Source organism: Ligilactobacillus saerimneri DSM 16049 (assembly GCF_000423265.1).
Classification (GTDB): Bacteria; Bacillota; Bacilli; order Lactobacillales; family Lactobacillaceae; genus Ligilactobacillus; species Ligilactobacillus saerimneri.
The window spans coordinates 1-56,356 of sequence record NZ_AUHQ01000004.1 but is presented as its reverse complement, the minus strand read 5'-3'; the positions used below and the strand labels follow the sequence as shown (position 1 = coordinate 56,356).

The window sequence follows — 56,356 nt, the reverse complement described above, 5'->3', positions numbered from 1 at the left end:
AACTTTGGATTGTCAAAAATGCAGGGCATGCAATGGCATACTATGAACAGCCCCAGGAATACCGTAAACGGGTTTTAACTTTCCTTGAAAAATGGGTATAATAATATTTGTTCATGATAAAAGTGAATATCAAGCAAACACAGGGGGAGCGTTATGCTGAGAGTGAAGAAATTCTGACCCTTTGAACCTGATTCGTTAAGACGAGCGTAGGGATGTGGTGATGGACATTGCGGAATGTCTTTCTTTGTGTTGCTTAGGATTCATAAGCAAATAGCAAAGGAGGCATTATCATGACAGAAAAAACGAAAATTTTAGTTGAAGGCGCCCTATTTGCCGCGTTGGCAACCTTATTGTCGGTTGTTATTCCCAACGTGGAATGGGGCGACTTATCTTTAGGCCTAATTCCTCTGGTCCTATATAGTGTGCGGCGGGGAGTGCGCATGGGACTCTTAGCTGGTTTGTTATGGGGACTACTGATAATTGTTAGTGGGCATGCCTATATCCTCAATATCTGGCAAGGATTATTAGAATATCCGGTAGCCAACTTACTAGTTGGGTTGGCCGGACTCTATACGTCTGCCGTGCAACGCGCAATCCAGGCAGGCGAACGGAAAAAAGAACGAATATTGTTGCTAGCCGCAGTAGTAACAGCAGTTTTTCTTAAATACTTTGTTCACTTTATTGCTGGAATTATTTTCTGGGGTTCTTACGTTCAATGGGGCTTAGGACCAATTCTTTATTCGCTGGTTGTTAACGGCGGAAGTTTCATTTTGAATATTGTTGTGACTGGTGGCCTTCTCTTGGCAATGACTGCTAGAGATACAAGGTTGCTTCTGCCACAGAATAAATAACAAATAAAGAGCGGGGATAGTAGTGTTATTAGAAAACACGATCATCTCCGCTCTTTTTATAATTATAAGAATGGCTGGATTGCTACAACGACGACGCCCAAGATAGTAAAAATCAGCATCATCCAGACAGCAAACAGCGTGATTTTTTGGAATTTAGTTCTTTTCTTCTTTTTTGCCACTAGTTTCACCTTAAATTAGTTATTTACAATAACTATAGCTCAAAGCAGGGGGATTTTCAATTTTTCCCACTGGCTACCATTTAATCGCGCGATTTTATTTTTAAATTTCACCGCCAATTTCCTTTTTGCAAGTTAGACCCGGCATATTGGAATATATGGTGCAAAAGTGTGGTTTTGCAACTTAAAATGCGCATATTTTACGATAGGTCGGGTGGTAGCTTACAAAAGCGAGTGGTGCCGAGAAAATTATTTTGATTGTGTGCCAGTAAAAAAGATGATCGTGGTCAAAAAATTGCCCTATGGGATGAAGAAGTAGTCATTGTTATTGCGGAGCTTTGACTGCTTCAAGTATGATGAAAATAAAAAGAGTTGACATCCATGTATGATGGGAGGGACGAGTTATGAACCTAGAGAAATATTGGGGTAAGACTGTAAGAATAGTTGATATTAATGTTGAAGTATGGGAAGGAAAGGTCACCGGAATTGATTACGCTTTTAACTATGATGATATTGAATATGATGAACTTGAATTAAAAATTGGAAACAGGATTATTGTTTTTCCAGAAAATCATATCAAATCAATCGAGCTTATTAATCAGGGAGCAAAAAAGAACCTGGGTCCCCAAAAGAACCATTATTACATGTTGAATGATCTTCCTCACCGCGCCATGATTATCAAGGTAAATGAGTGGGGAAAAGAATTTTATTTCGATATTCCCAGTAAAAAGTGGAAACCCATCAAGATTATGATTAACTACCTTTGGCCATACTCGGACACTTTCAACATGTACGATGAGATGGAAGAAGCTGAAGCTCTGAAAATAGTGCAGTCGTTTATCAATGTGCCTTGGAGTTTTGAAGAAACAGATAAAGGGCGAAAGTGGCAAACGATGAGCTACTCGCAAGTAATCTTAAAAATGCTTGCAGATGGTGTTAATGGAAATGTGGAAAACTACTATAATTATTTTTCGGATTTGACAGCTAAGTTGGGTGAGGAAGAAGAGTTTGCAGAAGGCTGGCTACGAGAAAATGAAGAATTATATGATTTGATAAATGATGTAGAGTTGTTCTGTTTCTATGTTGAAGAAGACATCAGAGATAGAAAAATGTGCCAGGCCTTCTTGAAGCCATATTATGAGAAAGCAAAGAGAATTATGGAAAAATATTATTAAGTGGCAATCAACAAAATGATGACAAATTATAGCATTAAATGGTTATGTACTATGACAAAAACATTAAAGGTGACTTACCTCAGGGAAACTTGTGTAGCTTTTGATAAGGGAAAGACATATATTGCTACTAGTTATGATCCGATATTAAAGTGTATTTCCGTTATAGATGAAAGTCAGGAAGAGTATTTATATCCATTAGGTAGATTTAAAATTCATGGAGACTACAAAGAACTACCAATATCAATTAACGTATTTAGAGAATGAATTTCATAACCATATGATGATACTGAGCATAACGAACTTGATATGAAAATGGTGATGTACTATGGCAAAAACATTAAAGGTAACTTACCTCGGTGAAACATGTGTAGCTTTTGATAAAGGAAAAACATACATCGCAACATGTTATGATCCGAGATTAGACCGGATTGGTGTTATCGATGAAAGTGGAGAAGATTATATTTATTCTCCACGAGCATTCAAGATTCATGGAGATTATAAGCAGTTACCTAAAGTAGATTGCCGAGTTGAAAAATAATTAACAGCACTAGCCATAAAAAATGGCCAGTGCTATTTTTATACCCTAATTTAAGGAGGTGATGCGATTGATTCACTAATCTTTTAAAAGATTGAAAGGAGCAAAGTATGGCTAATCAAAAAACACTAGAAAATGCCACCAAAGATAAAGGAAGTACAGGCAATAAATGTTACTTGTAAAATTGTTTAAACCAGTTTAATATCCTCCTAGGGAGTTTGAATTTTAGCAGACAAACTCGTATACTTTAACAAGTATCATAAAATTAATATTTAATTAGGGAGCGTTATTATTATGTGTGGAATTGCCGGTTTTGTAACTGACATCGAAATGGGTGCAGGCGATCAATACAAACAGCAAGTAATGCAAATGGAAAAATGCTATGTGCACCGTGGACCAGATGATAACGGTGAATTTATCGACACCAATGTTGCGATGGGCTTTAGACGCTTGAGCATCATTGACTTGGAAGGTGGTCACCAACCACTATCATATGATAACCAACGGTATTGGATTACTTTTAACGGAGAAATTTATAACTATATCGAATTACGAGAAATGTTAGCCAAGCAAGGCTATGAATTCCAGACAGACTCGGACACAGAAGTCCTCTTGGCAATGTATGTCCGTTATGGTGAAGAAGCAGTTAAGCATTTGCGCGGGATGTTTGACTTTGTGATCTGGGATACCCAAGAAAAAGTTCTGTTCGGGGCGCGGGATCACTTTGGGATCAAACCACTGTACTATGCGCAGGTAGGTGATAAGTTCTACTATGCTTCAGAAAACAAGGCTATTTATAGCCAATTACAAAAGGACCAACGGACCTTTGATAAAGACGCATTGCAGGATTATATGACATTTCAGTTTGTGCCTGAGCCAGAAACTTTGACCAAAGAAATTCGGATGTTGCAACCAGGACACTACTTTATCAAGCGGCCGGGAGAAGACATCCAGATTAAACGGTATTTTTATGCACAATTTAAGCCAGTCGATCGCCCAGAAGACGAATACATCAAGAAAGTGCGCGATGTGCTGATTGACTCTGTTAAAGCACACATGCGGGCAGACGTTCCAGTTGGGTCTTTCCTTTCCGGAGGGATTGATTCGTCGATCGTAGTGGCGATTGCTAAGGACTTAAACCCTAACTTGGAAACTATCTCTGTTGGATTTGAACGCGAAGGTTACAGTGAGTTAGATGTGGCTCAAGAAACAGCTGATAAGTTGGGAGTTAAGAACTTCAGTAGCGTGATCACTCCAGAAGAGTTTATGAAGACCTTCCCTCACTTTGTGTGGAGCATGGATGATCCATTGGCTGATCCAGCCGCTGTGCCACAGTACTTCTTGGCTAAAGAAGCTCGGAAGCGGGTAAAAGTAGCGTTGACTGGTGAAGGGGCCGACGAACTTTTCGGTGGCTACAAGATTTACCACGAACCAGAATCCTTGAAGTGCTTCAACTACACCAAGCCAATCAATGGTTTGTTGCATAAGATTGCTGAAATTGCTCCGGAAGGAATGAAGGGGAAGAGCTTCTTGATGCGGGGCACTACACCACTGGAAAAGCGGTATGTTGGGAATGCCTTCATCTTTGATGAAGAGGAAAAGAAACAATTCATCAAGGACTACAATGCAGATCATTCTTTCGACAAGATTACCGCGCCACTGTACCGTGATTCAAAGGATTACGATCCAATTACCCGGATGCAGTTTATCGATATGCACCAGTGGCTAAACGGGGACCTCTTGCGGAATGCTGACCGGACCACTATGGCGCACTCGTTAGAATTACGGACACCGTTCCTCGATGTCAATGTATTCAAAGTTGCGAGTGAGATTCCAGCTAAATACCGGATCGCGCATGGCACTACTAAGTATATCTTGCGGCAAGCAGCCGAAGGCATCGTTCCTGCCCACGTCTTACACCGGCCAAAACTGGGCTTCCCGGTTCCAATTCGCTTCTGGTTGAAAAACGAAATGTATGACTGGGCCCGTCAGATTATCAATGACTCCCAGACAGACTACTTATTCAACAAACAATACTTCTTACAATTATTAGAAGATCATCGGCAGGACAAACGTGATAACTCACGGAAACTATGGACTGTTTTGACATTCATGATGTGGCACAAGCTCTATGTGGAAGAACCTCATTTGATGACGTCAAAAGAGGCAGCTGCAACCTTATAAAAATTAAAGGGGAGATTTGATTATGAAGATTATCGTGCAAAAGTTTGGTGGAACTTCCGTTAAGGATGAAGAAGCGCGTAGTCAAGCAATGAAGCACATTCGCTACGCCGTCGACCAAGGATTTAAAGTGGCAGTAGTTGTTTCTGCGATCGGGCGTAAAGGGGCACCTTATGCTACTGATTCCTTGCTTGATCTTGTGGGTGGTGAAGATACTAAACTTTCCGCACGGGAACTTGATATGATTGTCTCTGTGGGTGAAGTGATCTCTACTGCTGTCATGACTGAGCTTTTACGGACTAACGGTTTTGCAGCCACCGGGATGACTGGACCAGATGCGGGCTTTAGAACAAACAATGACTTCCAAAATGCCAAGGTGCTGGATGTTGATACAGACAATATCATGGAAGCCTTCCAAACTAATGATGTAGTTGTGGTTGCCGGCTTCCAAGGTTTATCACGGTCCCATCATGTAACCACGCTGGGGCGTGGGGGCTCTGATACGAGTGCTGCTTTGTTAGGGGCGGCTTTAGGTGCAGAATGGGTTGACATCTTCACGGATGTATCAGGGATGATGACGGGGGACCCACGCATTGTCAAGCAGGCCCAGTTCTTAGAAGCAGTGAGTTACGAAGAAGTAGCCAATATGGCCAACGAAGGGGCCAAGGTTATTCATCCGCGGGCCGTGGAAGTAGCCCAGCAAGCACATCTGCCAATGCACATTCGGTCTACTTGGGATGATGTTGACCAATCAGGAACCCTGGTTACTGATCGCAACTTACAAATTGAACATTATCGGACCGTTGTGGGTGTTACCCAACAAACGGATCTGACTCAATTTGTGGTTAAGACCAGGGCAATGGCAACAGCTGACGTGTTGAACTTGTTAGCCAACAACGGGATCAGTGTTGACTTCATCAACATTTCACCTGAAAAGATTGTCTTTAACCTCAACCGGAGCGAAGCTAAGCAGGCCTGCAACTTACTAACCCAAGCTAATGCTGATTTTGAAACTATTGCAGGTTGTGTCAAGATCGCAGTAATTGGGTCAGGGATGGCTGGTACTCCCGGGATTACTGCCAAGATTGTTTCCACTTTGGCTGCTAAAAATATTACTATTTTACAGACGACTGATAGTCATACAACGATTTGGGTATTAGTCAATGGCAAAGATATGGAAGTAGCAGTTAACGCATTGCACGATGCTTTCTTACTCAACCAGGATTAAGAGAAAGGCTTGACTTATGCTGGAATGGTGGGAGCAATTAATAATATTAGCCGTAGTCTGGTTGATATTGTCGTTGATCCGCAAAAAATGGCCTGGCTTTTGGCGTCGGCTACATGTTAAACGGTTAGATATAGTGGTGATCCCCTTATTTATTGGCGCTTGTGATCTCTCAACGCAGGTGTTCAAATTGTCACTGTTTCCGTATATTATTTTTTTACTAGCTGTGATGGGGATCTTAATCATCATTGGGATGGTAAGCCAAAACGGAGATTTGATTTATCGAACCTTCTTTCTGTATTTTTGGCGGTTAACCGATATCTTGATACTGTTGATTTACATCGTTTTATTGGGGTTACGACTCTTCAAATATTTATAAAAGTTAATGTTAATTTAGAAAGATTGAAATCGTTTGTGGTTTCAATCTTTTTTTATTTGTCAGAAAAGTGGGGAGAGTGGGATATTATGTGGTTGAAAGTGGGGAATTGTGGTAATATTTATTTTGTATAGGAAGGTGGTGTGACCAAATGTTCATGGGCGAGTTCCAACATACGATTGATAGTAAGGGGCGGCTGATTGTTCCGGCAAAGTTTCGTAAGCAATTAGTCCCTAATTTTGTTGTGACGCGCGGCATGGACGGATGTTTATTTGGTTACCCCATGGACCAATGGAAAATCCTCGAAGAAAAAATTCAAAAATTACCGGTGACGAAGCATAGTGCGCGGACATTCACGCGGTTCTTTTATTCAGCAGCGACGGAATGCGAGTTTGATAAACAAGGCAGAATCAATCTTCCAGCATCACTGCGCAAGCATGCAGCATTGGAAAAACAATGCGTGGTCGTTGGTGTTTCGAACCGGATTGAAATTTGGTCAGCAGAACGTTGGGAAGCATTCTCCACTGAAGCGGAGGAGAACTTCGATGATATTGCTGAAGACATGATTGACTTTGATTTATAGGAGTAGGGCGATGGCGGATTTTAATCACATAACAGTACTGCTCAATGAAGCAGTAGATGCGCTGATCACCACCCCTGATGGAACCTATGTGGACTGTACGTTAGGTGGGGGTGGTCACACCAAAAATATTTTGAACCACTTGAGTGCGACAGGACATTTGTATAGTTTTGACCAGGATGACACTGCGATTACCTATAACCTAAAGCAATTGGCACCGGCGATTGCAGCGGGACATTTGACCCTAGTTGAAAGTAACTTCCGTAACCTAAAGGAAGCATTAACTCACCATGGTGTGCAGCGGGTAACAGGGGTCTTATATGACCTGGGCGTTTCTTCCCCCCAGTTTGATGATGCAGAGCGGGGGTTCAGTTATCGTTATGACGCGCCATTAGACATGCGGATGGATCAGCGACAAGCCCTAACCGCCCAAACAGTGGTTAATGAATGGGAATATGGGCAACTAGTGAAGATTTTTCACCGTTATGGGGATGAAAAGTTTGCTAAACAAATTGCCCGGCGGATTGAAAAAGTACGCCAGGATCACCCGATCGTGACAACCGGGGAGTTGGTAGATATTATCAAGACCGCAATTCCTGCGCGGGCCCGCCGTACTGGTGGTCATCCCGCTAAAAAAGTTTTTCAGGCAATTCGCATTGCTGTTAACGATGAAATGGGGGCGTTGGAAGCTTCCCTCCACCAAGCATTAGATCTGCTTGCAGTTGGTGGTCGGGTTGCTGTTATTACGTTCCAGCCCCTAGAAGATCGGATTGTTAAGGATATTTTTCGGGAGCATTCTCAGGTGCGAGATGTACCCCAAGGCTTACCAGTAATTCCGCCTGAATTACAACCTGATTTTAAGTTAGTCACGCGGAAACCGATCGTCCCATCAGCAACAGAGTTAGCAAACAACCGGCGCGCTCATTCAGCGCGGTTACGGGTAATCGAGAGAATTAAATAGGCAGGTGCATTCAAATGCAAAGTACAGCGCGAAACATTAGCCCGGCCAGACAACCTCAAAACTTACACCACAGCAGTACATATGTCCGGCCTCAAACAAACCTTAATACATATCATAAAGTTGAAGTTGTAGCAGTTTTCATTGCTATCGCTTGGTGTTTATTGTTGGCAACCTTTGTCGTTGCATCAAGCGTTAGTGCGTCAGTTGCCCAGAACCAATTACAGGTTGCCACTGAAAAGGTGACCAAGTTAAAGACAAAAAATAGCAATGCCAAACAAGAAATCAGTGAATTATCTTCCCGTTCACGCTTGGAAAGCATCGCTAAAGATTCTGGTTTGACTATGAACTCCAAAAACGTAAGGAATGTTACTAAGTAAATGAGAATCAATAAGAAGCGACAGGTAGAAGCTCGCATTAGACAGTACAGTAGGAATCATTTTGGAAGGTATCTCTTTTTTATTGTGCTCGGTCTTTTTGTGATCTTTATCGGGCGCTTTTTTTATGTAAGCGTTTTTCATCGTGCTAATGGGAAGAACCTGACCGCAATGGTTCAGAAATTATACGCTAAAGAAACTATGATTCCGGCTAAACGGGGGACGATCTATGACGCGGAGGATCAACCGATTGCCGAAGATACCACCACATATTCTGTGTACATCGTTTTATCTAAAGAAGCGGTTAACTATGGTAAGAAAGAATATTTACCAAGCTCGCAAAAAGAGAAGGCTGCTCAGGTTTTAAGCAAGAACTTATCCATGAGTTATACCAAGGTTTTACGGGCGATCAATATGGGGTTGAACCAACACCTGTACCAAGTAGAACTAGGGACGGCAGGGAAAAATATTTCCCTGGAAACCAAGAAACGTATTCAAGCGACCAAAGTACCAGGGATTAAGTTTACCGCCCAACAAAACCGTCTTTATCCTAATGGAATCTTTGCGTCACACTTAATCGGGATTACCAAGAGTAAGGATGGTGATTTAACCGGGATTACAGGACTAGAAAAGCAGTATAATCGCTTGTTAAAGGGTGAGAACGGAGTGAAAAAATCTTCGGCTGCCGGACAAGGCTTGCAGGGATTAAAAACTGCCCAAAAAGAAAAGCCGGCTAAAAACGGTGATAATATCTATACGACAATCAATCCCCAGTTACAGACATATTTAGAAACGTTGATGTCTAAGGCTGATGAGACATACCATCCTGAAAACATCAATGCTGTCTTGATGGATGCTAAAACAGGTGCAATCAAAGCTGCCTCACAGCGACCGACGTATAATGCACAGACGCGTGAAGGAATGGACAAGATGTGGCGAAATACATTGCTGGAAGATGCATACGAACCCGGGTCTACCATGAAGGCCTTCACAGTAGCAGCTGCGATTGATTCAGGCCATTTTAACCCTAACGAGTACTATCGTTCAGGGACGTACAGCATTGACGGATCCAAGATAACCGACTGGAACCCAAGTGGTTGGGGCTATATTTCGTATGCTGAAGCCTTCTTCCGGTCCTCGAACGTGGGGATGGCTCATTTAGAAGAGAAGATGGGCTCGAAGACATGGCTCCAATATATTAAGAAGTTTGGCTTCTTGAAATCGACAAATTCTGGGTTGGGTGATGAAGCTCAGGGCTCGATTCAATACCAATACCCAATTGACAGTGCTAATACTTCCTATGGTCAGGGGATCAACGTGACTGTTTTACAGATGCTTCAAGCCTATACGGCAATTGCCAACAATGGTAAGATGATAAAGCCACGTTTGATTGATAAAATCGTTGATCCTAATACAGGGAAAACGGTCTATCAGTCGCATACGACAACCGTCGGTAAGCCGATTAAGGCAAGCACGGCCGCTAAGGTGCGTGAACTGATGGAAGGCGTAGTTTACGAAAAGAACGGGACGGGGAAGTCTTATCAAATTGATGGTTACAAAGTTGCCGTTAAAACAGGGACTGCGCAGATTGCCAGCACTGATGGTGGTTACCAACGTGGGGGAACTAATTATATTTTCTCAGTAGCAGGGATAGCCCCAGCTGACAATCCGCGGTATATTCTATACGTAACTGTTAAGAAGCCAAAGACCTTTGCTGGTCAAAACGAAGGACAAATGGTAGCTTCGATTTTCAATCCACTGATGAAGCAAGCACTGGACGAAGATACAAGTGGTTATCAAGCTACAAGTATTGCAATGCCTGATGTCAAAGGCAAAAAAGTTGCCCAAGCACAAAAGCAATTACTCGAAAAAGGCCTGCAGGTGACAGTGGTGGGCAACGGCACGAAAATCAAAGCCCAGTCGGTTCCAGCAAAAAGTAGCTTGATCAGTGGCGCACGAGTTGTATTATTAACTGCGGGCACCAAACAAATGCCGAATATTACGGGCTGGTCGCGGAGTGACGTGGTTGCACTCCAGGATATTTTAGGAATCACGATCAAGACCTCCGGTTCAGGCTATGTTGCCAAGCAAAGTGTCAAGGCGGGGACTAACCTCGCAAAGGTAAAACAAATTGAAGTAAAATTAAAATAAATTGGTGAGGAAAATGTTAGCAAGTCAACTGATTAATACATTACGATTTAAAACACGGCCGGTGCCGGATTTTGCAGACTTTACGGTTAATCTGGTTACCCAAGATACCCGGGAGATTGAGCCGGGAAGTATTTTTGTGGCTATCAAGGGGTTTAGCGTCGATGGACATAAATTTGTGCCAGCGGCTGTTGCCAACGGGGCTCAGCTGATTGTGGCCCAAGAGCCAGTAACAACGACGGTACCAGTGATTTATGTCAACGATACCCGGCGGGCCCTAGCCGAGTTAGGGGATGCCTTTTATGGACGCCCAAGTCACCAAATGCAGATTGTTGGGGTCACTGGGACAAATGGGAAAACAACGGTAACTCATATGATTGATGCAATTTTCAGGCACCATGGCGAGCAAACCGGGTTAATCGGAACCATGTATCGGCGTATTGGTCAGAAAAAATTTCCGACTGCCAATACCACTCCGGATGTTTTGACCCTCCAAAAAACACTTAAGCAGATGGTTGATAGCCAGGTAACGACAGTTGCAATGGAAGTATCTTCGATTGCCCTGATTCAGGGACGTGTCTGGGGGATTGATTTTGATACCGCAGTGTTCACTAACTTTACCCAGGACCACCTAGACTATCACAAAACCATGGCAGAGTATGCCCATGCTAAGAGTTTGCTGTTTGCGCAGTTAGGTAATACCTATGGAAGCAACGGGCGGCCTAAAGTGGCGGTGATGAATATTGATGATCCTATGGGAGAAAAATTCCAAGCTGATACCGCTGCTGAAGTTTTGACTTATGGGATTAAAAACCACCGCGCAATGGTGCGGGCCCAGAATGTTAAAATCCATGAACGGGGAACCGACTTTGACCTCATTGTTTTTGGTGAAAAGCATCATTTAACGGTTAAAACTGTCGGTTTATTCAATGTTTATAACTTGCTAGCTGCCTTTGGTGCAGGCTATGTCGCTGGGATTAGCACGGCAGAATTAATTGCTACCTTAGAGGCATTTCCAGGTGTGAAGGGGCGGTTGCAATTAATCACTTCAGCTTCTGGGGTGAGTGCAATTGTTGATTATTCCCATACGCCGGATGGACTATTAAACGCCCTTACTACTATCAATGATTTCGCACCCCGGGATGTTTACTGTGTCATTGGCTGTGGTGGTGATCGTGATCGGAGCAAGCGTCCGAAGATGGCCAAGATTGCCGTTGAAAATAGTGATCACGTGTTCTTTACTTCGGATAACCCACGAACAGAAGATCCAGAGGCAATCTTAGATGAAGTAGTTGCTGGTGTACCAGCCGGTTATCATTATGATCGTATCACTGACCGCCGGGCGGCAATTCAGACAGCAATTCACCAAGCTCAAGTCGGAGATATTGTTTTGATTGCCGGTAAAGGGCATGAAGATTATCAAATAATTGGTAAAACAAAGCATCATTTTGACGATGTTGAAGAAGCCACCAAGGCATTAGAGATAAAGGAGAAGAAGTAAGAAAATGACTAATCTTGAATTGGTAATACCGTTATTATCAAGTTTTATTTTGACCTTGATTTTCACACCGGTATTAATTAAGTATGCACATCAAAAACACATGGGACAGATGATCCGCGAAGAAGGGCCACAATGGCACCAGAAAAAAGCCGGCACGCCAACTATGGGGGGCTTTGTTTTCAACTTTGCAATTTTGATCACATGTTTATGGACACCATTGGTATTGCACCAAATGACACCACAGATTCTGGTTTTAGACTTCATTTTGATGCTCTATGGCTTTTTAGGTTTCTGGGATGATTCCATCAAGTTGCTCAAGAAGCAAAATGAAGGGTTGACGGCCCGGCAAAAATTATTCGGACAAATTATTGGTGCAGTAGTTTTCTTGATTGTTTACTGGTACTGCGGATTACCATTTTCATTGAACTTTTTCGGATATGAACTTAACTTAGGGATTATTTATGTTTTATTTGTAGCTTTTTGGTTAGTTGGTTTTTCCAATGCGGTCAACTTAACAGACGGGATTGATGGTTTGGTTACAGGTCAGGCTAGCATCGCCTTTGGCGCTTATGGAGTCATCGCGTATGTTGAAAACCATACAGATATTTTGTTGTTCTGTATTGCTGTTATTGGTGCCTTGTTAGCATTTATGTTTTACAATCACAAACCAGCTAAGATCTTCATGGGAGACATGGGGTCACTTGCTTTGGGTGGGGCTTTAGCAGCCACTTCCATCTTGTTACACCATGAATTGTCATTGCTGGCAATTGGGATTATCTTTGTGGCAGAAACCTTGAGTGTAATCCTTCAGGTGGCATCATTTAAGTTAACTGGCAAGCGCATCTTCCTCATGAGTCCAATTCACCACCATTTTGAAAAGTTAGGGTGGAGCGAATGGCGGATCGACATCACTTTTTGGCTAGTGGGGTTAGTCTTTGCGATCGTCACGGTAATGATCATTATTAACTAAGGTAAGGAAGTATCAACGATGAAGAACGTAACTAAATATCAAAATAAGCACGTTTTGGTGCTAGGTCTCGGTACAAGTGGGGTTAATGCTGCCAACTTATTACTTAAATTAGGGGCTAAAGTGACTGTCAACGATAAGCAAACACCGGCTGATTTAACTGTGGTTACAAAACTACAAGCAGCTGGAATTACAGTGGTAACTGGGAGTCACCCCTTGGAACTGTTGGACGGGGTTGACTTGATGGTTAAAAATCCCGGTATCCCGTACACTAACGTTTTAGTGGCAGCCGCGGTTACCCAGGGAATTCCGGTCATTACTGAACCTGAATTGGCATACGAAGTCAGCGAAGCACCGATGTACTGTGTAACGGGTTCAAATGGTAAAACCACTACCACAACTATGATTACGTTGATGTTAAATCAAGGACGAAAGAACGGGCGCGCTGTTGCTGTCGGTAACATTGGAGTTTCTGCCAGCAAGGTTGCTCAGGAAGTTACACCAGCTGATACTTTAGTTACTGAAATATCGAGTTTTCAATTGATGGGAATTACCGACCTCCATCCACACATTGCAGTCCTAACTAACATTTACCAGGCTCATACCGATTGGCATCAAACACACGCTAACTACATTAAGGCTAAGATGCGGGTCACGATGAACCAGACAGCGGATGATTACTTTGTGGTCAACTGGGATGTTCCTGAAGCCAGAGAAGTGGCTAACCATACCCAAGCACAAGTGATACCTTTCTCCCGCCAAGCACTGACAACTAATGGTGCTTATGAAAAAGATGGGGTTTTGTATTATCAAGACGAAGCAATTATGCCAGCTGCAGAAATCAAAGTTCCGGGGACCCACAATGTTGAGAATGCCTTAGCTGCGATTGCAGTTGCTAAGCTTTGTGGAAAGAGTAATCACGATATTATCGAGGTGCTCAAAACTTTCTCCGGGGTGCGGCACCGGACGCAGTTCGTAACAACGGTCAACGAACGTAAAGTGTACAATGATTCTAAAGCAACTGATATTGAAGCTACGCAGAAGGCGCTGGACGGGTTCACTGCACCAGTTGTTCTTCTAGCCGGTGGTTTGGACCGTGGTTTCACCTTTGATCGGTTAGTACCTGATTTGCAAAAGCATGTGCGGGCAATGGTTGTTTTTGGTGAAACAGCTGATTTGATGGCCGATGCTGGACAAAAAGCTGGTATCAAAGAGATTATTCATTCGCAAAATGCGGTAACCGCAGTTCCCGAAGCATATCGTTTGAGCCAGCCGGGCGATATTATTTTGCTCTCACCAGCATGTGCTAGTTGGGATCAATGGCCAACGTTTGAAGTACGGGGTGACCGGTTCATCGAAGCAGTTGAACAGTTGAAAGCACAAGTGGAGGTAGCAAAATGAGAATTATTGTATCTGGTGGTGGAACTGGGGGCCACATCTACCCAGCATTAGCACTGATTGAAGCGATCAAGCAAAAAGATCCCCAGGCGGAAGTCCTGTACGTCGGAACGCACCGTGGTTTAGAGAGTAGAATTGTTCCTGACGCCGGCATTCCTTTCAAGACAATTGAAATTCAGGGATTTAAGCGGTCATTATCGTTAGATAATTTCAAGACCATCTATCTCTTTTTAAAGAGTGTTCATGTTTCTAAACGGATCATCAAAGACTTTAAACCCGATGTGGTGATTGGAACCGGGGGCTATGTCTGTGGTGCCGTGGTTTATGCAGCTGCAAGATTAAAGATTCCAACGATGATTCATGAGCAAAACAGTGTGGCGGGAGTTACTAATAAATTCTTAGCCCGGTTTGTTGACAAGATCGGTATTTGCTTTGAAGATGCTCGAAACGATTTTCCAGCGCGGAAGGTAGTCTTTACTGGGAATCCGCGGGCTCAACAAGTCGCTAATATGCAGCCGACAGGACGGTTAACTGAGTATGGACTTGACCCTGAAAAGCCAACCGTGATGATCTTTGGAGGGTCACGGGGAGCACGACCTATCAACGAAGCAAGTATCGCTACTTTGCCCATGTTTAAGGGGGCTGCCTACCAAGTCCTATTTGTAACAGGACAAGCCCACTATGAAAAAACCAAAATTGCTTTGCGGGATGTTGCGGTTCCTGACAATGTTAAGGTAGTGCCATACATTCCGGATATGCCCCAGATTCTGCCAGAAATTGACTGCATTGTGGGGCGGGCTGGGGCTACTAGTTTAGCTGAAATTACTGCTTTGGGGATTCCAACTATTCTAATTCCTAGTCCTTATGTAACTAATGACCACCAAATAAAGAATGCACTGAGCTTGGTAAAACAAGACGCAGCTTTGATGATCAAGGAAGAAGATCTTAATCAAAAAACGTTATTTGCTAACATTCAACAAATTATGCAAGATGAACAAAAACGGCAGCAAATGGGGCAAAATGCTCGGCAGGCAGGGGTACCTGATGCTGCTAACAAAGTAATTGCTGTCCTACAAGAAATTATGCATTAATTACAGGGTGTACTTGAGCTGAAGGGAGGGAGCATATGAAACTAGGGCGTCATCCAAAAACTTTTCGTGCCCAGGGACCATTAACACCTTGGGAAAAAGCGCAAAAAAAGCGGGCCAAAAAGGTGCGCAAACAAAGAGAGATACCGCTATTTAAAAAATTGCGACGGAAAATGCCCAAGACAAACAATGTGCGCAAACGACGCCTCCACAAAAACGCCACTATTTTAGTGACGTTTTTTGTGGTAATTGCAGTGCTGGCATTTTATTTTTGTCTCCCAATCAGCCGGGCCAACAAGATTCAAGTTCGGCATGCTAACTCATATGTTCAAGCTAAAGTTATTCGGGCTAGCGGAATCACCTCTGGGGAGTCTTTCTTTTTGGTTCGCCTCCACCAGCGTGCTATTGAGCAAAAAATCAAGACTGATATCCGGGCTGTTCAGCATGTTTCCTTGAACTACCAGGCTGGCAAGGTGGTGTTGGATGTTAAAACTCATCAACCAGTGGGCTATCAAAGTGATGGGGATACATACCGAGTGATTGCCGATAACGGGGGTATCCTGTCGCAACCATTAACTGATATTAAGGATAATATCCCAGTGTTCTTTAATTTTAAGCAAGCAACACAATTGCAAGCGACAGCGCAGCAGATAGCCCAGTTACCGCCACGGATCCGCAATGCTATTTCTGAGATTCATTATGCACCAACTGAAACCAGTACAATGCGGCTTCATTTGTATATGAACGATGGAAATCAAGTTTTGATTTTGATCCCTGATGTTAGTCAGAAAATGAAATACTATCCAGGAATAGCAGGCAAACTTAAAGAAAAAAGTATGATTGATCTGCAAGTAGGGGCGTATTCATATACGTTGAAATAAAAAATTTTAAGACGAAATTACAATCCCTTGATATACCTAGTACAACAGGTGTTTCTTGTGGTAATATTAAGTTATTAAAATATGCATAAATTGTTTTTAATCTGAATAATTAAAAAGGAGGTCTGTAAGGTGGATAGTTCTGGAATATACGTAGGATTGGACATCGGTACGACTTCGATAAAAATAATCATCGCAGAATATGTAAAAAAGCAACTAAATATCATTGGTTATGGGAATACGCGTTCAGCAGGTTTAAACCGGGGTGTGATCGTTGATATTGACCAAACAGTCGGCGCCATTCGGGATGCTATCAAGCAGGCTGAACAGCGGGCTAACTTTGAAATTCGTGACGTAGTAGTAGGGATTCCTGCTAACTTGTTAGAAATCGAAAAGTGTCATGGTATGATCGCAGTTTCACAGGCTGATGGTAAGTCCAAAGAAATCACTGATGAGGATGTTTACGAAGTCACACAAGCAGCTTTAGTACAAAGTCTCCCTCCTGAAAGGGACGTAATTGATATCATTCCAGATGAGTTTGTTGTAAATGGTCTTGATGGTATCAAAGATCCACGCGGGATGGAAGGAGTCCGTTTAGAGATGCGGGCTGTTATGTACACTGGACCAAAGACTATCTTACACAATATCAAGAAGTGTATCGAAAAAGCGGGACTCCATATTAGAGAAACGGTAGTTGCACCATTAGCAAGCGCTCATTTGGCCTTAAATGAAGGTGAACAGGACTTTGGATCAATTGTGATTGATATGGGTGGCGGTCAGACCACAGCTGCGGTTATTCACGACCACAAGCTTAAATATACATATGTTGATCAAGAAGGTGGCGACTTCGTCACTCGGGATATTTCAGTTGTTTTGAATACATCAGTTGAAAATGCAGAACAATTAAAGGTTACGTATGGTTACGCTTTGAGTAGTTTAGCTGACAAGGACAATAAATTCCCTGTTCAAGTTGTTGGACAGCAGGATCCAGAAGAAGTCAGTGAAAATTATTTAGCCCAAATCATCGAAGCACGGTTGCAACAAATTTTCACTAAGCTAGCTACTGCTTTGGATAAAGTTAATGCCTTGAGTCTTCCTGGTGGGATTATCCTAACAGGCGGGATGACCGCTATTCCTGGGATCGAGGAATTAGCCGAAGACATCTTTGGGGTGCACGTCAAGAAGTTTGTTCCTCAAGAAATGAACCTCCGCAGCCCGGCATTTACTCAGGTGATTGGCCTGGTTGACTACGTGACAAGCGAAAATGAAATCGAACGGGTAGTTAAGAGTTCATTAGGGACAGCTGATTTTGAACAAGCTACTACTTATGACGAAGATGATAGCTATGGGGATGAACCTGATACAGTTCAACTCCCACCACAACCTAAGAAGCCTAAGAAAAAGAAGAATAAAGACAAGCGTCCTGGGGGTCTTCGGAGCTTGTTTAGCAATTTCTTTGATTAAATCGTAATGGAGGAACGACTATGAGCAATGTAGATTTTCAAATTGACGACCAACAATTAGGAACCAAAATCAAAGTTATCGGTGTCGGGGGCGGTGGCGGAAATGCCATCAACCGGATGATCCAAGATAACGTTAAAGGGGTTGAATTCATTGCAGCCAATACTGATATTCAAGCCCTTAAGAAATCAGCCGCTGAAACCAAAATCCAATTAGGACCTAAATTGACTCGTGGTTTAGGGGCCGGAGCTAACCCTGATATTGGGGCTAAAGCAGCACAAGAAAGTGAAGAAGCTATCAGCCAAGCACTTGAAGGGGCTGACATGATCTTCGTTACTGCAGGTATGGGTGGTGGTACCGGGACCGGTGCTGCACCTGAAATTGCCAAGATTGCGAAGTCCCAAAATGCTTTGACAGTTGGGGTGGTTACTCGTCCGTTTAGTTTTGAAGGACCAAAACGTTCCCGTTCAGCAGCTGATGGGATGGACAAGTTGCGTGAAAATGTTGATACGTTGGTTATCATCTCTAACAACCGCTTACTAGAAATTGTTGACAAGAAGACTTCTATCATGGATGCCTTCCAAGAAGCCGACAATGTTTTACGCCAAGGGGTTCAAGGGATTTCTGATTTGATTACTTCACCAGGTTACATTAACTTGGACTTCTCTGATGTAAAGACCATCATGCAAAACCAAGGTGCTGCTTTGATGGGGATCGGGACTGCAAACGGTGAAAACCGGGTTGCTGAAGCAACAAAACAAGCAATTTCATCCCCACTATTAGAAGTATCTATCGAAGGGGCAGAACAAGTTCTGTTGAACATCACTGGTGCTAACGACTTGGCCTTACAAGAAGCTCAAGAAGCAGCTAACATTGTTGCGCAAGCGGCTTCAAGTGATGTGGATATTATCTTTGGTACTTCTGTCAATGAAGACCTAGAAGGTTCAGTGGTTATCACCGTAATTGCCACTGGCATTGACAAAAATAAGAAAAAAAAAGCACCCGCTCGGCGAGTAGCCAGCGCTACTGATTCTCCAAACAGTACCAGTGATCAACGCAATGATAACGATCGTTTTAACAACTGGAACCTGAACCGGGAAATCAACAACGATCGGCAAGTTAACCGGCGCAACGATGTAGAAGAATTTGCTAATGTCGAAAAGAAAGATTTCGATGTTTTCCAAGCTGATTCTGATACTGATGATCATAACGATGATCTGAACATGCCACCTTTCTTGCGGCATCGGCGCTAGTTTGAGATATAAAGGAGGTTCTTAGATGTCATTTAGTGATCGGATTAACAATTGGTTTGGCAGTAGTGAAACGTATGAAGATTATGACGTCCCTCCTGAAAGTGAAAATAATACTAAAGTGATGTCTTTAGTATCAGCCCGTAAAGAAATGGAAGCACAAAAAGAACATAAAATTATCTTGTTTGAACCGCGTGTCTTTTCAGACGTAAAGGTGATTGGCAACCATTTGTTAAATGGTGAACCGGCGATCATCAATTTTCAAAGAATGGAAGAGGACCAGGCTTTACGTATTGTTGATTTTCTTTCAGGAATTGTTTTCGCCCAAAATGGAGATATTAAGCGGATTGGGGAACAAATTTTCTTGTGCACACCGGAACAGTACCGGGTCGAAGGTGACCTGACTGATTCGCTAGCACGTAAATATAGGAGAGAATAACGTACATGTTGTTTGTATTAATCAATTATTTGTTCTACGGATATTCATTAGCGATAGTAATTTACGTTTTTATGTCGTGGTTTCCGGGTGCATATCAGAGTACTCTGGGGCGGTGGTTGCGGCAGATATGTGAGCCGTATTTGCAGCTATTTAATTTTATTCCGCCGATTATGGGATTAAGTTTTGCGCCATGGGTGGCGCTGATTGCGCTTCGATTTATCCATTTAGGATTACTATTTGTGCTGGGAATGCTTTTGCGGATAGTGATGTAGTGAAGTTTTATTGGGATAGTATAGGTGACTTAAGTGAAGGACGACGTTTATCAACATTTCAAACGGGAAGAAGTACCGGTAATTGATGCTTTTTTCGACCGCATTAATCAGGTGCAAAATGAGTACCGACCGATCCTAACGGAGTTTCTTGATCCACGGATGCAATATATTGCCCAATCTTTAGTGGGGCAACGAGATGATGTCCGGGTAAGTTTCTTTGGTGGTTATGCAAATGCTGAACGAAAGCGTGCCCTGTTTTATCCTGAATATTTCACGCCTACTGAAGCTGACTTCAAGGTTGTACCATTGGAGATAGGTTATCCGCAAAAGTTTAGCCAATTGGCTCACGGACAAATTTTGGGAACTTTTGCTAACGCGGGCTTAGACCGTAATGTTTTAGGTGATATTATTACTGATGGGCAACGCTGGCAGATTTTGGTTAACCAAGATTTAGCCACATACCTGGTTGGGCAAATTGACCGGGTTGGGAAAATAAAAGTGCGCTTACAGCAACTGTCCCTGGCCGATTTGCTTACCCCGCAAGCGGATGATGCTGAATTAATGGTTTTGAATTTAAGTTCTTCCCGACTCGATAGTGTTATTGCTGGTGCATATAACATTTCACGCAAGAGTGCTAAGGATCTAATCAAAGAAAAACGGGTCCACCTGAATTGGATGATGGTTGAAAAACCTGACCTGGAAATTGGCGAGCACGATATTCTTTCAGTGCGACGCTATGGTCGCATCAAGGTAGGGCCAGTATTAGGGATAACGAGAAAAGACAAGATTCGATTAGAAGTTAGTGTGGTTAGGAAAAAGAAACGATAACTTGGAGGTGGAAGGGATGGCATTAACCCCTTTAGATATTCATAACAAAGAATTTCATGTTAGATTACGTGGTTACGACCAAGACGAAGTAAACGACTTTTTAGATCAAATCATTAAGGACTATGAAATTGCACTTAAGCAAAATGAAAAGTTGCAAAATGAACTTGACCAAAGTTTAGAAAAGTTGAAATACTTCAATGACTTGAAAGATTCTTTGAATCAATCAATTATTGTTGCGCAGGAAGCCGCTGACAAGGTCAAGGCAAATTCTCAAAAAGAAGCAGAAATCATCAACAAGGAAGCACAAAAACAAGGGCAAGATATCATTGAACAAGCTAATGATAAGGCCAAAAATATTGTTGAAGAAGCTTCTGCCAAAGCTAAACGCCTGGCAGTTGAGACGGACGACTTGCGGAAACAAGCTCGGATTTTCCGCCAAAAGCTCCAAGTGATGATGGAATCACAACTTGAAGTGGTTAAGGGTTCGGAATGGGATGACATCTTAAAGCGGGGCGATACTAGCAATTATAGCGCCATTCAAGATGCAATTCGTCGCGATGAGACCCTTGACAATGATTCCGCAAAAGAAGTAAAATCTATTGCAAATGAAGAAAGTGTTGCTCCAGAAACTAAGGCAGACGAAGAACAAGCTGATCCACAATCAGTGGAAACAGTTGTTGTCTTCCCAAGTAATGATGGCGAACACTTTGCTAAATAAATAAGCGAAGAATACGATCATGGTTGATACCATAAGCGAGTTAACGGTTGGTGAGAGGTTAGCAGGTCCCTTAGTCATGGTTATCATCTTCATATTTGAACCTCTGAACAGTGTGAGTAAGAGGTTTCGGTTCATGACCGTTATTGAATGACTAAGTGAGGTTGGATTAGTTATAATCTCAACCTAATTTGGGTGGTACCACGAAGTCTCGTCCCATTGCGGATGGGACTTTTTTATTTTAAAAAAGGAGATGGAGAGATGAAGATCAAAGATACCCTTAACATTGGGCGCACCAAATTTCCAATGCGTGGTAACCTGCCAGTAAAAGAAGCTGAGCGGGAAAATATTTGGGAAGAAAATAAGGTTTACGAACAACGGCAAAAGTTAAACGAAGGTAAACCAACATTTATTTTGCATGATGGCCCTCCATATGCTAATGGGAACATTCACATGGGACACGCCATGAATAAGATTTCTAAGGACTTTATCGTGCGTTCCAAGTCAATGAGTGGGTTTAGCTCCCCATATGTACCGGGATGGGATACTCACGGGTTACCAATTGAACAACAATTGAAAAAAGCAGGTGTTGATCGCAAGACCCTGTCTGTGGCAGAATTCCGGGAAAAATGTCGTGAATATGCCTTGAAGCAAGTTAGCATGCAAAGAAAAGATTTCAAGCGGTTGGGTGTTTCAGCTGATTGGGATCATCCATATGTAACTTTGGATCCACAATATGAAGCCCAACAAATTCGGGTTTTCGGTAAGATGGCAGAAAAGGGCTTGATCTACAAAGGGAAGAAGCCTGTTTTCTGGTCATGGTCATCAGAATCAGCCCTGGCCGAAGCAGAAGTAGAATATCATGATGTAACTTCTCCATCCGCATTCTTTGCTGAAAAGGTAATTGATGGCAAAGGCGTTTTGGACAATGATACATACTTAGTAGTATGGACTACGACACCATGGACTATTCCTGGTTCAGAAGGGGTAACTATCGATGCCAAGTTCAACTACTCAGTTGTTAAGCCAGCTAATGATGACCGCAAGTTTGTGATTGCAACGGAACTGGTCGCTAAAGACGCAGAATTGTTTGGCTGGGAAGATTATGAAACCGTTAAGGTTGTTAAGGGTGAAGAATTAGAGTTAGTTAAGACTCAGCACCCATTCTATCCTGAAAAAGAACTCATCGTAATGCTTGGCGACTTCGTTACGCTTGAAGCCGGGACCGGTTTGGTTCACACAGCGCCTGGTTTTGGGGAAGACGACTTTAATGTTGGTAAGCAATACGGGTTGCCAATCTTTGTGCCAGTCAATGACCAAGGATATTTGACTGATGAAGCTGGGGCTGACTTTGCCGGGGTCTTTTATGAAGATGCCAACGATATCGCCTTAGATAAGTTAAGTAAGGCCGGCTTATTAATTAAGCAAATGGAATACAACCACAGCTATCCATTTGACTGGCGGACTAAGAAGCCAATCATTTTCCGGGCTACACCACAATGGTTTGCTTCGGTCGACAAGATTAGACAAGACATCCTTGATGCTATCTCTGAAGTTAAGTTCCACCCAGAATGGGGTCAAAAACGTTTGTACAATATGATCCGCGACCGGGGTGACTGGGTAATTTCCCGGCAACGGGTTTGGGGTGTTCCATTGCCAATCTTCTATGCTGAAGATGGGACTCCAATCATGACCAAGGAAACAATTGACCATGTAGCTGACTTGGTAGAACAATACGGATCTAACGTTTGGTTCGAACGGGAAGCAAAAGACCTCTTGCCAGAAGGCTTTACCAGTGAACACTCACCAAATGGTGTCTTTACCAAGGAAACTGACATCATGGACGTTTGGTTCGACTCTGGTTCTTCACACCAAGGCGTTTTGGCTGCTCGTGATGGTTTGACATATCCTTCTGATTTGTATTTAGAAGGTTCTGACCAATACCGGGGCTGGTTCAACTCTAGTTTGATTACCAGTGTTGCTTATTCTGGTCAAGCTCCTTACAGGGAAATCTTATCCCAAGGCTTCACGCTGGATAAGCAAGGGCGGAAGATGAGTAAGTCTTTGGGCAACACTATTGTGCCTGAAAAAGTTATTAAGCAAATGGGGGCAGAAATCATCCGCCTCTGGGTATTAAGTGTTGATACTTCCGCTGACGTACGGGTATCAATGGGAAGCTTCCAACAAATTTCCGAATCATACCGAAAGGTACGGAATACGTTGCGGTTCTTGCTGGCTAACACAGCTGACTTTGACCCTCAAGCTGACCGGGTAGCGTTTGCTGACTTGGAAAGTATCGATAAGTATATGTTGGTTAAGGCTAACCATTTCACTAAAGAAATCTTAGATGATTATGCAAATTATGCCTTCATGGATATTTATAAGAAGACGATGAATTTCATCATCTCAGACTTATCTGCTTTCTACATGAATGTGGCTAAGGACGTAGTCTATATTGAAGCAGCTGACAGTGCTAAGCGGCGTTCTATGCAAACTGTTTTATATGACATTGCTGTGCGGCTGACTAAGCTGTTGACTCCAGTGTTGCCACATACAACGGAAGAAGTATGGGAATATTTGAAGGAAGCTGAAGAATATGCCTACCTTTCTGAAATGCCAGCGGTTGAACACTATGATGGGGAACAGGCTATTTTGGAAAACTGGGCCCGCTTCATGAATGTTCGTTCCGATGTATACAAGGCCTTAGAAGATGCGCGGAACGCCAAAGTGATCGGAAAGTCCTTCGAAGCTGCGGTTAAGTTGTATGTTGCTCCTGGTGTCCAAAAGGACTTAGAAAGTCTTGATGCTGATGTGCGGCAAGCATTGATTGTATCCCAGTTGGAAGTCTTACCACTGGATCAAGCTGACGATACTGCAACTCGGTTTGGCGATGACGTGGCAGTAACTGTCGCTCATGCTGCTGGTGAAGTTTGCGACCGGTGCCGGCGGATTACCCAGGATGTTGGATCCGATGAAGTATATCCAACCCTGTGTGCTAACTGTGCCCACATCGTTCGGGAAAACTTCCCTGAAACAGTGACAACTGGTTTAGAATAAACAATACATTTAAAAGTATGTACAGAATGTACATGCTTTTTCTTTTTATTGAAAAAAGTAACTAATTAAGCGTATACATTAGGGGAATAATTAGCTAAAATTTGGATATGACTTGCCTTAATGTCGGTGCGGACAAAGGGTAAAGTAAGCAAATTATTCGGTATGATATAGGAGTAAGAAAAGATGTTAGGGAAGAATAATCACGCAGAATTAGTTAAGAAATATGCTGACTGCAAGTAGCGGTTTGCTATTCGCCAGATCGGATAGCTGCTTCTGTTTTGTTGGGGTTAATGTTTGGCGGCGGACATATGGCTTTGGCAGACGAACTTGGGAGTGCTTTTGCACAGCCGACAACGGTTGTTAGTTCGAGTGGAGAGGCAACGGAGGACTAAAGACTGGTGAAGGCCGATCAGGCTAATTTGCCAGCAACTTCACCGGCAAGCACCAATCCCAGCATGAGCAACCAGCAAGCAACAAATGCGAGCAAAATAGATGAGTCACATATGACTTCCCTAGCTAAAACAGAGAATCAAGCAGCCAATCCAGTGCCTGAAACACAACAGGAGGGTGGAGTAGCTACTGAGAGGACAACAGCATCAGCCGTGACAGAAAAAAAGCTATCAACACCACAAATGATACCAGGAGCAACAAGAACGCAACGGTTATTTGTACTACAAGAACCAGCTACACAAGCCCCATTTTCGTCGGCAGATTGGAATTATAATGTTGATATGGATAAGCATACGGTGACATTGACGGGATATTATGGAAGTGATAATAAGATCAAAATCGCTGGGCGTGTAGAAGCAAGCTTATATCAAGATTTTGCAGTAGCCGTCAATAATTTAAATTGGGGAATCAATTCAAATTGGATAACTGATATTGCTTTTGTTAAAGCTACTGATGGGACCAAGGTTAAGCAACTGGAAAAGCATTTGCAAATACCAGTATTGGATAATTTAACCAGTTTAGATCTTTCAGGTTTGGATACAAGTGATGTTACCGATATGAGTTCAATGGTACGGGGAGAACATGCTTTACGTACAATAAACCTAAATGGCGTGGATACCAGCAAGGTCACTAACATGAGTTATATGTTCGCATATTGTGAAAACCTACAAGTATTAGATTTAAGCCAGTTTGATACGAGCAATGTTACTGATATGAATAACATGTTTATAAAGTCAAACTTACCAAAACTAGACGTCAGTAGCTTTGACACTAGTAAAGTTACCAATATGAGTCACATGTTTGCATTCTGTAATAACGTGCAGGCCTTGGATCTAGGTCACTTTGATACCAGTAACGTTACCAATGTATTTTCAATGTTTATGAACTCAAGCAATTTACAGGCTCTGGACATTAGTGATTTTGATCTGTCTAAAGCAGATAATGCGGTATTCATGATGTTGAATCCCCATGCTTTACGGTTGGTTAATATGGCCAACGTCACACTGGATAAGTTGAGTGCCAGTGCCAAGCAATGGCTCACGAATGCCTTAAATAACCGAACTGGAGCGGTTGCAATTGTAGCTCATCCGGATGTCTTTACTCTAGTTAAGTCAGATAATTCAGGGACTGTAATTGGTCCACGTTTTCATGCCGGTGCAGGGCATTTTGCTGACGGGACTGCTGACCAAGCTTTGGTCAAGAGCCAAGACATTAATCCTGAAGATATGTATGCCAGCCTACCAAATAATGACCAGTTAAATATTACTAATGTTCCTCAACCCAACCAGTCAGGCTATAACTTTAAGGGGTGGAAGTTGGTTACTACTGACAATAAAGAGGTGGCAGGTACCACCAGCCAGGAAAGTGACATTCATGCCCTCCATCTTGACCGTGCGGGCTTATATCCATTAGATTTTGCAACGGTTGACTACATGGCAGACTATGTTGAGCAGCGGGACAATGAAAAGTACGGTGCAAAGCTGACTGCCAAAGAAGTACAGACCAAGCTGAATGTAATACCAGATGTGAACAGTGCTTTTTCTGATGAGGTTAAGAATGATAATCATATTAAGGAAATTAAGTGGAAAGATCCTAGCAAGATTGATACTGGCATGGATGCCGTTGGTAAAGTGGTAGCATACCAAGCAACGGTAACCTTCGTCGATGGATCAACAACAGAAATTACTGTCCCAGTGTTTGTTACCCCAGAAGATAAAGATCAGTACACCCCAACCATTATGCCGGATGTAACCGTGAAGAAGGGCGATCTAATTGCCCCTGAATCCGTTGTGACAAACCAGGATGACTTACCACAGGAAACTACAATTGCCTGGCAAACGGCTCCTGATACTAGTAAACCAGGGCAGACCACAGGTGTGGTAGCCATCACCTACCTAGATAAGTCCTACGTTGAGTTTACGGTGATGGTGCAAGTTAAGGACAGTATTCCATGGACGTTGATCGTGCCCGGACAAAAAGATAGTGTCAAGGATACTGCCATAGCCAATGGGCATGTAAAACTTGTCACTCCCGATGATTATAAGAACAATGCACAAATTCAGTCCCAAACCAGCCATCCCATCCAGAGTACAGACGATACTAAGAAAAAAACAACCAGTGTAGTACCTAGTCAGACTACTGTAAACACTGCTAAGTTAGTTAAGATTAACTCCAACCTGCCTCAAACAGGAGAGGAGGCTTCAGCCAAGGTTAACCTGCTCGGAGCCATCTTAGCTGCTATTGGCCTGTCTGGCTTGGGGATTACCTGGAGAAAAAAGCGTGTTGAGGAGTAACCATTCTTAAAAAGTGAATAATTTCAGGTCTGTTTAGGACAAAATCACCCCGCATAGGACAGGTAGTAAATACCCAATTCACCCCACTTGTGGGGTGTTTTTGTATGGCTATTGCGCGAACCAGGGCTTAAACTGTATCTTTTAGTGAATTTTTGCTAAGATGGTAACACGAATGTTACTTTTAACAAAAGGTGAGGCGGCAAAAGATGCAATTACTCAAAGTTCATGGGTCTGAAAATGACTTTTTTATTTTAGATGAAGAAAGCTTAGAACAAACAATTACGGACCAAGAGTTACGGGAATTGGCACGTAAGTTGTGTGATCGTAAGAACGGTCTTCATGGTGGGGCTGATGGTGTGCTCTATGTCACCCGTGGGCACGAAGGAACCAACGGTCGGATGCGGGTGATTAATGCTGATGGTAGTGAAGCCAGCATGTGTGGGAACGGCATCCGGACAGTGGCGCGGTACCTCAGTGAAAAGACTGGTCGGGATGATTTCAAGATCCAGACAATGTATGCTGATTTAGAGGTTAAGCGGACAGAACCATTTGCAGCCGGAGTGCCAGCGTTTGCAGCTGAAATCTCCCCGGTTTCGTTTGCGGCTCCAGATTTGGGGATGCACATTGGTAAAGAACAATTGCTGAATGACTACATTCCTGAACTATCAACGACAATTAAATTTTCAGCGGTTGCGGTTCCTAATCCGCATTTGATTGCTTTTGTTGACCATGAAACGATCAGTGGCGACAAACTCGGTGAAATTGGACGTTACTTAAACGATGGTCAGAACCCGCTTTTCCCAGATGGGGTCAACGTTAGTTTCATTGAAATCCTGGGACCAAACAAATTATTTGTGCGCACCTTTGAACGTGGTGTAGGTTATACCAATGCCTGTGGGACAGGGATGTCGGCTTCGAGTTTAATTTACTTCTTGGTTCATGGTGAGCAAACAGGGTTGGAACAAACAATTCAGGTAATTAATCCTGGGGGCATGGTTAAGACAATTATCCACCAAAAGCCTGATCAATCTTACTGGATCTCCTTAATTGGGAATGCAACGGAAACCGCCACAGTGGAACTTCCGGCAACAGAAGCTTTAGCTGGGGACTTTACCCACGTTGTATGGACAGATACCGGTGAACAAACAGCCTACAAGCAATTTGTGACTGCTTTGAAAGAGGGCAAGTAGATGGATTTACAAGAAAAAAAGATTAGTAGTGAAGAAATCTATAACGGAAAAATCATCCGGGTAGAACGAGAAACAGTCCTGACCCCAGATGGACAGCAGGCTTTTCGTGAGATTGTTCGCCACCAGGGGGCAGTTTGTGTTTTGGTAGTAGATGATCAAAACCGAATGTTATTAGTTCGTCAGTGGCGGGAGCCGTTACGGCAAGTAACAGCTGAGGTTCCGGCCGGAAAAATCGAACGGGGGGAAGATCCCCAAATGACAGTAGTGCGGGAATTGAATGAAGAAGTCCGCCTACAAGCCCAAGAAATTGCGTTAGTGAACACGTATTACACATCTCCCGGTTTTGCGGATGAAAAGATGTATTTTTATGTTGCACATCAACTCAGTCCAGTTGCGCAAGCGCGGCCCCAAGACCCCGGGGAGTTTTTGCGGTTGCAGTGGGTGACTTTGCCAGAAGCAGAGCAGTTGATTGCCCAGGGCGAGGTTTGTGATGCGAAAACCATCAACGCCATCTGGTATTGGAAATTACAGCAGCACGAGGAAAATAAGTAATGAAGTTTAAATGGAAAAAGCGTGGGGGACGCCACTTTGACGAAGATTCGCCAGATCAGGCGGATCCAGCCCCAACTACGTTTGATTCAACGGATGACGCCGGTCCACTGGATACTGAGTGGAGTCGGTCGTCCCAGATCGAACAAGAAAAACAGCTGAGCACAGAAGAAAAGACCCTGCGGTTAAAAAGAAAACTAAATAAGGCGATCATCATTTTGATCGTTTTAATAATTTTGGTCTTTTTGTTTATGCGATTTATTAATTTTTAAGGTGGAATATTGAGAATGAAGTACGGAATTATCTGTGCAATGGAAGAAGAAATTCGCATGTTACGTGATAACTTGCAAAATCTTCAAGAGCAAGAGTACGGAAAAATTGTTTTTTATAGTGGACAAATTAATGACAATGAGGTCGTTTTGGTTAGGTCAGGAATTGGGAAAGTTCAGGCCGGTGTTGTGACAGCCTTACTAGCAGTTAATTACCATGTTGACTGTGTAATTAATAGTGGTTCTGCTGGAGGAATCGGGGCTGGCTTGCACGTCGGGGACTTGGTCTTGTCAACGATGGCCGCCTACCATGATGCTGATGCCACAGCATTTGGCTATGAACCAGGCCAACTACCACAACAGCCCCAACGGTTTGCAGCGGATCCGGCCTTACGGGCTAAGATTAGCCAGGCAGCTCAAGCAACCGGCTGGCATATCCAAGAAGGTTTGATTGTGTCCGGAGATCAGTTTGTATCATCACAGGCTCAGATCCAAGCGATCAAAGCCATCTATCCGGAAGCTTTGTGCTGTGAGATGGAAGGAGCAGCTATTGCCCAGGTGGCTCATCAATTCCAGTTACCGTTCGTCATTATTCGCGCAATGTCAGATGTCGGAGATGAAGACGCCGGGCAAAGCTTTGATGAATTTATCCTTGAAGCTGGCAAGCGGTCAGCACAAATGATTCTGCAAATGTTAGCAGTAAAGAAAGGTGAGTAAAGTGGAGCATATTTATTTAGACAATGCGGGGACCACTCCTATGGCTCCTGAGGTTATCGCCCGCATGACCGATGTCATGACCAATGTTTTTGGAAATGCATCGAGTATTAATTATCATGGGCGGGCAGCGCGCAATATTTTAGATCAAAGTCGCCATGTTATTGCACAATCAATCAATGCACGTTTGGATGATGAAATTCAGTTCACCAGCGGGGGGACAGAGAGTGACAATACCGCAATCATTCAGACGGCAATGGCGCGGAAAAGCGTAGGACGTCACATTATCACAACCGCAATTGAGCACGAAGCTGTTTTGAAATCAATGGCTTATTTGGAAGAACAAGGTTTTGAAGTCACATATCTACCGGTTGATGAAACGGGCCACCTTGACTTGGCTGATCTCAAGGCAGCTTTGCGGCCCGATACCATCCTAGTTTCAATTATGATGGGAAACAATGAGGTTGGGAGTCAGATGCCGATTCATGAGATCGGTGAGTTGGTTGCCCCAACTAACGCTTGGTTCCATACTGACGCCGTGCAAGCTTACGGGCTAGTCGATATTGATGTTCAGGCTGATCATATTGACCTTTTGTCAACTTCAGCGCACAAGTTAAATGGGCCTAAATTCCTCGGTTTCTTGTACCGTCGTGATGGTTTGTTGTTCCCATCATTGATTAAAGGTGGGGACCAGGAATTGAAACGTCGGGCCGGAACAGAGAATATCCCAGCGATTGCTGGTTTCGCTAAGGCAGTTGAATTAGCTACTTCTGAGCAGAAACATGCCCGGCGAGAACAGTTCAACAAGTTTAAAGAGCAGCTATTACAAGGCCTACAAGCTAACGACATTGATTTTGAGGTCAACGGGGGCTATGGTGCAGGCTACCTGCCTCACGTTTTAAATATTTGGTTTAAAGGACACCAAAGTGATGCTCTATTGGTCAACCTTGATTTGGGCGGGGTATCTGCTTCTGCCGGTTCAGCATGTACAGCGGGAAGTTTGGAACCATCCCATGTTCTGACTGCAATGTATGGGAGTACTTCTCCCCGGGTCAGTGAATCAGTGCGGTTTAGCTTTGGCACGTATAACACTGAGGCAGAGATTGCCCAGACGGTTGCAACGTTGGTTAAGATCTTAAAGAGGTAAGAAAATGGCATATACAACAGAAGCACAAATCAAGGGGGATAGTCAGGTTTACGGGCTTTCTCCGCAAATTAAACGGTATTCTTTATTAGATGTTGGTTTTTTGGAATTGAAGAATGGCAAGTTTCAATTGGAACGGCCCCTTAACCCGGATGCGGGCAAGGCAGCTTTTTATTTGAAAATGACAGTCAACAAGGACCTTAAGAAGTTCAAATTAATGACGACCACGGCTAGCGGTTTGCAACAAGTTGACATTTTTAAGCGGAATGATCCAGCCATGTTAGAACAGTTACAGTATATTTTGGCTGAATTATTAGACCGCGATATCCTCATCAAGAAGTAAAGATGGTTGGTTTAGCTGGTAGTTAATGATATAATGACAAATACTGAATTTACGACCTTCAAATCGTGAAGATTCAGAATCTTAATGAAATGATGGTGAGTTTTTGTGAAAGACAACAGTAATATTCGAGTTGTTGTCGGCATGAGTGGGGGAGTTGACTCCTCTGTTGCTGCCTATCTTTTAAAGCAACAAGGTTATGATGTTGTTGGCGTCTTTATGAAGAACTGGGATGACACCAAGGATAGCGGTGTTTGTACAGTTACTGAAGATTATGAAGATGTTGCCAAAGTTGCTAATAAAATCGGGATCCCTTACTACTCAGTAAACTTTGAAAAAGAGTACTGGGACCGCGTTTTTACGTACTTTTTGGATGAATATCGGCGCGGGCGGACGCCTAACCCTGATATCATGTGCAATAAAGAAGTAAAGTTCAAAGCATTTTTAGACTATGCAATGAAGCTGGATGCGGATTATATTGCCATGGGGCACTATGCACAGGTGCGGCGCGATGCTGATGGAACAGTGCATATGTTGCGGGGTGGTGATCCTAACAAGGATCAGACCTATTTCCTAAGCCAGTTGAGTCAAGACCAATTGCAACGGGTTATGTTCCCAATTGGTGGTATGCATAAGGATGAAGTGCGCCGAATTGCTGAAGAAGCTGGTTTAGCTACGGCTAAAAAGAAGGATTCAACCGGAATTTGCTTTATCGGTGAGCGGAATTTCAACAAGTTCTTGGGAGAATTTTTACCAGCTCAGCCCGGGAAAATGAAGACCCTGGATGGAGAAATCAAGGGTGATCACTTTGGTTTGATGAACTATACAATTGGTCAGCGCCGGGGCTTAGGTATCGGTGGGAATGGTCAGAGCAACGAACCATGGTTTGTAGTTGGCAAGGACCTAAAGACTAATACTTTACTAGTGGGACAAGGTTATGAAAATGATTACCTCTATGCCAACTATTTGGAAGCCTCCAATCTGAGCTTTGTAGCGCCAATTACAGACCGGGGCCAAGAGTTCCACTGTACAGCTAAATTCCGTTACCGGCAAAAAGACGTTGGGGTTACTGTGCGGTTCAACGATGATCGGACCCAGATGACGGTTTACTTTGATGAACCAGCTCGGGCTATTACTCCAGGACAAGAAGTTGTTCTTTATGATGGCGATGAATGCTTGGGCAGTGGGACTATTGACCACGCTTATAAGTTGGTGGATGATCAAGCACAGTTATTACAATATGTATAAATAATATGTAGTCTGGCTTTACTCAGGTAAGGTCAGGCTTTTTTTGATGGCACTAGAGATTTTGGTGCTGATACTAGTTGAGGTTTTTCTAATCAACCGGTAAAGATCTCCTCCATAATGATATAATGGAAAGCGACATTAATTAACGAAGCGAAGGGGACTAAGATGACAAAATTTTACTTTGTCCGTCATGGCAAGACGGAATGGAATCTTGAAGGGCGTTACCAAGGGGCAAAGGGTGATTCTCCCTTATTACCCCAAAGCTACCAGGAAATTGCGCAACTAGGGAAGTATTTGGTCCAGATCAAATTTGATGGTATTTATTGCAGTCCCATTAAACGGGCGCGGACTACAGCCAAAGAGATTGCACGTAACATCCAGTACCAGGGGCAGGTGATTCCTGTGGATGCCTTCCGTGAATTTAACCTAGGCAAGATGGAAGGCATGAAGTTCACTGCTGTCGCTGAGGAATATCCAGCTGAATTGGATGGTTTCCGTCATCATCCAGACAAGTATGACCCCACAACCATTGGTGGAGAAACTTTCCAAGAAGTTTTTGCGCGCTTTGTGCCGGAAGTGAAGAAAATAGCTCAAGAATATCCGGATGGTAATATTTTGATTGTCAGTCATGGGGCAGTTTTGTGTGCGGCGATCCGTAACATGCTCGGAGTCCCATTGGCAGAAATTCGGGCGCGGGGCGGTTTAGCCAATACCAGTACAACTATTTTGGAAACCAAGGATCAGGGAGCAAGTTTCAAGTGCCTTGCTTGGAACAAGACCAGTTACCTACGCCGCAAGATTGATCCGACCGATATTGTCTAAGATATAAAGGAGTTTTTGCATTTTATGAAAGAACGTGAGTTACAAAAGCAACAAGCCCAGGAAAACATCAAACGTTTGATTGCTGAGGTGGATGCTAATCCATATGATGAACATGCTTATTACAATTTGGGGGCGTATTTAACCAAGTTAAAAAGTTATCCGCAGGCTGAGGAACTGTTCAAGCGGGCATTGAATGTTTTTGAAAAACAGCCGCAACGCCAAGATATTTTGCATTATGGGTTAGGCAACGTTTATTATGCCAGTGAGTTATATGCTGAAGCAATTCAGGAGTTCCAGGTGGTAAAGGATGACCAGCTCAAGGGGGATGCTTTCTTGATGATGGCCCAGGCATATTATGCACAAAGTGATTATCAAAAAGCACTGGCTTTTGCCATGACAGCTTCTGACCAGCTCACTGATCAAACACCAGCTGCTACATTGATGGGCAATATTTTCGTTGCTTTGGGCGATTTTACCCATGCCCAGGAATACTTCTTGCAGGTTGTTAACCAGCATGGAGATGATCTAGAAGCTTTATTTGGATTAGGCTTAGTGGACTTGGCTCAAGGCAAGGATGATAACCAGTACTTTATCAAGGTTAAACAGCTCGACCCAGCTTTCTATCAGAAAAAAGAAGCTAAATTAGCAGACATTGAACGTTTCCTGCAGATGCAAGCTCAAAAAGATCAGACAAAGTAAACATGATTAAGAAAAAGTAGCTAGGGGGAGGAGTTATGGCAGATACAGAACTTACTTTATTTGGCGAACAGGGGGATACCCCAACGCATGGATCAGTCACAGGTGAAGTAGATAGTATCTTCTTTCGGGCCCCAGACAGTTTTTTCAAGATTATTCGGGTCCACATCAAAGGAACTGATTTGACTTGGGATGATGATTATATAACGATAACTGGTGATTTTGGGGACTTAAAAGAAGGTAACACCTATTGCTTTAAAGGAATGTTAGTCAAGCATGCCAAGTACGGGATGCAATTTAAAGCTGTCAGTTATCAAAACGTAGCCACTTCAAGCCGCGAAGGGTTGATTACATATCTCTCTAGTGATGAATTCCCGGGAATCGGTAAGAAGACAGCGACGCAAATTGTTACGGTACTGGGAGACAATACTATTGAAAAACTTCTGGAAAATCCTCCGTCCAGGGATGAATTAGGCATTAGCAAAAAGCAATACACAGTTTTATTGGATCAAGTTCGGGCTAATAACGGGGTGGAGCAAGCTATTGTCCGCCTCAATAGCTATGGCTTCTCTAGTAGTATGGCTGCTAAGATCTATAATCAATATAAAGAACGTGTTTTTGAAGTTTTGGAAGACAACCCGTACCAATTAGCAATTGATATTCCCGGCTTAGGCTTTGGGCGGGCCGACCAACTGGCAGCACAATTGGGGATTGCGGCGGATGCCCCCAAGCGGATCCAAGCAGCAGTAGTCCATGCGTTACAACTTTTGTGCTTTGAAGATGGAAGTACATATACGACAGCTGAGCCCCTGGTAGCATTAACGCTCGATCTTTTGGAAAAAGGACGCAACATTGCAATTGATCCCGAACAGGTGGCAGATGAGATGGTTGCGTTAGCTCACGACAAGAAACTAGTTCCTGACGCAGACCGGATTTACCCCCCAATTCTGTATTACAACGAAAAAGATATAGCGACGGAAGTTTACCGGCTGATCAACGATGAACCTGCCACGCCGTATGATCAGGCTCAGTTAGACAAACAGCTGACGAAGTTAGAAGCCCAACTAGGAATAACCTTCGGCAACGAACAGCGGCAGGCAATCATGGCAGCAGTCCAAAATAAGTTCCTCCTGTTAACCGGCGGGCCAGGAACGGGGAAAACTACCATCATCAATGGAATTGTGGCCTTATTTGCGGCAATCAATGATTTTTCGTTGGATATTGGTGAGTATGAGCGAAAGAACCAGCCCTTCCCAATTATTTTGGCAGCACCAACTGGACGGGCAGCTAAGCGGATCACTGAAACTACCGGCCTGCCAGCGTCAACGATTCACCATTTACTGGGGATCAACAAGCTAGACGACCAACCTTTAGAAGAAAAGACATTGGACGGGCAGGTCTTGATTATTGATGAAACATCGATGGTAGACACAACGCTAATGAAATATTTGCTCCAAAGTGTACCGGCAACCATGCACGTTATTTTGGTGGGCGATAAAGACCAGCTGCCATCAGTAGGACCGGGTCAGGTCTTTTCGGACCTTATTGCTAGTCAAGTCCTACCAACAGTTAAGTTAAAGCACATTTACCGCCAAGATGAGCAGTCAACTATCTCAATTTTGGCGCAAAATATTAAGAATGGTCAGCTCCCAGCTGACTTTGCCCAGCCTAAGGCTGACCGCTCATTTATTGAATGTAATGCCAATCAGATTGCCAACGCTGTAACACGGATCATTGAGATAGCGCACCGAAAGGGCAATAATTATGATGACATTCAGGTATTAGCACCAATGTACCGTGGGGTAGCGGGAATAGATAACTTGAACCGGTTGCTTCAGGACCTCATGAATCCAGCTACACCCCAAACTAAACAGGTCTTGCTCAATAACCAGCACCTGCGAATTGGGGACCGGGTATTACATCTTGTTAACACACCGGAGAAAAACATTTTCAATGGCGACTTAGGAAAAGTAGTTGGGATAACACCAACCAACAAGGATAAAGCAGAGCAGGTGGCGGGGAAAGTTATTGTTGACTTTGATGGCAACGAAGTGGAATTTGCCGGTCCCGAACTCAAAAATCTGACTTTGGCATATTGCATGTCGATCCATAAGAGTCAGGGGAGTGAGTTCCCGATTGTGATTATTCCGATGGTTATGCAGTATGCACGGATGTTTGCTCGTAACTTGCTATATACGGGGATAACCCGGGCTCAGCAAAAGCTGATCCTCTTGGGAGAAAAACAAGCTTACTTGCAAAGTTTAGCGCGAAACACATCGAGCCGGCAGACGACGCTCACACAACGGGTTTTAGCACTATTTAAACCAGATGAAGTTTCCATCACCGCACAACAGGCGAGTTCTAATACAGATGATCTAAATACGGAGATGGTTCAAGAGCCGGATGGTCAAGAATATCTCCTTACCGCAGATGTGGTTACTAAAGAAGAGGTTGACCCCATGATTGGGATGGACGGAATTACCCCGTATGATTTGCTAGATAAATAAAATTAAAAAAGCACTAGAAACTACGTTACTGAAAACGTTGATTTCTGGTGCTTTTTGTTGCTATTGCTATCGTTTCATCTAAAAAATTGGTTTTCCCAGCCTTGGTCTTTATTCACTAACACGCGCAATTTAGATGCATTATTTTTCTTCTCGTTCTTTAACCGGAATACTGCTAGGGTTGATCCAGAAAGGATAACGGACAGATTTGAAGAGAACATCAAAATATTTATTCCCTTTTTCTTCACCATCAACCTGGTTAAACTCAAGCGAATTGACGCTGACATGAATAGCATCTTTTTTATAGTAGTGAACAGAGGGCAGTTTCAACTGTTTGCGGAAATAGATCATGATTCCTAATAAGATGAAATTGAAAATGTTCATGTTCTCGAAAATAATCAGGTCTAACTGGTGGTCACTGGCATTTGCTTGGGGGGTTAACTGGAGATTGCGCCCATTATAAAATGGGTGGTTAGCGATATTTACCAGGTAGGCGTGCTTATAAAAATCATATTGGTTATCTACTCGAACCCGAACGTTGAAAGGCTCCTGGTTGGTATGCGCTTCAAAAATATTGATGAGGTAGGGAATAAATCCCAAATGGAGTTTTTGAAGTAACCGGTGTTTCTTCATTTGGTTTTGGAGACTGACGATGTAAGCGTCGATTCCAATCCCAAAGTCATTCAAGAAATAGCCCGTTTCCCCGTGAAGGGTATCACTGTATGAACCGATATCATAATAAGTTGGTTCGGTAGCATTGAGGACTTGCTCCAGAGCCTTTTGTGGTGAAGCAGCGATCCCGATCCCAGCAGCAAAGCTGTTGTTATTACCGGAAGGAATGAAAGCAACCGGGACATCTTGTTTACCACTGGCTTTGATACCGTTGATAGTATCGTTCAAGGTGCCATCACCGCCAACTACGAGGATGACATAGTTCTCCAAGGCTAGGGACGGAGTAGTAGCGACAAAATCGTGCGCTAATTGATAGGCATCACCAGGCTGCGTTGTAAAATTTTTGTCATACTGAATGTTTTTGTGCTGCAGCACTTCTTCAGTCATGCTCCAATTCTGGGCGGCGATCCCATTATTAGCATGTTTATTAACAATAACAAAGAATTTGCGCATGAAAAGTGAAACCTCCTAAAACTCACTGTAAATTAAATACTGTTCAATTATACTACTATAATGGAATATCATGAAACAAAAAAATCCGTAAAACGTCGATATTACGCAATTTCACGGATTTAAAATTTATCGTGAAATGTCACGACCGACCAAAAAAGTATGAATTTTAGTATGAATTAAAAATTCACAAAAGCGGTATACTTGTCAGCTGTCCCTTTACGTTGCTCTGCCGTCACTGAGGTATAGATATTAAGCGTGATTTTTACATCTGAGTGCCCGAGTTGCGCTTGTAGCTCTTTAATCGGCATACCTCCCTGAGCTGCCAAGGTAGCGTAGGTGTGGCGGAAGCCGTGCAAAGTGATCTGATGTAAGCCAATTTCATCAGCCAATTTATTAGCTTTGAGGGAAAGGCCACTTGATTGTAAAAGTTTATTTTTTTTGGTTGTAAAAATTAGCTGATTTTTATCCAAAGTGTTAAAGCCGTTACTTAGTAGCCACTTAGCCTGCTTAGCACGCCACTCTTTTAAGACCTCCACCGTGTTGCTATCGATGTAAGCCTTACGGACACTTGCCACAGTTTTGGGCGGATTGATCACGGGCTGATTATTTAAGTCAGTGGCCTCCGTTTTAGTGACGTCCACATACCCCTCTTTAAAGTTGATGTCTGACCAGGTCAAGGCCAGTGCCTCGCCCTTGCGCAATCCTGAAAAAGCTAGTAGTCTAAAGAAAGTATAAGACTTAAAGTCGAGTGTTTTTTCAGCACTTTTTAGGAAAGTCCGAAGCTCGTCACGCGTGTAGAAGTTGGCCGAGTTATCGGCTTTTTTTATACGTGGCATGATAATTGCCTCAGTCGGTACACTATCGATCAGCTGAAGGTTGCGAGCATAACGTAAAATACGCTGCAATAAGCCGATCCACTTATTAAAAGTGACTGCCTCTTTGCTCCAGGAATTGACCGCACGCTGACAATCTAAAGTAGTGATGTCAGCAATTTTTTTATGCCCCAAAAACGGTAAAATATGTTTTTCCAGCATGATTTCAGTTAATTTGAAAGTCGACTCACGGACAGTGAGTTGGTAGGACTCAAGCCACATGTCCGCAAGTTCTTTAAAAGTGATATCACTAGCCTGGCTATATCCACCAGTATGGATTTGCTTTTCAAGCTCGTCCGCAGCGATTTTAGCATCACGCTTAGTCGCAAAGCCGGACTTTGACTTGAAGCGTTTTTTGCCAGTCAGTGGATCAGTGATACATACCTGATACCGCCATCTATAACCTTTTTTAGTTGTATATTTTTTAAAAGTTGCCATTATAAAACCTCCTAAACGGAAGCAAGAAAGACGTGGCAACAGCCGCAGCTTTTAAAGACATCAGGGCGTTGGTCATGAACTATCTGGAAATTCCGAATAGTTGACTGTTGCATAAAATGCAATAGTCATAAAAAATGCCTTCCATTCCACGCTAGGTAGAACAAAAGGCATTTCCCGCAACAGTCCCCGTAGGGATCCTGATGCTAGCTCCATACATATTCTACCATAATGTGGGCTTAATTTTTTTACAGTAAAGAAACTAGGATACTTACTACACCAGCTATAGCAGAAATTCCTCCGATTATGATTGTTCCCCAAAAGAAGCGCCTGTTTTCTTTTTGCTGATTAGTTTGGTACTCTCTTTCTTTTAATAGGGCATTCTCAATTATCATAGGAATATTTTTCTCTAGATTGTCAAGTCGATGATTAATGACTTCAAACTTAGCATCAATCTTAGTATTTAGTTTTTCTAACTCAGCTTGAGTTTTTGACTCGGATACCTTTAGTTCTGGATGTGTTACGTAATCGTTGTTCATGTTCCCTCCACCTCCGTCACCATCTTTATAATTATTATATTCCATAAGGTTGGAAACATTCGAGCCAACAATTAGATTTCTATTTTTTTGTGAATTATATGGTGTAGGAATAGGCTTGACCATTAATCATCCTCCAATTTAAGCGGAACGGTAGTTTTAAAGAAGATCCCTGATTCAACTGCCATAGCAACTCCCATTTCACCAGGATGCTTATCTGTATTGGAAATTTTTATATTGATATTAGGGTACTTCAGTTCATTGTTTTCTACTAAGATGTTTCGATCAATTTTAATGCCTGCTGTAATATCAGCAAGACCAGAATGATTAGGTATTTCGACATAAGCCTGATATAAATATATTTCTCTATTTCCCATTCCAGTCGTGATGGTTGTGTAAAATAGCCTATCTGTAATATTTTGATGTTCATCAAATTTAGGCAAAATAACAAAATTGGCATATGCTTTTATTCCCTCATTAGTAACCCTAATGTAAGGAGTGAGTTCACTCGGATCTGAATTTTTTATCGTAAGTGTAAACAACGATGGGCCTGACGGATACATTATGAGTCCTCCTAACTACAATTTATTTTCTCTAAAAAATACACACCGCTACAAAATGTTGGTATAGTAGGGCTGGTTTATTTTCTCTGAAAAATACACTAAATAATAACCTTGAAACCGTCGTCAGGATTGACCATGATGTCGGCGAGCTTGCTATTATTTAAGTATTGCTTCAGCTAATGCTTTTTGAATTTCGTTGATATGCTTATCTTTTCTGAATTGCAGAGATTGCACAGGTTCGGGTGCTCCAGAAATCCAGATTTTTAGCTCAGCATCTAGGTCAAAGTGACCAGCAGTTTCAACGCTAAAGCGTGAAATACTCTTATACGGAAAAGTCTTATAATCAACTTTCTTTCCTGTTACACCTTGTTTATCGACAATAATTAGGCGATAGTCAGTGAAAACAATTAAATCACGAACTAACTTATACGCTAAATTAATTGATTCTCCTTCAATCAAAACAGGCTCTAACTCTTTTGCTACCTGTTCATGATTTGCATCGGTAGCATTTCCCATAATTCCATTAAGTAAACTCATAAAAATTACCTCTTTCTTTAATTCAGTAACAATTACCATTGCTGGTTTTGGTCATAATCAGGGAAGTCCTCTTGACCGTTGTCCCAGGCATCGTCCCGCTGAGAAGACCAGTTTTTAAAGTTCTGCGTTTCATTACCATTGGAATCGACTATACCTTGTTCTTTAAGCCATTCATCCTGTCCTTTTACCCAGTCATCTGAATTGCCGTAAACATCTGATCCAGGAGCATGATCTTGACCAGGCATTACAGCATTACCTTTGGGATCGTAGCCACGTTGGCGATTGATTTCTCCTTGGGTTGGTTGCTGTTGACTTTGTTGAGCTTGAGACTGTTGCTGAGCTGCGGAGCTACTACTTGCCTGAGCTTGTTTCTCACTTTCCTGCTTAGCTTTAATGGATGAAGCTTTTTTACGACTTTCTTGCGCTTTTTTCTCACTAGCTTTTTTAGCTTTCAGTGATTCCTTTTTCTTCAAACTAATTGATTCAGCCTTTTTATCAGTCTTTGCTTGACTATTATTCCCACACCCTGCAAGCAATAGGGTAGATAACAAGGCAATACTTACTATCTTTACTTTTTTCATTTCCATATTTCTCCAAACTAACTAAATAACCACCAATCCAATAACTTTGAATTCGTCGTCAAGTGTGCTTTTTTTGTTGCTCTTTCCATTCTTCCTCTATAAAAGATAAAACACGCTGAAAATGTTTCTCATCTAATTTACGAATGAGCGTTAACGGATCTGGTTTACTTTGAGCAAATCGCAAATCGAGCTGTGAAGGTTCGACATCAAAGTAATTGGCTATCTTGAGTAAATTTTCTTTATTAGGGAGGGATGTTCCTTTTACATAACCCGTAAGAGTGCTCTTAGGAATCCCAAGATCATTATGCAGGTCAATCTGTTTTACATTATTTGCTACTAATAATGTATTTAACTTGGCAGAAAAGAAATTTTTATTTCCAATAGCTTGTGGCGATTCTTCAGTAACTAGAGCCGATATAGAAGTATCGAAGAATTCAGCGATTCTTTCTAGTTTTGATGCCCTAGGGTATGTTTTTCCTTTTAACCAATCCAGTACAGTAGTGTATTTAAAACCTGTTCTAATAGAAAAATCTTTTGCATTGATCCGTTGATCATTTAATAGTTGTCTTAAGTTCTTCGCAAATATCTTTTTACTATCCATTAATTAACCTCGTATCTAGCATATTCCTCCGCCACTTGATCACTTAGCTTGCTTGGAATCGCGAAGCATGACATGAAACGGTAGGGTTCGCTGATGTCGACGTCATGAGTTTCTGCCCATTCTTTTAGTATCTGAAAGGCGACAGCATTTGCATCATGTTCGGCCTTGCTATCGGCGGCCGATGTTAATAGGTAGTGACCATTGTCACCGTTCATAACATGACCAATCTCATGAGCCATTGAGAAGGGAATCTCATTTTTATATTTCCAGTTCAGATTAATCACGATGTTTTTGGGATTGGCTAATGCAAACGAGGGACAATCAGGCGACAAGTCTGTACTCATTGTCACGCCGATACCATGGTCAAAAGCATAGTTTGCTAACCATGAAATAATATCGTCCATAAAATCACCCCTGTAGTCGTTTTAGCAAGTCGTTGATTAGCTCACGGTCTTGGTCAGGGATCTGTTTTCCTTGATATGTAAGTAAAGCGTCCATATCTGCCAAATCAACTGAATTACTATCTTTTTCTTTTTTCTCCTCAGGGCGTCCCAGCAAGTAGTCGGTGGTCACACCGAAGTAGTCGGCGAGATTAGCCACAGCCGAGCTAGCGGGCTCAGCCTTGCCAGTTTCCCAGGCGGTAATAGTAGTCTGAGTTACCCCTATAATTTTGGCGAGTTCTGATTGAGACATCTTTTTTTGTTTTCTTAAATCTCTAATTCTTTGCCCTATCATAGTTTTTTCTCCTTATTTTTATTAAGTTTGCTTACTTAAATAATAGCATTGCTTAATATTTAAGTTAAATAAAAACCACGTTTTAGCAAAAAAATTAATAAAAGTTATTGACTTATTAAGTTAACTTAGTATAATAGAGTATGTAAGGTTGATTGATACCTTACAAATCTAAGAAAGGAGAAGGGCCATGAAAAAAGTACAAAAAAAGAAGAGGTCTTTTAAAGACTTCTTCCTCAAAATTGAATTGAAATTTTTCCCAGAAATTTCGTTCAAAATAGAGTTTGGATTTAAGCGTTAATCAAACTCAACTAAAGAAAGGGGTAATAACCCTTATCTTTAGTGTACATTTTATCATGGTAGGTCAAAAAAATGAACTGGAAGAAACTTTTATTAGGTAAGGTTAATTACACAAAGACCACTGACAACGGTAAGTATAACGTTAAAATCGACATTCAAGGTGGGATCTTATCAGTGGTTACAATCATCGCTTTGATAGCATGGTTGATTCATATTTTATAAGAGAGGACTGAATAAGTTGGATAGTCTTAAAGTTTTACGAGTGAGAAAAAACATATCTCAGCAAGAACTAGGAGAAGCTTTGGGAGTTTCGCAGATTACCATTTCATCATGGGAACAAGGAAAGACAAATCCTAGCAGTAAAAATGTATATGAGTTGGCAAAATTTTATAAGGTTGAGCCAACCGTTATTTTTAATGCAATTTTTAATCAATAAACTTAATAAAATTAAAGCTTATCGGCACGTTTTATTAATTTAAATGATAAGGAGGCTACACAATGAAAGATCTAAAAGTATTCAACTTCGATAATCAAGAAGTTAGAACGCTACTTATTGATGATGAACCTCACTTTGTGGGTAAGGATGTTGCAACAATTTTAGGGTATACGAATCCTCAAAAGGCGATTAGAGATCATGTTGATGAAGAAGATAAAACGGTGAACAAAACGTTCACCGTCAATGGCACAAGCCCTATTTTAATCAACGAATCAGGACTATACAGCCTGATCCTGAGTTCTAAGCTCCCAACCGCTAAGAAGTTCAAGCGCTGGGTGACAAGCGAAGTTTTACCAGCGATCAGGAAGCACGGGGTGTATATGACGCCTAAAACGATTGAAGAGATCTTGGATAATCCTGATGCGATCATTCAATTAGCAACAAATTTCAAGAGGGAACGAGAAGGGCGCCTGATTGCTGAGCAACGAGTAAATGAGTTGACACCAAAGGCAAGCTATTACGATAAGGTGCTGGCTAACAAGTCGCTGGTCACGATTACAGCGATTGCTAAGGATTATGGCATGAGTGGTCAGAGAATGAATGCTTTGCTCCATAAGCTGGGGGTTCAGTACAAGCAGGGTAAGACTTGGCTACTGTATGCCAAGTATCAAAAGAATGGTTGGACGCACTCAGAAACAGTGATGATTACAGATCGTTACGGCAATGAAAAAGCGGTATTGAATACCAAGTGGACCCAAAAGGGGCGCTTAGGATTGTACGAACTACTAAAAGACAATGGAATCCTACCACTAATTGAGCAAGACGATGACGTGGCATAGGAGGTGTGAGGGATGAAAGACAAATGGAGAGATTTCTGCTTTTTGGCGACTGAGTCACTAGTGGTGCCAATTGTTGTGGCAATTATCGTATCCGTATTGGTTACCTTAGCAGTCCGCCGATTAGGGTTGTGATAAGTGAAGTGATGAAGGCAACGATTATTGGAATTAATACACTACGAAACCAAAAGCAAGAATTGGAGTGATGAAGAATGACTAGAGAAGAATACTTAAAAGTGTTTAAAAGAGAGAACAATGTGTCAGATTTGTTTGGAGCAGACTTTGCAAAGGTTGGGACCGAGATTGTCGATTTGTTAAAAGAAAAAGACTTAACGCACGATCAAGCGTACGCAAGTCTTCAGTATGCATATAACCTAATTAAATATGAATCTAATTTTTTGAAACTTTAATAAGGCTAACGGGTTCAAGCTCGAAATCTTTTTCTACGAGCAAGAAAGGAATTTTTATATCTGTACCTAAATAAGAAACGTTTAAAAGTCTATATTCTGGATCATCAATATTTTTTTCAATTGTATTAACAAAGTTGATCATTTCTTTCAATAAAGCATACGGGTGCTTATACAGACTATCAGGATGAGAATAAGGTTTATTGAGATAGTTATCGAAACAAACTCTCCTGATGTCAGCTGGAAAACTATCTGGGGTGTCAACATTAATTCTGTTATTAGTTGTTGATAGATCTGAGTGGATATGAGGTTTGAGGACATAGTAATCTTCATCAAAATTTAAAGTATCGGCGAAAAATAACTTGTTATTACATTTCCACAGAATTTTATAAGTTGGCATCTTGGCGCTTTTACGTTCTTCGAAAAACTCTTTAAATACGTTTATGGAGTATTCGAGGTACTTCGCTTCAGTTAGCTTCATTTTATAGAAATCATCCTTTACAAATTATATTTGTGAATTTTTTAAAGGCCAATTCACAAATATAATCATAACTCTATATATAGATAATTACAAACGGAGGAACACAATATGTTGTGGGAAAAGATCAAAAAAAGAGCAGACGAGCAAGGAATATCGATCTACAAATTAAGCAAAATTGCAGACATTCCAAATGCGACATTTTACAACTATCGCAATGGATCGGATCCGTCGTTTAAGAATATGTGCAAAATTGCCGACGCCTTAGACGTCAGCTTGGACTATTTCAGAGAGGAGTCATAAGCGAAATGATTAAGTTGAAAGAGCTGCGGAAAGCACGCGGAGAAAGTATAAGAGAGATGTCCGAGAGGTTGGATATACCAGCTGACACAATTGCAAAATGGGGGCAGGGTACACGGAAACCTAAGCTAGAAAAAATAATTCATATTTGCCAAGTTTACGGCATTTCATTAGCCATCTTAGCACCCGACTTATGGGAAGAGGTAGTTGGAGCGGTTGACACGATAGATCTAAAAGACGAACTAGATAAGCGTGAAGACGAAGCACGATAATAGCAAACAAGCTAAAGGAGGAGAGAAAGTGACATCACTAGGGATCATCATTTTTTGCATCATCTGCGGGCTCGCAGTTGAAATCAAGAAACTATTTGAGGAGGACTAGCAATGATAAGTAGGAAACTAAGTGAGATTGTAATGGCAATTCTCTTTGGGATGCTTTTAAAGACGGACAATAATTTCGTTGCCGTCGTAACATTGCTTGCTATGGGGATGGATTCTATGTGGATTCTGTTATCACATCCCGAGCTGCAAGACTAGGAGGCGATAGTCGTGATGATCGACGACATGCAGTGGGTCGAAAGCCTAAGTCCTGAAGCTTTAAAGCGGCTGGCAGAGCGGATGGGTGAGGTAGTACCCACATCAACACAACAGACAAAAACTGAACGACAAGAACGGTTGCTACAGGTAGGACAAGCAGCCGAGTTCTTGGGGATGTCGACAACGACTTTTTATCGAAAACGTGAAAAATATCATCGAATTTTTAAGCCACTGGAATGTGGCGAGCAAGGAACAAAATTCAGACAGTCGGACTTAGAACGACTGATTGAAGAACATCCGGAAGTTTTATAGAGGAGCAAGAAAGACGTGAAAACAGTAAAACTTAATTTCCTTGAAGAAAGACAGTTAAAACACGCTTTAAGTGATTTGTTGTACAACAACCTACCGAGTAGAGCCACCACTGAAGAAGAACAAGACCTATATCGAAGTAACACAGAGAATGCACTAGATATATGCGAAGCGCTGGAGTTTGACGATTTAAGAAAGGAGTATGACGAGAACTATGACGAAAGTTGGTGATGGAAGCATAAAAAAAGAGCCTACTGCCATAGGCTCAAATATAAAACACTTACAAGAAAAGTATAGCACAAAAATCGAGGACTGGGAGTTGATAGCTAAGGCTCATAAGCTGGCTATCGATACCTTTGATGAACCAAGGGATGAGTTCGAGATGAAAAATAATGCAGTTATTGTGTCACGCTACAAACTAGCACTCGATAAAATTGCATATTACAAAAGACTATTAGCGGAGGTTACAGATGAATAAGTACGAACCGTATCAAGTGATTAATGAAGAAACTGCAAGCATTGCTTTTTGGGCTATTGAACAAGAAGAAAAGAAACTTGCATTATACAAAAAACAGTATGAAGAAACACTGAACCTTGAGATGGAAAAGTATCAAGAGATGTTAGCGGAGAAAAAACAAGCTTACGAGAAGGTCTGCGAGGAACCTAACCGTAAGATTGCAAACTGGAAGCAGTCGTTAATTAACTTCATGGAAGCACAGCAAGCAACTGATTCGAATTATCGCTTAAAGACAGTTAACGGTAAGTTGGTTCAAACACACCCTAAGAAGTGGCATGTTGATACTAAAAAAGTAGGTAAAAGACTAGCCCAGCAACCAGGCAATGAAGCTTGGTTTGAACCACAAGCGCCGAAGTTCAAGTGGGGCGAATATAAAAAGAGCTTGCAGGTATTGGATAACGGTCAAGTAGTCGACAGCAACGGTGAGATTGTTCCTGATGTAACGGTTGATCGGACTGTTGAATACCATATTAGGAAGGCTTAGGCATGTTCACACTACGCGACTATCAAACTGAAACGATTGATAAAGTTTATCAATCCATGCGACAAGGCCACAAGCGGATCATCGTCCAACAACCACCACGAACAGGGAAAACTGTCATTATGGCTGAAATTGCTAGGCGGACGACTGGTAAAAACAACCGTGTGATGTTTGTTATCCACCGCAAAGAAGTCCTTGCTCAAGCAAAAGCGACATTTAAGCAGCAAAACGTTGATATGGGCCTAGCTACCATGGGCATGGTTCAGAGCCTAAGTAGGCGTCTAGACAACTTATCTCCGCCCGACTTAATCCTAATTGATGAAGCCCACCATGCCTTAGCTAAAAGCTACGTTAGAATCTTGCAAGCTTATCCAGATGCATATGTATTATTCTTCACTGCTACCCCAGTTCGAACCGGACATGATCAGTTGGACCAAGTGGCGGATGACATTATCGTCGGCAAATCCATCAAATGGCTAACTGATCATCATTTTTTAGCACCGTATAAGTATTACGGACTAGGCGATATTGATCGAACTAAGCTTAGAAAACGTAACGGTGACTATACGGTGGAGTCAATGGACCAAGCCTTAGATCGTAAGATTTACGGCAATATTGTCAGACAGTACCAACGGTTAGCAAATGGTAAGCAAGCGGTTGTTTACTGTCACTCCGTTGAAAGTGCCAAACGGGTGATGGCTGAATTTGAAAAAGCAGGAATTAGTTCTGCGGAAGTTGATGGTAACACTCCAGCTAAAACCCGTGATGACTTAGTAGCTAAATTTCGGCGTCAGGAGCTAATGATATTGGTCAACGTCAATCTGTTTACCGAAGGGGTGGACCTCCCCAACGTCGATTGTGTCATCATGGCCCGACCAACTCAATCACTAGCCTTATACTTGCAGTTCTCGATGCGTTGTTTGAATCCGCGAGAAGGTAAAACAGCAATCATTATTGATCACGTTGATAACTTCTTGACCTTTGGGTTACCGATTAACGACCGTGACTGGGAACAAGCTATCGTGACCAAGGATAAACGGACAAGTAAATCAACCGGCGATGTCGGACCGGCTATTACGCAGTGTCAGGAGTGCTTTGGAACGTTTTACCGAAGCGATATGAAAGATAGGTGTTGCCCGTACTGCGGGCACGAGATGAAGGCCGAAAACAAAGACTATAAAGTGGTCAATGTTGACTTGCAAGAGATTAAGAATGCAGAACTGGTCAAGCACCGTAAAGATATGGCGCAAAAGATTATTCAGGACAACTTAATGAGTAATATTGCTGGTAAATCACCCGGACAACTACGAACGCTTCAGGAATTTCAAGCATACGCTAAGTTACACGGGTTTAAGCCAGGCTGGGCCTGGTACCAATATAAAAATAGGAGGAAACATTAATGATTCAACTACCTAAAGACGAACCGAGAAAGCCCCAACCGGAACCACATAACTTCTTTATCTGGGGCGCAACAATGAGTGGTAAAAGTTATTTTGCTTCGTTTTTCCCTCATCCATTGTCACTTAATACAGATGGGAATGCTAAGCAGGGTAGTGTACCTGATATTCAGATTCGCAATATTCGCGGAAAAGATGGCAAACTAACCCAATCAGTTATTGAACAGCTTGACGGGGTTATTACTCAACTGCAAACTACGCCACATACATTCAAAACGATCTTAGTTGATGTGATTGATGATATTTGCGTAATGATTGAACAAGCCATCTGCATTGACAATAATGTACAGACATTGAATGATATTCCTTTTGGAAAGGGATTTTCAACATTCAACAGTATTTTGCAGAGATTTGTGATGGACTTGAAAGCTTTACCAATGAATGTGATTTATATCAGTCGTGAATTGATTATTACGGACGAAAAAACTAATACATCTGAAGCTGTACCATCACTGAAAACTAAATACTACAACATTGTTAACGGTAACTGTGACTTGGTAATTCATACCCAAAAGTTTGGTAATGATACTTACACGAGGACAGTGACAGATCGGCGAGCAAAGTACAAACCAGAAAATATTAAAGACGCACGGGTAAGAAAATTGTTAGAAACTTGCAACGGAATGTTTGAAAAATAGGAGGACAAATAAATGAGTTTAGTAGATGTTTATAAGAAAGCAACAGAAGGTTGGGACGCAAAGAATGATTCAGCACAACAACGGGATCAAGGGTTACCTGCTGGTGATTATGATGTGATCTTAGACTCAGTATCACACGCAACATATAAAAGTGGCTACGAATGCTTGCGGTTTGTGATGACTGTTTACCAAGGGGAACACACCGGACGCAAGGAATTCATCAATGTTAGCTTGGCTGAAAAGACAAAGGATGGCAGACCGATGCCAGACTTCGTAGTTAGTCAAAACATTCGTTATGTGGCCAAGATCGGGGCGCTGGTCGGCCTAGATATGAAGCCGGAATACTTCGATGGAGTTGAAACTGACCTCTATGAAAACTTCAATCAAATGTTTCGACCATGTGTGGGCAAGTCCTTAAAGATGACGGTTATTCTTCGACCAAATAAGGACAAAACTAAAGATCCCTACCGCTCATATGATTTTGCCCCCGGAGAAACTATCAGTACTCCGGATCCAGTGGCAGCCGATCCTGAAGTAACCGATGACGATTTGCCATTCTAAAAAATAAGTGGCAGTGACCGTAACCCACCGCACGGGTGAAAAGCCCGTTAATAAAGGAGCGATAACATGCAAAACTTGAAGAACTACGCCAAACAATATGCCGAACGTGGTTTCAGTGTTATCCCAACGATTGGTAAAAAGCCATTAATAAAGTTTGCGGATCAACCAATGCTAACCCCTAAACAGATTGATAAGTTCTGGACTAGGAATCCATATGCCAATATCGCGTTAAAAACTGATCAGTTCTTTGTGGTTGATGTTGATCGTCACAGTGATGGCGAGGATGGAACAGTAGCGATTAAAGAACTTGGTCATCCGGAATGGTTTAATACATTATGCCAAAAAACAGCACATGGCGGCTTTCAATTCTTTTTTAAAAAACCAGCCGAACGGATCACGCAAAACATTGGCTTTCTGCCTGGGGTGGATATCAAAGCACATCCTAATAACTACGTGGTAGTGGCACCAAGCACGATTGATGGGGCAGCTTACCAATGGTTAAACCGCAAACCAATGATTGAACCTGCTGGCGAGCTAATTCAACTGATTGAAGAGAAAAGCAAGCCGAAACTTAGTGATAAGCAACTGCAAACATACAACCAGGAAGGCATGCGGACACGGACAACTGAGCTGTTTGAACAGATCGTTAACGGATTGGGGCCAACCGGTGGCCGGAACAATGCCTTAGCTGTATTTGTGGGTGCATTATTGCTACGGAATGTTAAGACAAGGGCTGTTTTAGAATTGGCCCGCTTGGCCAATAGTCGGACTGAGTTTGCTCTATCAGATGATGAAGTAGTAACAACCGTTAATTCAATTATCAAGAAGCGAATCCGAGAAAAAGGTGGTGAAGTAATCGATGGGTAAAGTATTCGATATTAATAACGCCAACAAATTAGACCAGATGAATGCAAAGTCGGGGGAATGGACTGAGGATCTTAAAAAGAACAAGAGCGGGGCTATTAAGGCTAACTCACTGGTCAATATCGAACTAATCCTTGAGAACGATATCGAGTTGAAGAATACATTCAAGTTTAACGAATTTACCACTGAAATTGATGTTGTTAGACCCAATCCCCGTTTGCATTTTAAGACGGGACAGTTAGTAGATGCCTATATTGATCAGATTGCATCGTATATTGAACAGCATTCACAATATGAGGTGCTGTTCGATAATAAAAAGATTCGCAGTGCGATTACCGTTGTTTCGATGGAACACTCATACAATCCAGTTTTAGACTATTTCAATCGAGCCGTTAAAGAGTGGGATGGAGAGAGCCGTTTAGACACTGTGATGGAAGATTATCTAGGAGTATTGCCAGATGATACTAGTCGTTTAATCACGAAACTATTTTTTGTTGGGGCAGTGGCCAAAGCCCACAATCCACGAATGAAATTTGACTTTGTTTTGGATTTAGTCGGTGGTCAAGGAGCCGGTAAAACAACGTTCTTGCAAAAGATTGCCCCGTGCGGATACTACACGGATCAGTTCTCAACGTTTGATAACAAGGATGATTTCGCAGTAATGCGGCGGGCCTTGATTATCAATGATGATGAAATGACGGCGACTAACAACGCTAGTTTTGAAATTCTAAAGAAGTTCGTAACCCTGCAAGAGTTTGAATATCGTAAGCCATACGGTCACCAAGCGGAGAGATTTGCTAAGAACTTCGTGATGGCTCGGACAACCAATGAATTGTACTACTTGAAGGATAAGACAGGGGAACGGCGTTTCTTGCCCCTTCATGTCAGCAAGGCTCGCCAAAAACACCACCCTGTGACGGATTTAACTCCAGAATATGTGCAACAACTTTGGGGCGAAGCGGTGTACCTGTATCAGAATGGATTTGACTTTGGTTTAACTCAGGAACAAGAAATAGCATTGAACCAGCACCGTAAAGAGTTCATGTTTACCGATGAACTAGAAGATAAGATTGAGGATGCACTAGTTAATGAGTGGTCTGACAAGAACTTCCTGACATCTGAAACAATTGGCTTGAAGGTGGCACCAGGAATCGACTTGGTAAAGAGCCGCAAGGTGGCTAATCAGATCGCCAACATTATGATCAATCGGTTTGGTTGGCGTAAAGGGAGAAAGTGGGTTAATGGCGAAGCACGACGAGGGTACTTAAAATCCTGACACATCATGACACTAAATGACACTAAAAAACGCGGTAGTGTCATGCGTTGAAACGTTGTTATATCAATGATTGCTAGCTATTCCATGACACTATACCAGTATATTTTATAAAAAGTATGTAGGTAGTAGTAACCATGACAGAGAGAGGAACACGCCGAAAAAAGTTTTGAACGGCTAAAATAGTGGCTCTAGTGGCATAGCCTTAGAGCCACAAGGGATTGAGTACATGACACATTGAAAAAATAGTGTCATGTACTGTCATGCAGAAAGGGGCAAAGGATGGAATTTTTATAAATGAATCAACCAGAACATAAAATTCAAGACGCAATCCGCGTCGCTTTGTCTGCTGCTGATTGTACTGTATTCAGAGTGAACGCTGGACAAGTGCGACTACCAGATGGTCGCTTTTTTCAAACGGGCGTGCCAAAGGGTCATCCTGACTTGTATGGGTTCAGGTGGGCAGACAATAAGATTTTTTACATTGAAGTTAAGACGAAAACGGGACGACCACGCCCCGATCAGATTAAGTTTCATCATTTTTTGCAGCAAAAAAAGGTGATCCACGGCATCGCCCGATCACCAGAAGATGCAGTAAAAATTGTGTGTGAAGGTCTGGTGGGGTATGGATTCGAAAATTAAAAAACGGCACTATTTTTAACAATAGGGTCTGGAAAATCGAGTTCAAAAATAAAAAAATGGGGCTTTTTTAACGATAGGATTGAAGAACTGACAATGTTACCGAAAGAAATTATGGAAAGATTATACAAAGCGAAGCACGAAGTGACCGAAGCGTATTACTACTACAAACTTAGTAGCGAATTAAAAGCACCGGTTAGAAACGCTATGGAAGCCGAAGACGCTTTTAGTTTCGCACTAAAGTATATTAACGAAGCAATGAAATATCTAGATGAGATGGAACAAGTTAGTGGCGAAACGGAGGCTAACCATGAACATTCAAGCAATTAAACAAGTAATTGAATCAGCAAGTCTAAAAATCGATGAGTTTAATACTAAGGCTACAAACATGCGGACAGAAGAAGGTAAGAGTTTGTGTGAGGCCTGGGTTTATCTGTATAAAGCGGGGATAAAAGCATTGGTCGATAAATTCGGGGCGTATGATGATGCACTAAAGCCTGACCATTATGCTAACGGCGAGTTTGAGTTGTTTGACATGATGGAAGCAACATACCCGAAAGAGCAAGTTGTTGGCTTTTATAAACTAAATGCCATCAAGTACCTAACCAGATACCAACAAAAGAACGGAATTGAGGATCTGAAGAAGGCAATGGTTTATATTAAACGCTTAATCCAATTCGAAGAGCAGGGCGTACGGGTTAAGAAGGTGGGCTAATGGGCAAAATACCAAAAGAAATGCTACAAGCTACAGATCGACTGTATGCACGCTATGGAGCGAGTTACATGAAAGAAGCTCCGACTGATGATCCTGATGTAAAAGTTATCTTAAAGTGGCGATCAAAGATAGCGCGAGAAAAGGCCTGGAAAAGTGTGCAGATCAAGAAAGATCCCAAGAGCCCGATGAATCATAGGAAATTTCTTAGAATGGATTCTGAGCATCGGCACCGCTACTTAAGAGCTTTAAAGCATGCACATCCTGACTGGGATGACAAAAGAATTTGTGCATGGGTTGGAATTAACATGATAGAGTATTGGACTTATAAGAATAAACAGGCAGCGACGACAGTATATAAATATCTTATTTTTACAGAAACTGGCGACTTCATTAATGGATATTTCGATTTGGACGAGATTGGTCGCCTCTATGATGTAGGTAAAAAAACTAAGCATTTAACAACTTTAAAGGCAGAGTTAAAGCGTAAAGGATATATTTTAAGGAAAAGGTGATGGCAGTGATAACGTTGTTTCCCCGATTGGACGAAAAAGAAACTGCACGGGCAGTCCGTGAGTATTTGAAGGAAGATTATGCTAAGGTGTGCCTTGCTTTAGGTACGTCACCGAGTAGTCTGAGGTCACCGCAGATATCTGGTGAGCCACGGGGAACTGTCGCTGGCAATCCAACGGAGGACGGATTGATTAAGCTAATTGATTTGGATGTTAAAGTTAAGGAAGCATATCAGCGTTTAGAACGGCTTAATCAATCAGGAGCTAAGTTACTTTATCAGTGCTACTTACTCCACATCAGCCCTGAAACAATCGCTGATGAAAGCTATCGCTCCGTGAGATATATCCATGGAAAACTACAGACTGCTTGTTGCCAGTTTGCGTCATGCCTGGCTGACATCACAGAGAGAGAAGTAGATCTCAGAGTGTGGAAGTAATAAGGAAGTCTACCGAAATGGTAGGCTTTTTTGTGTCTGAATATAGCTTGACGGGCTATGATATACTCTTATTGAAAGGAGTGAAGTGCTATGGAAAGTATCGAATTACAAAAACCTTTAGCTGTAGCAAACTTTGTAATTGAAATTGCTAAGGAAAAAGGCAATCCAGTAACGAATTTAAAACTACAAAAGATATTATTTTTTTTACAAGGATACTTTTTGTCTAACTATGGAGCCCCTTTGATCGATGGAAGTTTTTCTAAATGGAGATATGGCCCTGTGGAAGAAAAGGTATATCAAAGTTTTAAAAATTATGGCGCAACTCCAATAAACAGCGAATTCAAAGAAGCAAGTATTGATAGAGGAATCATATATGTCAATCCTGTGAGAATGAATATTACTGAATTAAGTGACAATTTAATGAGCGAATTAAAGGAGTTAGTAGAAAAACTAATTAATATAGAGCCGTGGGAATTAGTAGATATAACTCATAGACACTCAAGTTGGAAAAACTATGAAGACGAAATTCATTCATTTGAAGCTGAGGATTATACAAATGAAGAAATTGAGTCATGCTTCATTGATAATGAAAAATTCCTAATCGGAGAAGAAAATGAAAAATGAAGAACTAGTAAGTGTGTTTATGAATTGTTTTATCGATTATGCACGTGACAGAACACATGAAAATAATCAAGTTAAAAATTTAAGAGAGAATCTAATTACATTGAGTAAACAAGAAGAGGCTTGTAGAGAGTATTCAGGTATAAGTGAGTTTATTTATAAACTGAGTAACGAAGATTTTCAATTGTTAAAAGTATTTTTTGACTTAGATGAGAAAAATGAAGGTTACTATAATGGTGCCATTGAACAGTTGACAAAGTTAACGGGTAAAGAAAAAACTACTGTTCATTACGAAAATCTAAAACATTTTGAGCGTCATGTGAAACTTAGTTGTCATCAGAGAGATTATATAAGTAACAATATCACGAGAGTATCTAAGGATATTGAAAATATTACATCGAAAGTAGACGAGGCCAGAGGTAAAGTTAGTGGTATCTACTCTGAATTCGTTGGAATACTAGGCGTTTTTACGGCATTATCGTTTGCGTTGATGGGTTCAGTACAAGTATTTGGTAATATCTTAAAGAACGTTAACAATCCAACCATGGGTAATATCGGTTATGTTCTAGTAGTTGGTGGATTATATTTGATACTCATTTACTTAATAACAATGACATTGTTTATTGCCATGAAGAAAGTATTTAATAATGATTCGAAGTATAAATTCGATGAGAGATTCACAAAAATCATTATTTTAGCATCTGCATCATTAACATTAGTGGGTGTGCTATTTGTTTGCGCACATGTATGGTTAAAAGTCTAGTTGGTTAACTAGGCTTTTTTTGTATAAATAGGTTGACTATACACTATATAACGTGTATCATAATAGATGTAAGGAAGAAAGCCTTACTAAATTAGGAAAGGAGTTAGCTATGATAAAAGAGGGCATAATAATAGCTCTAGCAATCAGCTACTTACTTGATAGACAGGTTGCACGCCGTAAATCAAGAGCAGAATCTAAAAAGCTAGAGCTAGAAAACATAAAACTGGAACAAAAGTTAAAGCGTAAACAATAGCTCCAGTAAAACCAGGGCGATCTAATCGCCTTGGTTTCATGTACCTCAATCATAGCATAAAAGAGATATGAGTTCATTATTATTCATGGTCTTAGCAGTTGCTGTGGTGGTTAGCGTATATTTAGATTTAAGAGTTAAAGCGCGATATAAGAAAGTTAAAAAACGCAATCAAGAGTTAAAGGATGTACTAAAAGATGACGACCAAATTAAGTGATGCAAAAAAGAAAGCTAACAAAAAATGGGACGACAAAAACAAGGAAAAGAAACGTCTGTACCAATATCGTTCCTATGCTAAAAAATACGTCAGAGAGCTTGCCAGCAAAAATGATCTGTTAGAATTAAAAGCGATGATTGAGGAACGATTAAGTCAATTATAAATCCGTGCAGA

Annotated in this window: 70 protein-coding genes, 1 riboswitch and 1 other annotated feature (1 of these 72 cut by a window edge); of the genes, 59 read left to right on the top strand and 11 right to left on the bottom strand. The window is 41.9% G+C overall.

The annotated features are described in order from the left end of the window. Both G541_RS0102575 and thiT read left to right on the top strand, forming a co-directional pair. Window positions 1-101, top strand: partial view of an alpha/beta hydrolase gene (locus tag G541_RS0102575; protein ID WP_027826405.1) — the 3' end only. It extends 832 nt beyond the left edge of the window; only the last 101 of its 933 coding nucleotides appear in the window; its start codon lies off the left edge, out of view; it ends in the stop codon at window positions 99-101. Window positions 102-132: 31 nt separating this feature from the next. After that, a riboswitch (TPP riboswitch) is annotated at window positions 133-230 on the top strand. Window positions 231-290: 60 nt separating this feature from the next. Continuing rightward, a complete protein-coding gene (gene thiT, locus G541_RS0102570; protein ID WP_027826404.1) occupies window positions 291-851 on the top strand; it encodes an energy-coupled thiamine transporter ThiT in 561 nt (186 codons plus the stop codon). Between the two features lie 62 nt (window positions 852-913). Here thiT and G541_RS10115 read toward each other — a convergent pair whose 3' ends face one another. Then, on the bottom strand, window positions 914-1,030 hold the full coding sequence (locus G541_RS10115; protein WP_100222919.1) for a DUF4044 domain-containing protein: 117 nt from the start codon (window positions 1,028-1,030) through the stop codon (window positions 914-916). A 401-nt stretch (window positions 1,031-1,431) separates the two neighbouring features. Here G541_RS10115 and G541_RS10585 point away from each other — a divergent pair, with 401 nt between their 5' ends. The 32 genes from G541_RS10585 (at window position 1,432) to recD2 (ending at window position 36,659) form a co-directional block, all read left to right on the top strand. Next, entirely contained in the window at window positions 1,432-2,202 is a 771-nt protein-coding gene (locus G541_RS10585) for a hypothetical protein (protein WP_235806340.1), read from the top strand. A 325-nt stretch (window positions 2,203-2,527) separates the two neighbouring features. Continuing rightward, complete coding sequence (locus G541_RS0102550; RefSeq protein WP_027826402.1) at window positions 2,528-2,740, top strand: hypothetical protein; 213 nt, start codon at window positions 2,528-2,530, stop codon at window positions 2,738-2,740. A 291-nt stretch (window positions 2,741-3,031) separates the two neighbouring features. Next, the gene (gene asnB, locus G541_RS0102545) at window positions 3,032-4,921 is read left to right on the top strand and encodes an asparagine synthase (glutamine-hydrolyzing) (protein ID WP_027826401.1); all 1,890 of its coding nucleotides are present in this window, start codon (window positions 3,032-3,034) and stop codon (window positions 4,919-4,921) included. A 22-nt stretch (window positions 4,922-4,943) separates the two neighbouring features. Beyond that, complete coding sequence (gene dapG / locus G541_RS0102540; RefSeq protein ID WP_027826400.1) at window positions 4,944-6,146, top strand: aspartate kinase; 1,203 nt, start codon at window positions 4,944-4,946, stop codon at window positions 6,144-6,146. A gap of 16 nt (window positions 6,147-6,162) precedes the next feature. Then, window positions 6,163-6,522, top strand: coding sequence for a DUF3397 family protein (locus G541_RS0102535; protein ID WP_027826399.1), 360 nt, complete (start codon window positions 6,163-6,165; stop codon window positions 6,520-6,522). A 148-nt stretch (window positions 6,523-6,670) separates the two neighbouring features. Further along, window positions 6,671-7,102, top strand: coding sequence for a division/cell wall cluster transcriptional repressor MraZ (gene mraZ / locus G541_RS0102530; protein ID WP_009553665.1), 432 nt, complete (start codon window positions 6,671-6,673; stop codon window positions 7,100-7,102). Window positions 7,103-7,112: 10 nt separating this feature from the next. Beyond that, window positions 7,113-8,060 (top strand): 16S rRNA (cytosine(1402)-N(4))-methyltransferase RsmH, encoded by a 948-nt coding sequence (gene rsmH, locus G541_RS0102525; RefSeq protein WP_027826397.1) that lies wholly within the window; start codon window positions 7,113-7,115, stop codon window positions 8,058-8,060. A gap of 14 nt (window positions 8,061-8,074) precedes the next feature. Then, on the top strand, window positions 8,075-8,437 hold the full coding sequence (gene ftsL / locus G541_RS0102520; protein ID WP_027826396.1) for a cell division protein FtsL: 363 nt from the start codon (window positions 8,075-8,077) through the stop codon (window positions 8,435-8,437). After that, entirely contained in the window at window positions 8,438-10,585 is a 2,148-nt protein-coding gene (locus G541_RS0102515; RefSeq protein WP_027826395.1) for a penicillin-binding transpeptidase domain-containing protein, read from the top strand. A gap of 13 nt (window positions 10,586-10,598) precedes the next feature. Next, on the top strand, window positions 10,599-12,083 hold the full coding sequence (locus G541_RS0102510; protein ID WP_027826394.1) for a UDP-N-acetylmuramoyl-L-alanyl-D-glutamate--2,6-diaminopimelate ligase: 1,485 nt from the start codon (window positions 10,599-10,601) through the stop codon (window positions 12,081-12,083). A 4-nt stretch (window positions 12,084-12,087) separates the two neighbouring features. Then, window positions 12,088-13,053 carry a phospho-N-acetylmuramoyl-pentapeptide-transferase gene (gene mraY / locus G541_RS0102505; protein WP_027826393.1) on the top strand — a complete coding sequence of 322 codons (966 nt, stop codon included), beginning with the start codon at window positions 12,088-12,090 and terminating at the stop codon, window positions 13,051-13,053. 18 nt (window positions 13,054-13,071) lie between these two features. Continuing rightward, window positions 13,072-14,451 (top strand): UDP-N-acetylmuramoyl-L-alanine--D-glutamate ligase, encoded by a 1,380-nt coding sequence (murD, locus tag G541_RS0102500; protein ID WP_027826392.1) that lies wholly within the window; start codon window positions 13,072-13,074, stop codon window positions 14,449-14,451. After that, window positions 14,448-15,539 (top strand): undecaprenyldiphospho-muramoylpentapeptide beta-N-acetylglucosaminyltransferase, encoded by a 1,092-nt coding sequence (gene murG, locus G541_RS0102495; protein ID WP_027826391.1) that lies wholly within the window; start codon window positions 14,448-14,450, stop codon window positions 15,537-15,539. Before murD ends, murG begins: the two co-directional genes overlap by 4 nt. Window positions 15,540-15,574: 35 nt before the next feature. Beyond that, complete coding sequence (locus G541_RS0102490; protein ID WP_027826390.1) at window positions 15,575-16,417, top strand: cell division protein FtsQ/DivIB; 843 nt, start codon at window positions 15,575-15,577, stop codon at window positions 16,415-16,417. A gap of 129 nt (window positions 16,418-16,546) precedes the next feature. Next, window positions 16,547-17,878, top strand: coding sequence for a cell division protein FtsA (gene ftsA, locus G541_RS0102485; RefSeq protein ID WP_009553646.1), 1,332 nt, complete (start codon window positions 16,547-16,549; stop codon window positions 17,876-17,878). Window positions 17,879-17,898: 20 nt separating this feature from the next. Next, window positions 17,899-19,128, top strand: a complete 1,230-nt coding sequence (ftsZ, locus tag G541_RS0102480) for a cell division protein FtsZ (RefSeq protein WP_027826389.1) — start codon at window positions 17,899-17,901, stop codon at window positions 19,126-19,128. Window positions 19,129-19,153: 25 nt separating this feature from the next. Next, window positions 19,154-19,564 (top strand): cell division protein SepF, encoded by a 411-nt coding sequence (locus G541_RS0102475; protein ID WP_009553642.1) that lies wholly within the window; start codon window positions 19,154-19,156, stop codon window positions 19,562-19,564. Window positions 19,565-19,569: 5 nt separating this feature from the next. Continuing rightward, the gene (locus tag G541_RS0102470; protein ID WP_027826388.1) at window positions 19,570-19,836 is read left to right on the top strand and encodes a YggT family protein; all 267 of its coding nucleotides are present in this window, start codon (window positions 19,570-19,572) and stop codon (window positions 19,834-19,836) included. Between the two features lie 33 nt (window positions 19,837-19,869). Further along, a complete protein-coding gene (locus G541_RS0102465; RefSeq protein WP_027826387.1) occupies window positions 19,870-20,664 on the top strand; it encodes a YlmH family RNA-binding protein in 795 nt (264 codons plus the stop codon). A 16-nt stretch (window positions 20,665-20,680) separates the two neighbouring features. Further along, window positions 20,681-21,382: a DivIVA domain-containing protein gene (locus G541_RS0102460; protein WP_027826386.1), complete on the top strand. Its 702-nt coding sequence runs from the start codon at window positions 20,681-20,683 to the stop codon at window positions 21,380-21,382. After that, window positions 21,375-21,601: a binding site (T-box leader), on the top strand. Its footprint overlaps the gene before it by 8 nt. A 39-nt stretch (window positions 21,602-21,640) precedes the next feature. After that, window positions 21,641-24,436 carry an isoleucine--tRNA ligase gene (ileS, locus tag G541_RS0102455; protein WP_027826385.1) on the top strand — a complete coding sequence of 932 codons (2,796 nt, stop codon included), beginning with the start codon at window positions 21,641-21,643 and terminating at the stop codon, window positions 24,434-24,436. 398 nt (window positions 24,437-24,834) lie between these two features. Beyond that, on the top strand, window positions 24,835-27,180 hold the full coding sequence (locus G541_RS09960) for a BspA family leucine-rich repeat surface protein (RefSeq protein WP_027826384.1): 2,346 nt from the start codon (window positions 24,835-24,837) through the stop codon (window positions 27,178-27,180). A gap of 206 nt (window positions 27,181-27,386) precedes the next feature. Then, entirely contained in the window at window positions 27,387-28,370 is a 984-nt protein-coding gene (gene dapF, locus G541_RS0102445; RefSeq protein WP_027826383.1) for a diaminopimelate epimerase, read from the top strand. Then, entirely contained in the window at window positions 28,371-28,922 is a 552-nt protein-coding gene (locus tag G541_RS0102440) for an NUDIX hydrolase (protein ID WP_027826382.1), read from the top strand. Beyond that, the gene (locus tag G541_RS09225; protein WP_035162752.1) at window positions 28,922-29,191 is read left to right on the top strand and encodes a hypothetical protein; all 270 of its coding nucleotides are present in this window, start codon (window positions 28,922-28,924) and stop codon (window positions 29,189-29,191) included. The genes G541_RS0102440 and G541_RS09225 overlap by 1 nt, the downstream gene beginning before the upstream one ends. A 15-nt stretch (window positions 29,192-29,206) precedes the next feature. After that, window positions 29,207-29,905 (top strand): 5'-methylthioadenosine/adenosylhomocysteine nucleosidase, encoded by a 699-nt coding sequence (locus G541_RS0102430; RefSeq protein ID WP_027826381.1) that lies wholly within the window; start codon window positions 29,207-29,209, stop codon window positions 29,903-29,905. A 1-nt stretch (window position 29,906) separates the two neighbouring features. Then, window positions 29,907-31,049, top strand: a complete 1,143-nt coding sequence (locus tag G541_RS0102425; RefSeq protein WP_027826380.1) for a cysteine desulfurase family protein — start codon at window positions 29,907-29,909, stop codon at window positions 31,047-31,049. Window positions 31,050-31,053: 4 nt separating this feature from the next. Next, on the top strand, window positions 31,054-31,389 hold the full coding sequence (locus G541_RS0102420) for a cysteine desulfurase associated protein (protein ID WP_009551865.1): 336 nt from the start codon (window positions 31,054-31,056) through the stop codon (window positions 31,387-31,389). A gap of 105 nt (window positions 31,390-31,494) precedes the next feature. After that, the gene (gene mnmA, locus G541_RS0102415) at window positions 31,495-32,634 is read left to right on the top strand and encodes a tRNA 2-thiouridine(34) synthase MnmA (RefSeq protein WP_027826379.1); all 1,140 of its coding nucleotides are present in this window, start codon (window positions 31,495-31,497) and stop codon (window positions 32,632-32,634) included. 165 nt (window positions 32,635-32,799) lie between these two features. Continuing rightward, on the top strand, window positions 32,800-33,456 hold the full coding sequence (locus G541_RS0102410; protein WP_027826378.1) for a histidine phosphatase family protein: 657 nt from the start codon (window positions 32,800-32,802) through the stop codon (window positions 33,454-33,456). Window positions 33,457-33,480: 24 nt separating this feature from the next. Continuing rightward, window positions 33,481-34,155, top strand: a complete 675-nt coding sequence (locus G541_RS0102405; RefSeq protein ID WP_027826377.1) for a tetratricopeptide repeat protein — start codon at window positions 33,481-33,483, stop codon at window positions 34,153-34,155. A 35-nt stretch (window positions 34,156-34,190) separates the two neighbouring features. Continuing rightward, entirely contained in the window at window positions 34,191-36,659 is a 2,469-nt protein-coding gene (gene recD2 / locus G541_RS0102400; protein ID WP_027826376.1) for an SF1B family DNA helicase RecD2, read from the top strand. Between the two features lie 138 nt (window positions 36,660-36,797). On the opposite strand, the gene G541_RS0102395 is transcribed toward recD2, so the two are convergent. From G541_RS0102395 to G541_RS0102355, 9 genes are all read right to left on the bottom strand, one after another. Further along, entirely contained in the window at window positions 36,798-37,781 is a 984-nt protein-coding gene (locus G541_RS0102395; protein ID WP_027826375.1) for a diacylglycerol/lipid kinase family protein, read from the bottom strand. A gap of 176 nt (window positions 37,782-37,957) precedes the next feature. After that, window positions 37,958-39,091: a site-specific integrase gene (locus G541_RS0102390; RefSeq protein ID WP_027826374.1), complete on the bottom strand. Its 1,134-nt coding sequence runs from the start codon at window positions 39,089-39,091 to the stop codon at window positions 37,958-37,960. 245 nt (window positions 39,092-39,336) lie between these two features. Continuing rightward, complete coding sequence (locus tag G541_RS0102385; protein ID WP_027826373.1) at window positions 39,337-39,750, bottom strand: hypothetical protein; 414 nt, start codon at window positions 39,748-39,750, stop codon at window positions 39,337-39,339. Beyond that, window positions 39,750-40,187: a hypothetical protein gene (locus G541_RS0102380; protein WP_027826372.1), complete on the bottom strand. Its 438-nt coding sequence runs from the start codon at window positions 40,185-40,187 to the stop codon at window positions 39,750-39,752. Before G541_RS0102380 ends, G541_RS0102385 begins: the two co-directional genes overlap by 1 nt. Before the next feature lie 156 nt (window positions 40,188-40,343). Beyond that, entirely contained in the window at window positions 40,344-40,724 is a 381-nt protein-coding gene (locus G541_RS0102375) for a PH domain-containing protein (RefSeq protein WP_027826371.1), read from the bottom strand. A gap of 32 nt (window positions 40,725-40,756) precedes the next feature. Beyond that, window positions 40,757-41,305 carry a hypothetical protein gene (locus G541_RS0102370; RefSeq protein WP_027826370.1) on the bottom strand — a complete coding sequence of 183 codons (549 nt, stop codon included), beginning with the start codon at window positions 41,303-41,305 and terminating at the stop codon, window positions 40,757-40,759. A gap of 58 nt (window positions 41,306-41,363) precedes the next feature. Further along, window positions 41,364-41,906, bottom strand: a complete 543-nt coding sequence (locus tag G541_RS09955) for a helix-turn-helix transcriptional regulator (RefSeq protein ID WP_051174537.1) — start codon at window positions 41,904-41,906, stop codon at window positions 41,364-41,366. Then, window positions 41,906-42,310 (bottom strand): ImmA/IrrE family metallo-endopeptidase, encoded by a 405-nt coding sequence (locus G541_RS09950; protein WP_051174536.1) that lies wholly within the window; start codon window positions 42,308-42,310, stop codon window positions 41,906-41,908. Before G541_RS09950 ends, G541_RS09955 begins: the two co-directional genes overlap by 1 nt. Before the next feature lie 4 nt (window positions 42,311-42,314). After that, complete coding sequence (locus G541_RS0102355; RefSeq protein ID WP_027826369.1) at window positions 42,315-42,641, bottom strand: helix-turn-helix domain-containing protein; 327 nt, start codon at window positions 42,639-42,641, stop codon at window positions 42,315-42,317. 369 nt (window positions 42,642-43,010) lie between these two features. Here G541_RS0102355 and G541_RS10365 point away from each other — a divergent pair, with 369 nt between their 5' ends. The 4 genes from G541_RS10365 to G541_RS0102325 all read left to right on the top strand — a co-directional run bounded on the left by G541_RS10365 (window position 43,011) and on the right by G541_RS0102325 (window position 44,620). Beyond that, window positions 43,011-43,160: a hypothetical protein gene (locus G541_RS10365; protein WP_155824452.1), complete on the top strand. Its 150-nt coding sequence runs from the start codon at window positions 43,011-43,013 to the stop codon at window positions 43,158-43,160. A 16-nt stretch (window positions 43,161-43,176) separates the two neighbouring features. Further along, entirely contained in the window at window positions 43,177-43,374 is a 198-nt protein-coding gene (locus tag G541_RS09210) for a helix-turn-helix transcriptional regulator (RefSeq protein ID WP_035162749.1), read from the top strand. A 62-nt stretch (window positions 43,375-43,436) separates the two neighbouring features. Beyond that, window positions 43,437-44,213, top strand: coding sequence for a phage antirepressor (locus G541_RS0102335; RefSeq protein ID WP_027826368.1), 777 nt, complete (start codon window positions 43,437-43,439; stop codon window positions 44,211-44,213). A gap of 209 nt (window positions 44,214-44,422) precedes the next feature. After that, window positions 44,423-44,620: a hypothetical protein gene (locus G541_RS0102325; protein ID WP_027826367.1), complete on the top strand. Its 198-nt coding sequence runs from the start codon at window positions 44,423-44,425 to the stop codon at window positions 44,618-44,620. Here the strand turns inward: G541_RS0102325 and G541_RS0102320 are convergent. Further along, complete coding sequence (locus G541_RS0102320) at window positions 44,601-45,098, bottom strand: hypothetical protein (RefSeq protein ID WP_027826366.1); 498 nt, start codon at window positions 45,096-45,098, stop codon at window positions 44,601-44,603. The two genes, G541_RS0102325 and G541_RS0102320, sit on opposite strands and share 20 nt — an antisense overlap. A gap of 108 nt (window positions 45,099-45,206) precedes the next feature. On the opposite strand from G541_RS0102320, the gene G541_RS0102315 reads away from it, so the two are divergent. From G541_RS0102315 to G541_RS0102205, 21 genes are all read left to right on the top strand, one after another. Beyond that, window positions 45,207-45,398: a helix-turn-helix domain-containing protein gene (locus tag G541_RS0102315; RefSeq protein ID WP_051174535.1), complete on the top strand. Its 192-nt coding sequence runs from the start codon at window positions 45,207-45,209 to the stop codon at window positions 45,396-45,398. 5 nt (window positions 45,399-45,403) lie between these two features. Further along, window positions 45,404-45,667, top strand: coding sequence for a helix-turn-helix domain-containing protein (locus G541_RS0102310; protein WP_027826364.1), 264 nt, complete (start codon window positions 45,404-45,406; stop codon window positions 45,665-45,667). Between the two features lie 111 nt (window positions 45,668-45,778). Further along, window positions 45,779-45,931: a hypothetical protein gene (locus G541_RS10360; protein WP_155824448.1), complete on the top strand. Its 153-nt coding sequence runs from the start codon at window positions 45,779-45,781 to the stop codon at window positions 45,929-45,931. A 15-nt stretch (window positions 45,932-45,946) separates the two neighbouring features. Next, window positions 45,947-46,243, top strand: coding sequence for a helix-turn-helix transcriptional regulator (locus G541_RS0102295; RefSeq protein ID WP_235806371.1), 297 nt, complete (start codon window positions 45,947-45,949; stop codon window positions 46,241-46,243). A gap of 15 nt (window positions 46,244-46,258) precedes the next feature. Further along, complete coding sequence (locus G541_RS0102290) at window positions 46,259-46,471, top strand: hypothetical protein (protein WP_027826362.1); 213 nt, start codon at window positions 46,259-46,261, stop codon at window positions 46,469-46,471. Continuing rightward, a complete protein-coding gene (locus G541_RS0102285) occupies window positions 46,455-46,718 on the top strand; it encodes a hypothetical protein (RefSeq protein WP_027826361.1) in 264 nt (87 codons plus the stop codon). The genes G541_RS0102290 and G541_RS0102285 overlap by 17 nt, the downstream gene beginning before the upstream one ends. Continuing rightward, on the top strand, window positions 46,711-47,241 hold the full coding sequence (locus tag G541_RS0102280; RefSeq protein WP_027826360.1) for a hypothetical protein: 531 nt from the start codon (window positions 46,711-46,713) through the stop codon (window positions 47,239-47,241). Before G541_RS0102285 ends, G541_RS0102280 begins: the two co-directional genes overlap by 8 nt. 2 nt (window positions 47,242-47,243) lie before the next feature. After that, entirely contained in the window at window positions 47,244-48,638 is a 1,395-nt protein-coding gene (locus G541_RS0102275; protein ID WP_027826359.1) for a DEAD/DEAH box helicase, read from the top strand. Beyond that, window positions 48,638-49,333 (top strand): AAA family ATPase, encoded by a 696-nt coding sequence (locus G541_RS0102270; protein WP_027826358.1) that lies wholly within the window; start codon window positions 48,638-48,640, stop codon window positions 49,331-49,333. Before G541_RS0102275 ends, G541_RS0102270 begins: the two co-directional genes overlap by 1 nt. A 12-nt stretch (window positions 49,334-49,345) precedes the next feature. Next, the gene (locus G541_RS0102265; RefSeq protein WP_027826357.1) at window positions 49,346-49,894 is read left to right on the top strand and encodes a hypothetical protein; all 549 of its coding nucleotides are present in this window, start codon (window positions 49,346-49,348) and stop codon (window positions 49,892-49,894) included. A 66-nt stretch (window positions 49,895-49,960) separates the two neighbouring features. After that, on the top strand, window positions 49,961-50,761 hold the full coding sequence (locus G541_RS0102260; protein ID WP_027826356.1) for a bifunctional DNA primase/polymerase: 801 nt from the start codon (window positions 49,961-49,963) through the stop codon (window positions 50,759-50,761). Beyond that, entirely contained in the window at window positions 50,754-52,034 is a 1,281-nt protein-coding gene (locus G541_RS0102255) for a virulence-associated E family protein (RefSeq protein ID WP_027826355.1), read from the top strand. The genes G541_RS0102260 and G541_RS0102255 overlap by 8 nt, the downstream gene beginning before the upstream one ends. Before the next feature lie 294 nt (window positions 52,035-52,328). Continuing rightward, entirely contained in the window at window positions 52,329-52,673 is a 345-nt protein-coding gene (locus G541_RS0102250) for a VRR-NUC domain-containing protein (RefSeq protein ID WP_027826354.1), read from the top strand. Between the two features lie 93 nt (window positions 52,674-52,766). Further along, on the top strand, window positions 52,767-53,000 hold the full coding sequence (locus G541_RS10355; protein WP_027826353.1) for a hypothetical protein: 234 nt from the start codon (window positions 52,767-52,769) through the stop codon (window positions 52,998-53,000). Then, the gene (locus G541_RS09945; RefSeq protein WP_051174534.1) at window positions 52,981-53,385 is read left to right on the top strand and encodes a DUF3310 domain-containing protein; all 405 of its coding nucleotides are present in this window, start codon (window positions 52,981-52,983) and stop codon (window positions 53,383-53,385) included. The genes G541_RS10355 and G541_RS09945 overlap by 20 nt, the downstream gene beginning before the upstream one ends. Next, on the top strand, window positions 53,385-53,897 hold the full coding sequence (locus G541_RS0102235) for a hypothetical protein (RefSeq protein ID WP_027826352.1): 513 nt from the start codon (window positions 53,385-53,387) through the stop codon (window positions 53,895-53,897). The genes G541_RS09945 and G541_RS0102235 overlap by 1 nt, the downstream gene beginning before the upstream one ends. Continuing rightward, window positions 53,897-54,331: an ArpU family phage packaging/lysis transcriptional regulator gene (locus tag G541_RS0102230; RefSeq protein WP_027826351.1), complete on the top strand. Its 435-nt coding sequence runs from the start codon at window positions 53,897-53,899 to the stop codon at window positions 54,329-54,331. The genes G541_RS0102235 and G541_RS0102230 overlap by 1 nt, the downstream gene beginning before the upstream one ends. A gap of 90 nt (window positions 54,332-54,421) precedes the next feature. Further along, window positions 54,422-54,955 (top strand): Panacea domain-containing protein, encoded by a 534-nt coding sequence (locus G541_RS09940; RefSeq protein ID WP_027826064.1) that lies wholly within the window; start codon window positions 54,422-54,424, stop codon window positions 54,953-54,955. Next, the gene (locus G541_RS0102220) at window positions 54,945-55,715 is read left to right on the top strand and encodes a hypothetical protein (RefSeq protein ID WP_027826063.1); all 771 of its coding nucleotides are present in this window, start codon (window positions 54,945-54,947) and stop codon (window positions 55,713-55,715) included. The genes G541_RS09940 and G541_RS0102220 overlap by 11 nt, the downstream gene beginning before the upstream one ends. Before the next feature lie 109 nt (window positions 55,716-55,824). Next, the gene (locus G541_RS10350) at window positions 55,825-55,968 is read left to right on the top strand and encodes a hypothetical protein (RefSeq protein ID WP_155824422.1); all 144 of its coding nucleotides are present in this window, start codon (window positions 55,825-55,827) and stop codon (window positions 55,966-55,968) included. A 194-nt stretch (window positions 55,969-56,162) separates the two neighbouring features. Beyond that, a complete protein-coding gene (locus tag G541_RS0102205; RefSeq protein WP_027826062.1) occupies window positions 56,163-56,345 on the top strand; it encodes a hypothetical protein in 183 nt (60 codons plus the stop codon). Window positions 56,346-56,356: the final 11 nt, after the last annotated feature.

Bases quoted from the DNA above. Each gene is read 5' to 3' on its own strand.
- thiT (WP_027826404.1), top strand. From the start codon at position 291: ATGACAGAAAAAACGAAAATTTTAGTTGAAGGCGCCCTATTTGCCGCG.
- G541_RS10585 (WP_235806340.1), top strand. From the start codon at position 1,432: ATGAACCTAGAGAAATATTGGGGTAAGACTGTAAGAATAGTTGATATT.
- G541_RS0102550 (WP_027826402.1), top strand. From the start codon at position 2,528: ATGGCAAAAACATTAAAGGTAACTTACCTCGGTGAAACATGTGTAGCT.
- asnB (WP_027826401.1), top strand. From the start codon at position 3,032: ATGTGTGGAATTGCCGGTTTTGTAACTGACATCGAAATGGGTGCAGGC.
- dapG (WP_027826400.1), top strand. From the start codon at position 4,944: ATGAAGATTATCGTGCAAAAGTTTGGTGGAACTTCCGTTAAGGATGAA.
- G541_RS0102535 (WP_027826399.1), top strand. From the start codon at position 6,163: ATGCTGGAATGGTGGGAGCAATTAATAATATTAGCCGTAGTCTGGTTG.
- mraZ (WP_009553665.1), top strand. From the start codon at position 6,671: ATGTTCATGGGCGAGTTCCAACATACGATTGATAGTAAGGGGCGGCTG.
- rsmH (WP_027826397.1), top strand. From the start codon at position 7,113: ATGGCGGATTTTAATCACATAACAGTACTGCTCAATGAAGCAGTAGAT.
- ftsL (WP_027826396.1), top strand. From the start codon at position 8,075: ATGCAAAGTACAGCGCGAAACATTAGCCCGGCCAGACAACCTCAAAAC.
- G541_RS0102515 (WP_027826395.1), top strand. From the start codon at position 8,438: ATGAGAATCAATAAGAAGCGACAGGTAGAAGCTCGCATTAGACAGTAC.
- G541_RS0102510 (WP_027826394.1), top strand. From the start codon at position 10,599: ATGTTAGCAAGTCAACTGATTAATACATTACGATTTAAAACACGGCCG.
- mraY (WP_027826393.1), top strand. From the start codon at position 12,088: ATGACTAATCTTGAATTGGTAATACCGTTATTATCAAGTTTTATTTTG.
- murD (WP_027826392.1), top strand. From the start codon at position 13,072: ATGAAGAACGTAACTAAATATCAAAATAAGCACGTTTTGGTGCTAGGT.
- murG (WP_027826391.1), top strand. From the start codon at position 14,448: ATGAGAATTATTGTATCTGGTGGTGGAACTGGGGGCCACATCTACCCA.
- G541_RS0102490 (WP_027826390.1), top strand. From the start codon at position 15,575: ATGAAACTAGGGCGTCATCCAAAAACTTTTCGTGCCCAGGGACCATTA.
- ftsZ (WP_027826389.1), top strand. From the start codon at position 17,899: ATGAGCAATGTAGATTTTCAAATTGACGACCAACAATTAGGAACCAAA.
- G541_RS0102475 (WP_009553642.1), top strand. From the start codon at position 19,154: ATGTCATTTAGTGATCGGATTAACAATTGGTTTGGCAGTAGTGAAACG.
- G541_RS0102470 (WP_027826388.1), top strand. From the start codon at position 19,570: ATGTTGTTTGTATTAATCAATTATTTGTTCTACGGATATTCATTAGCG.
- G541_RS0102460 (WP_027826386.1), top strand. From the start codon at position 20,681: ATGGCATTAACCCCTTTAGATATTCATAACAAAGAATTTCATGTTAGA.
- ileS (WP_027826385.1), top strand. From the start codon at position 21,641: ATGAAGATCAAAGATACCCTTAACATTGGGCGCACCAAATTTCCAATG.
- dapF (WP_027826383.1), top strand. From the start codon at position 27,387: ATGCAATTACTCAAAGTTCATGGGTCTGAAAATGACTTTTTTATTTTA.
- G541_RS0102440 (WP_027826382.1), top strand. From the start codon at position 28,371: ATGGATTTACAAGAAAAAAAGATTAGTAGTGAAGAAATCTATAACGGA.
- G541_RS09225 (WP_035162752.1), top strand. From the start codon at position 28,922: ATGAAGTTTAAATGGAAAAAGCGTGGGGGACGCCACTTTGACGAAGAT.
- G541_RS0102430 (WP_027826381.1), top strand. From the start codon at position 29,207: ATGAAGTACGGAATTATCTGTGCAATGGAAGAAGAAATTCGCATGTTA.
- G541_RS0102420 (WP_009551865.1), top strand. From the start codon at position 31,054: ATGGCATATACAACAGAAGCACAAATCAAGGGGGATAGTCAGGTTTAC.
- G541_RS0102410 (WP_027826378.1), top strand. From the start codon at position 32,800: ATGACAAAATTTTACTTTGTCCGTCATGGCAAGACGGAATGGAATCTT.
- G541_RS0102405 (WP_027826377.1), top strand. From the start codon at position 33,481: ATGAAAGAACGTGAGTTACAAAAGCAACAAGCCCAGGAAAACATCAAA.
- recD2 (WP_027826376.1), top strand. From the start codon at position 34,191: ATGGCAGATACAGAACTTACTTTATTTGGCGAACAGGGGGATACCCCA.
- G541_RS0102395 (WP_027826375.1), bottom strand. From the start codon at position 37,781: ATGCGCAAATTCTTTGTTATTGTTAATAAACATGCTAATAATGGGATC.
- G541_RS0102390 (WP_027826374.1), bottom strand. From the start codon at position 39,091: ATGGCAACTTTTAAAAAATATACAACTAAAAAAGGTTATAGATGGCGG.
- G541_RS0102385 (WP_027826373.1), bottom strand. From the start codon at position 39,750: ATGGTCAAGCCTATTCCTACACCATATAATTCACAAAAAAATAGAAAT.
- G541_RS0102380 (WP_027826372.1), bottom strand. From the start codon at position 40,187: ATGTATCCGTCAGGCCCATCGTTGTTTACACTTACGATAAAAAATTCA.
- G541_RS0102375 (WP_027826371.1), bottom strand. From the start codon at position 40,724: ATGAGTTTACTTAATGGAATTATGGGAAATGCTACCGATGCAAATCAT.
- G541_RS0102370 (WP_027826370.1), bottom strand. From the start codon at position 41,305: ATGAAAAAAGTAAAGATAGTAAGTATTGCCTTGTTATCTACCCTATTG.
- G541_RS09955 (WP_051174537.1), bottom strand. From the start codon at position 41,906: ATGGATAGTAAAAAGATATTTGCGAAGAACTTAAGACAACTATTAAAT.
- G541_RS09950 (WP_051174536.1), bottom strand. From the start codon at position 42,310: ATGGACGATATTATTTCATGGTTAGCAAACTATGCTTTTGACCATGGT.
- G541_RS0102355 (WP_027826369.1), bottom strand. From the start codon at position 42,641: ATGATAGGGCAAAGAATTAGAGATTTAAGAAAACAAAAAAAGATGTCT.
- G541_RS10365 (WP_155824452.1), top strand. From the start codon at position 43,011: ATGAACTGGAAGAAACTTTTATTAGGTAAGGTTAATTACACAAAGACC.
- G541_RS0102335 (WP_027826368.1), top strand. From the start codon at position 43,437: ATGAAAGATCTAAAAGTATTCAACTTCGATAATCAAGAAGTTAGAACG.
- G541_RS0102325 (WP_027826367.1), top strand. From the start codon at position 44,423: ATGACTAGAGAAGAATACTTAAAAGTGTTTAAAAGAGAGAACAATGTG.
- G541_RS0102320 (WP_027826366.1), bottom strand. From the start codon at position 45,098: ATGAAGCTAACTGAAGCGAAGTACCTCGAATACTCCATAAACGTATTT.
- G541_RS0102315 (WP_051174535.1), top strand. From the start codon at position 45,207: ATGTTGTGGGAAAAGATCAAAAAAAGAGCAGACGAGCAAGGAATATCG.
- G541_RS0102310 (WP_027826364.1), top strand. From the start codon at position 45,404: ATGATTAAGTTGAAAGAGCTGCGGAAAGCACGCGGAGAAAGTATAAGA.
- G541_RS10360 (WP_155824448.1), top strand. From the start codon at position 45,779: ATGATAAGTAGGAAACTAAGTGAGATTGTAATGGCAATTCTCTTTGGG.
- G541_RS0102295 (WP_235806371.1), top strand. From the start codon at position 45,947: ATGATCGACGACATGCAGTGGGTCGAAAGCCTAAGTCCTGAAGCTTTA.
- G541_RS0102285 (WP_027826361.1), top strand. From the start codon at position 46,455: ATGACGAAAGTTGGTGATGGAAGCATAAAAAAAGAGCCTACTGCCATA.
- G541_RS0102280 (WP_027826360.1), top strand. From the start codon at position 46,711: ATGAATAAGTACGAACCGTATCAAGTGATTAATGAAGAAACTGCAAGC.
- G541_RS0102275 (WP_027826359.1), top strand. From the start codon at position 47,244: ATGTTCACACTACGCGACTATCAAACTGAAACGATTGATAAAGTTTAT.
- G541_RS0102270 (WP_027826358.1), top strand. From the start codon at position 48,638: ATGATTCAACTACCTAAAGACGAACCGAGAAAGCCCCAACCGGAACCA.
- G541_RS0102265 (WP_027826357.1), top strand. From the start codon at position 49,346: ATGAGTTTAGTAGATGTTTATAAGAAAGCAACAGAAGGTTGGGACGCA.
- G541_RS0102260 (WP_027826356.1), top strand. From the start codon at position 49,961: ATGCAAAACTTGAAGAACTACGCCAAACAATATGCCGAACGTGGTTTC.
- G541_RS0102255 (WP_027826355.1), top strand. From the start codon at position 50,754: ATGGGTAAAGTATTCGATATTAATAACGCCAACAAATTAGACCAGATG.
- G541_RS0102250 (WP_027826354.1), top strand. From the start codon at position 52,329: ATGAATCAACCAGAACATAAAATTCAAGACGCAATCCGCGTCGCTTTG.
- G541_RS10355 (WP_027826353.1), top strand. From the start codon at position 52,767: ATGTTACCGAAAGAAATTATGGAAAGATTATACAAAGCGAAGCACGAA.
- G541_RS09945 (WP_051174534.1), top strand. From the start codon at position 52,981: ATGAACATTCAAGCAATTAAACAAGTAATTGAATCAGCAAGTCTAAAA.
- G541_RS0102235 (WP_027826352.1), top strand. From the start codon at position 53,385: ATGGGCAAAATACCAAAAGAAATGCTACAAGCTACAGATCGACTGTAT.
- G541_RS0102230 (WP_027826351.1), top strand. From the start codon at position 53,897: ATGGCAGTGATAACGTTGTTTCCCCGATTGGACGAAAAAGAAACTGCA.
- G541_RS09940 (WP_027826064.1), top strand. From the start codon at position 54,422: ATGGAAAGTATCGAATTACAAAAACCTTTAGCTGTAGCAAACTTTGTA.
- G541_RS0102220 (WP_027826063.1), top strand. From the start codon at position 54,945: ATGAAAAATGAAGAACTAGTAAGTGTGTTTATGAATTGTTTTATCGAT.
- G541_RS10350 (WP_155824422.1), top strand. From the start codon at position 55,825: ATGATAAAAGAGGGCATAATAATAGCTCTAGCAATCAGCTACTTACTT.
- G541_RS0102205 (WP_027826062.1), top strand. From the start codon at position 56,163: ATGACGACCAAATTAAGTGATGCAAAAAAGAAAGCTAACAAAAAATGG.